The sequence below is a fragment of the Luteimonas deserti genome, assembly GCF_013425765.1.
In the GTDB taxonomy this organism is placed as follows: domain Bacteria; phylum Pseudomonadota; class Gammaproteobacteria; order Xanthomonadales; family Xanthomonadaceae; genus Luteimonas; species Luteimonas deserti.
In genome coordinates this window covers 1-57,395 of record NZ_JACCJZ010000016.1, presented here as the reverse complement: position 1 = coordinate 57,395, position 57,395 = coordinate 1, and the positions used below count along the sequence as shown (strand labels likewise).

Here is a 57,395-nt window from a genome sequence, read left to right as displayed (position 1 = left end):
CCGTCAAGCTCCAGCCAGAGTCGGCGCTCTACCCAAAGGCATGCCCCGATCACGTAGCCGACATCCTGGCGCGCCGGATCAAGATTGGGAACAGGATTGTAGAACGGGTCCAACAGACACCCGCGGTCCACCAGGGCACCGCTGTCCCAGTCGTACTGCGGAAGCGAAAGGATGCAGGGCCCGGCAATCCTCCGCTGCTCTGCAAGCAAGGCTGACAACGCGCATGGTGCCAGCGCCGCATCGTTATTGAGCAGCAGGACGTAGTCGCCGATGGCGGCATCCACCATTCGGTTGTTGGAGGCACAGAAGCCGACATTGCTGGGGGAGGCGATCACCCTCGCCTGGGGATATCGGGTCTGAAGCAGGTCAAGCGAGGCGTCGCTGGACGCATCGTCGTGGACAATGATTTCCACGCGCGCTAAGACGTCCTGGTCGAGGACTGAATCGATGCAGTCCGATAGCAGTTTCTCCCCGTTGTAATTCGCAATGCAGACCGAGATCAGTGGGCTCGTTTCACCCATACACGCCTCGATACCAATGCCATGCAGCGGACAATCCGTCATCAAGACTCACGCGCGGCTCCCAGCCGAACCGTCGCCTGGCCAAGCTGTTGTCAGGTACCACGCGTTTCATGTCGACCGACCGCTCAGGTAGAAACTCCTTGCGAATCATCTGGCCGGTGGCGCGCTCGACGTGTGACAACATCTTGAGCAAAGAGGTCCCGGTTCCACTGGACGCATTTATCAGTTCTGTCCTGCCGGCACCCGGACTCGCACGCAACACGTCGCAGCACAGGTTGACGAGGTCGTCAACATAGAGATAGTCCCGGACGCTTTCTCCATCGCCCCATATCTGCAGCGGGCTGTTGGATCGAATGCACTCGAACGCGGCAGGAACCACACCAAAGCCGGGGCGGGGATGTTGACCGGGGCCGTAGACGTTCGATGGTCGCAATATGGTGGCGGACCCCCCGTATTGCGTGGACCAGGCCTGAATGAAGTGCTCGGCAGCCGCCTTGCCCGCGCCGTGATAGGAGCGTGGCCGGAGGGGCGTCGTTTCCTCCACGAGGCCGAGTCGCTCCTCATACAAAGCGCCGCCCGAAGACAAGTACAGCAGGCTTTTTGATGGAAACTCCTGCAGTGCTTCAATCAGTGCCAATGTCGACCGAAGGTTGCCATCCAACTGTGGATGGGCGGCGCTGCTTGAAGGGGTGGTCAGCGATGCGGCGTGCACGATGGCGTTGCATCTTCCGAGCCACGGAGCGAAGTGCTCCCATTCGCTGAAAGGCGAAACGATGTTCTCGACTCCAGCCCGGACGAACGGTGTTGGCTGCCGGGTGGCGGCCAGCACCCGAAAACCGCTGGATGCCAATGAATCACACAAGGCCCGGCCAATGAAGCCGCCTGCACCCAGCACGAAGATCTGGTCAGTCACGTGGCGGCAGCTCCAGGAGTTCGCGATAAAGCGCAAGATACCGCGCTGCGCAATCGTTCCATGTGCCGATGGTGCTACGTGCCCAGTTACGTGCCGCCTCGCCAATAACAGTGTTGGAGTCTGCATTCTCCAGCCTGAGGAGGCCGTCGCGGAAATGCCCTGGACTGTTGCAGAGCCAAGCGGTCTCGTCGTGCCGCAGAAAGCTGGCATGCGCGTCGATGTCTGACGCAATGATCGGCAAGCCCGCCGCCATGGCTTCCAGCATCACCTGCGGGCGACCCTCTGCGTGGCGGCTGAGAGTGATTAGGCCGGTCGCACTGGGAAACCAGTGCTCGCACAGCTGTGCCGGCGTCGCAGGACCGTGGTAGTGGACCCATTCGGGAATATCAACGGCTTCCTGCATCGGCCCAATGAGGTCGAGATGCCTCCGGTCATCCTCGAAGTACGGCGCAGCCCAGGCGAAGAGATCGCCCAGCTTTCCGCTCGTCAGACGCGTGACTGCCAGCCAGCGGTGCGGGGTCTGCAACGGTGCGCGGGTCAAGTCGTACCAAATGGCGTCAATGCCGAAGGGCACTTCACGGATATCGATATCCCCGCCGAGCGCACCGCGCAGCGGGGTCACCATCCAGCCTGCATTAGGGCATACGATCGCCGGGCGGCGTTTCAACAGGCGCCTGACTGCCCAACGTATGGGCGCATAACGGAGAAGTGCGAGATCGCTGCCAAGCGCGGTCACCACGAGTGGCTTGCGATCATCGGGAAGCGCCAGCGCGTTCTGTAGCCAGTTCACATGGCGGAGGTCGATATCCGCGTTCCCGAGGTAGCTCCGTCTCAATCGTCGCAGCAGTCCGGCCGCGACCAGGCCGGCGTAGAGGGGGCGGGTGCGCAGCAGATGCGCAATTCCCCCTTCGCGCATCAATCTTGACAGCCAGTTGGCATCGTCGCTTTGAAGCACGTGTTCTACGCCCGGCCCGGTGTCACCCGGCGGGGCCCAGATGCGGAGCTGTATCGCGGCCTGGCGGCCCAGTGCATTGGCCAACTCCCGCATGAAAACAGCCCGCCAATCATCGGCATCAGACGGAAAAGAGCTGGCCACCATCAGTACGTCCAGCGGATCCGGCGCAGCCTCAGACATCATGATAGTTCGCTATTCCGTGTGATGCAGCCGTCTGACTCCACTACGTGGCGCAGTATTCGGCGCGCAGTAGCGTTATCCGCTGAAGCCGTGGCAGATACTAGCGACGTTCCGGTGGCTCTTGGGAGGACCGGGGTCGAGCGGGCAGTGTTGCGCAGTTGTCGTATCCGCGCTCGATTTTCAAGAGGTCCTCTGCATAGGTTCCGTGCTGATTTGCAAGGCGTACCGTCGCGACCAGCCGTTCCCATTCGTCTTCATACTGGGGCAGGCATACGATCATCCGCGCGAGATTCGCCTTGAACTGCGCATCGGTCGGTGCGAGCGCGATAGCCTCACGCATCATCGCGATACCGAGGTCAGGATCCTGCAGCACGGTATAGGCGAAGGTCGCGTACATCGAATGCAAGCGGGCGGAATCGGGATTGCGTTCGAGTGCGACGATGAATGTCTCGAACAGCGCCTGCGCGTCAAGTGGGCATTGTTCCAGCTGCCGGCAGTTGGCCAGTTGCCACAGTGCACCTTCGGACTCGGCGGTCAGCACATGCTCGGCAAACTTCCGCTGCAGGCGTGGCCAGATGTCATCGGCAAGTGGAGTGCCGTCGCGGGCATGCATGATGATCAGTGCCTGCTCGGGCAACGGTGAGCGCGCGCCGAGCCGCGCGGCATGCAGGAATTCCTGCTTGGCGAGGCTCCAGCTGGGGGAGTTGATGTCATCGCGGCTCTGCTCGAACAGGCCGCGGCCCAGGGCGTAGGACGCGCGGGGCGAGTCGATGTTGCGGCTGGCCAGAGCGGTTGCCAGACGCATGGGTTCGGCCCAGGTCTTCACTTGGAGCGTGGTCAGCACGATCGTGGCGAACACGACCACCACCACGATGGTGATACGGGCATCAAGATGCACGCGTCGCATTACGCGCGCGCCGGCATCGGCCACGATCAGCAGCACGCCCATGAGCGCCAGATAGTTGCGGTGCTCGAACGCGATCTCCAGAGGGACGACATTGCTGGTCAGCAGATGCCCCACGAAGAACCATGCGACGCCTAGCGACGCCAGCGGGTAGCGTGTCCTGTAGACCAGGGCGAGGGCGGCGAGGGCGACGAGGATGGTCCACGCGGCCAGCGTCCAGGCGGGTGCCAGCAGTCCCCGAGAGAGCGGGAAGTTGTCGTAGTAAAACACCAGCCGATCGGGTATCGGCAGCAGGATCTGACTAAGGTAATGCACCAGCACGGGGCCCTGTGTGAGCAGGCGCTGCTGGAGATCGAATTCACGGAACGCGTAGCGTCCGGGCGCAGCGAAATGAGGTACCACCACGAACGCGAACGCCAGGCAGCCTGTGATCGCCGCGGCAGTGAACAGCAGTTTGAGCCAGCGCGACATTCGTGCCGGTCCGGCGAACCGCAGCACGCAGACTTCGATCGCCGCGATGAAGATGGGGGCCAGGATTGCCGATTCCTTAAACCCCAGTCCGACCAGTGTGGCCAGCGTGGCGCCGGTGAACCAGGTCCAGCTTCGCTGCCCGCTGATCTGTCGCCGTCGGCCCTGCAGGTACGCCAGGCAAGCCAGCAGGATGCCGGTCGTGGCGCCGATCTCCATGCGCTGCACGATGTACAGCACTGTGGATACCTGAAGCGGATGGATCGACCAGACGGCTGCAACGGCAGCCGCAAACAGCGCGTCGCGGGTAACTGTCGCGCCCTTGCGGTCAGGGATGAGCTCCACCAGCGTGCGCACCAGCAGAAAGACGAGCACCGTGTTGAGCGCGTGCAAGGCCACGTTCGTCAGCTTGAGTGCCGCCGGATCGGGGCCCGCACGCAGGTGGTCCAGCGCGAACGACAGCAGTGCAAGTGGTCGGCCGCCAAGGCCTGAAAACCCGTTTCCGGTGGCTTCGCGCACGCCGCCCAACGTCAACGACGTCAGGCGCCAGTGCGGGTCGTTGACGAGATTTGGGTAATCGTCGAACACGAACCCGCCGCTCAGTCCCTGCACGAAGACTGCGAACGCCAGTAGGAGCAAGAATGTGGCCGCGCCCCACACCAGGGCACGGCCTGACACGGTCAACCCAGATCGCGGCATCGCAGAGCGTCAGTCAGCGACAGGAACTGGGGCGATAGCGCGGATCCACGCTTCCTTCGCAGTCCCAGTAGACGGTGGAATCGGACGTGCGCGGTACCAGTACCAGATCGGCGTTGCGGATCTTCGCACTAGTTGCCGTGCGGTTGTACGCCACAGTGATGCGACCGTCGTTCCCGACAGACGTGGAGGACACATATCGTCCCGTAATCGACTGCGCGGCGGCCAGTTCCATTGCTGCGTGACTGTCGGGCCACTCGCCGTTGTGGGCGTGATATTCGGTGACGGCGATCTTGGCGCCACCGGCGACTACAAGGCCTTCCGCGACCTGGCTGCGGGCCACATAGTCCTGGTAGGCCGGGAGCGCGATGGCGGACAGAATGGCGATGATCGCGACCACGATCATCAGTTCAATCAATGTGAATCCCTTCGAACGCATGATCAGTCCCCCTGTAATGGCCGCATCGCGGGTCCCGCGAGGCAATGGCCGGACCTTGGAACGAACGAGGGCCGCACATGGCGGCCCTCGTTCACGAAACTACTGCTGATTAACGGCAGGAGCTCGGGCGGTACTTGTTGTCGATCGAACCGGCGCAGGCCCAGGCCACGCTGCCGCCGCGGTCGCTCGGGGTCAGCGTCAGATCGTTATTGCGGATCTTGGTGCTGGTCGCACTCTGGTTGTATGCAACCGTGATGACGCCGTTGGCGCCGACGGTGGTGCTGGACACGTACTTGCCGCTGATCGAGTTGGCGGTTGCGAGCCCGGCGGCCGTGTTGTTCGCCGGCCACGCCGCAAAGTTCGCGTAGTACTCGGCAATCGCGGTCTTCGCTCCGGCCGACAGGCTCATGCCTTCCGACACCTGCGAGCGAGCCACGTAGTCCTGGTAGGCCGGCAGCGCGATGGCGGCCAGGATGGCGATGATCGCAACGACGATCATCAGTTCGATCAGAGTGAAGCCCTTCTGCAGCATTTTCATGATGTATCCCCTAGGAGTGGAGTGTCACGTGCCTGTGGCCGGCTGGTTGCCGATCCTTGGGCAGCCGTGCGCATGCACGTGCCATCTGGTAGCAGCATGTTGCATGCCAACTGTTTTGACTCGGTAAATCTGCTTCAGGTCCCATTTTGGTCTTCGGATTGGCGAAGGTGGTGACGCATAACGTCACTCCGGGCATGGGCTGTGACCAACGGCGTCAGTCGGTGCTTCACCGGGAGCTGCCAAACGCTGGTGGAGTCCTGCCTGCTGCGCTGTCGAATGTGCGACGCGCGTCGCGCATGTCCACAACTCGCGGGCGTCCTGTTCGCGCCCCAGCGCCTTCAGCAGATCACCTGCACGAATCAGGTAGTCGGCCTGGCCAGGGCGCAGGTCGACTGCTCGCAGTTCGGCCACCAGCGCGTCTTCCACACGCCCCGTAGCCTCCAGCGCCAGGCTGAAATTGTGCCAGGCCTCGTGCCGGTCCGGCCGTTGCCCGATCGCGCGCTCCAGATGGGCGGCGGCGTCGGTCCAGCGCGTATCGCGAACTGCAAGGTAGCCCTGCACTTCGTCGATTCCGGCTGCTTCGGGGTGGGTAGCGGCCATCTGGTCGAGCAGGGCGCGCGCCTTGGCCTCCTGACCGGATTTGATGTAGCCCCACATCAATCGCTGGGTATCGCTGGGAAAGGGAGGAATGAGCAGCCGTGCCTGGACGAGGGTCCATGCACCCAGCACTAGAGGCAGGCCGCAGGCTGCGGCAAAGACGGACCATCGCCGGGCCGACGCAAGCCGCCAGGCCGCATCGAGCCAGATGCCGGTACCGAGGACGAATGGCCCGATCACATTGAAGCGGAACCGGTCTTCCGCAAAGAACACTGCCAGGGTCAGTGCGCCCATGGCCAATGGTGCCAGCACGATGAGGCTGCGGCGATCGCGGACCGCCAGCAGGGCGAGGCCCGGAATGCCCAGGGCGAACAACCAGCCGAACGGCAGTGGCAGGACGGCGAGCAGGGGCGAGACGATGCGCTCGTCGACGTAGTTCCGCGTGTTCGGTACTTCCGGATAGGCGCTGGCCTCCCGCAGCTTGCGAATGCCATTGCCGATCGATCGACCCGGGTGCGCCCGCAGGTACGCCATGGCCTCGGCCCTCCAATAGGCGTCGACCGCCTGGGGTGCGAGCGGGCGTTCGAGGCGCCGCTCGGCTTCCCTGCGGTAGCCGTCCCAGATCTCGCTGGGCGCGGTGTACCTCCCGACGAATTCCGGCACGCCGGCCCGGCCTTCTGGATTCCCGGCGTTGTAGATCTGGTGAAGCACGATGCCGCCGTTGTTGGGCATGGGCGACCATTTGTCGGAAATCGTGACGTTCCGAGCGACCAGCAGCAGAACGGGGATCAGGACGCCCGCAAGGATGCCCCCGCCCAAACGCGCCAGCTCGGGCGCGCGCGCGCCATCGCGCCATCGCAGCCATCCGATGCAAAACACGGCCAGCGGAACCATCAGCAGGAGATTGGCCCGCAGGGCGATGCCCAGCCCGCAGAACACGCCGAACATGATCGCGCTGCGTCCGCGTTGCCCGGCCGTCAGGCGCAGTGCGCCATACATCCACCAGATGACGAATGCCGCGACCCATGTCGCCTTGAGCAGCGCCATGCTGTAGGCGATCGCGGTGCCCGTCAGGCCGTAAACCACCAGTGCGAGCAGCCCGGCACGCGGGCGCCCGAGCAGGCACCCTAGACGGTAGAGCCCGAAGGCGGAGAGGCAGTCAACGCCGATCTGCAACAGATAGAGAGGGAAGGCTCCCATACCCAGCTTCAGGCTGGCGCCGAGCAGATAGCCGTACAGCGGGTCCATGAACGCGAATTCCGCGGTCAGCCCGCCGCTGCCTTGGGCGACGTCCTGCGCGAAGCGCCAATAGAAATCCTCGTCTGCACCCATCTGCCAGGTCAGTGGACCAGCCAGTGCATAGCGCATATGGATCAGGCGCAGCACCAGAACGAAGGCGAGAGCAATCCCCAGAGTACGGCGCTGGACAAACGGTGTGTGCATGTTGAACCCCTCGCCGAACGGCGGAGCGAGGGTCGCGGTCTGGGGATGCGCTGTCAAACGTTGCAGCCAGCGCGCATGCTCAATCGATCCCGAGCTTCTTCAGCTTGTACCGAAGCGCCCGGAAGGTGATGCCCAGCGCGGCCGCGGTCTTGGTCTTGTTGTAGCGGTTTTCCTGCAGGGACTGCTGGATCGCGGCGCGCTCGATGTCCTCGATGAAGGAAGGCAGGGCAGTGCCCGCCGTCTCGAACGGGCTGACGGTGCGCGGGTCGCGCGGCGGGGGCGTGCCGGCGGGCAGGGCGGGGTGCGTGCCGGTGATGACCGGAGACATGGTGCGCGGTGCGCCGGGGGCGGCGGGCAGGTGCAGGTCGTCGGCGGTGATGCTGTCGCCGTCGGCCATGGCCAGCGCGCGTTCCAGCACGTTCTCCAGTTCGCGAACATTGCCGGGGAACGGATAGGCCTCGAGCGCGGCGACGGCGTGGTCGTCGAGCATCGGCGGTGCACGGTGCATGGCCTGTGCCAGACGCTGGAGGATGGCGTTGGACAGCAGCGGCAGGTCGCCGGCGCGCTCGCGCAGGGGCGGCACGTTCAGGCCGATCACGTTGATTCGGTAGTACAGGTCGTGGCGGAAGCGGCCTTCGCTGACCAGCACGCCGAGGTCCTTGTGGGTGGCCGAGAGGATGCGCACGTCCACCTGCACCTCGCCGGGGGCGCCGACGGGCCGAATGGATTTCTCCTGGATCGCACGCAACAGCTTGACCTGCATCGGCAGCGGCAGTTCGGCCACTTCGTCGAGGAACAGCGTCCCGCCGTCGGCGGCCTGGAAGAGGCCGGGCTTGTCGCTGTGCGCGCCGGTGAAGCTGCCCTTCTTGTGGCCGAAGAACTCGCTCTCCATCAGTTCGGTGGGAATGGCGCCGCAGTTCACCGGAACGAACGGGCCCGCGGCGCGTGCGCCCTGGGCGTGGATGGTGCGCGCCACCAGTTCCTTGCCGGTGCCCGATTCGCCGTTGATGAACACCGGCGCCTGGCTGCGGGCGACCTTGGCGATGGTGTTGCGCAGCGTGACCATGGCATCCGACGCGCCGAGCAGGCGGCTGCTGTGTTCTTCGCTGGTGCGACGTGCGCGCTCGCCCAGCTCCAGGGCCTGGCGCACCAGGCCGCGCAGCACATGGATGTCGACCGGCTTGTTGACGAAGTCGAATGCGCCGGCCTTCAGCGCCTCGACCGCCGCCTCGACGTTGCCGTAGGCGGTGATCACCGCGACCGGCATGCCGGGAAAGCGGGTGCTGATCTCGCCCACGAGCTCGAGGCCGGAGCCGTCGGGCAGGCGCATGTCGGTGAGGCAGAGATCGTAGGTGGCCGTGCCGAGCATCTCGCGCGCGGCGGCGAGGTTGGGCGCGGTATCGGTGCGCAGCCCCATTCGCCCGAGGGTGAGGACCAGCAGTTCACGGATGTCGTGTTCGTCGTCGACGATCAGGGCGCTGCGGGTTTCACTCATCGAGGCGGTCAAACAGCGGTTTGGATGTGACGCATGGTGACAGCTTTTGACCCGGCTGACGAGGCGGGGGTCCCCGGAAAACGGCGCCACACCGCGGCGCCCGGCTATTCACGCCGCAGGACGGGGTCGAGCCCACCGGTCCGACGGCAGGGCTGCAAAGGCAGCGTGTGTCTCGCAGGGGCGAGCCGCGAGTGAGTATGACGGTCGGCAAAGTGCGCTCATGAGCACGAGCACGACGCGGCGCTGGAGACATGTGCATGCGGCAGGCGCGCCACCGGCGGCTCCGGCCCATTGTACGACCGCCGCCGTCCCGGGAGGCCCGTATCTCCGTTCGCGTGGCATCGGTCGGCCCATCGGTGAGGCCGTCGCGGTTGTGGCACCTGCACATCGAGCATCAGGGCCCCGGGCCTGGCGTGGGCCGGGCGGCGGCATCGAGGTGGGGGCGCCCGTCATGCGGCGCAGGGGTGGGCGTGAAATGACGACCCGCGGTGCAGCCGCAACGCCGGCACGGCGCCTCATCGTGACGAGGCATGACAGACCGGCTTCGTGTCTCCCGCGCAGACCGCACCGTGTTCGTTTCCGGAGGCTCTGGGGCGGCTGTGCCCCTCCGGCGTGGCGCAACGCGGTGCCGGTTCCGGGCCTCGTCCGCCGTCGCCCGGCAGCGGACGCCGGTCCGCTGCAAGGTGACTTTCCCCGGCACGGTGGAGGCGCGATAGCAGGGCACGCCCGCGCCCAGGCACGGTGACCGCACGCCAAGACGTCGGGAGGCGCAGCGCGGGAAGCGGAAGGCCGGGCGAGGGTGTCCCGCTGCCCGAGACCGCTCGGGCAAGGGCCAGGCAGGCGGCGGCTGCGGGGTCAGTCGCGCAACAGCGATTGACGCGCCGCCATCGTCACCCGGAAACAGGCCCCGCCGCCGGGCACGGCGACGTAGGCCAGCTGGGCCTCGTTGGCCCGGCACAGCTCGTGGGCGATGTAGAGGCCGAGGCCGGTGCCGCTTTCGGAGGTGGTGAAGAACGGCCGGAACAGCTGCGCGGCGACGGCCTCCGGAATGCCCGGGCCCCGGTCCAGCACGCTCAGCGCGGGATGGTCGCCCTGCTGGTCGATGCGGAGCGTGATCCGCGCCGGCTCGCCCGGCATGCGCCCGTAGCGCACCGCGTTGTTGACCAGGGCGGTCAGCACCTGGTGCAGGTGACGCGGATCGAAGATGGCGCCCAGCGCGGCATGCTCGCAGCTCACCTGGAGTTCCGCATTCTCGTCCGTGACGATCATCCGGTAGTCCTGGAGGAAGGCGCGGGCCGCGCCGCCCAGCTCGACATGCTCCGGCCGCGCGCGCTCGCGGCGCGCCAGACCCAGGACGCTCTCGACGATCCCATTGGTACGCACGCACTGCTGGTGGATGATCTGCAGCAGGCGGCGATCCGCATCGTGGATCTCGTCCGACTCCTCGAGCAGCTGGGTGGCGTAGCTGATGGCCGCCAGCGGATTGCGGATCTCGTGGGCGAGCCCGGCGGAGAACCGGCCCATGGTGGCCAGCGTCAGCGACTCCGCGCGACGCGAGACCAGCGAGGTGTCGTCGAGGAACACCAGGGTGTTGTCGCGCGAGTCCGAGTTGGCCAGAAGGCGCACGAAGCGCGGCATGACGTCGGCGTGTTCGCGCAGGGTGAGCGGCGCATCGTCGCTGCGCCCGGTGCGCAGCCATTCGGCCAGGCGCATGGCCAGCGGCGGCGCGAGCTGGGACAGCGTGCGCCCGTGCAGCCGGTCGTCGGCAGGCGGATCGCCATCGCCCAGCAGCAACATGGCCGCCTCGTTGGCCAGGCGGACCTCTCCGGTGCCATCGACCAGCAGCACGCCGGTCTGCATGCGCCGGATGATCAGGTCGTTGATCTCGGCCAGATTCGCGGCTTCGGCGCCGCGGCGGTCCGCCAGCGCCTGGCTCTCGCGCGCCTGGCGGGCGAGCTGGTGGGTCAGCGATGCGGCCGCGAAGAAGCCCAGGGCGAACATCAGCGTTTCCGCCAGCGGCCGGTCGAAGCCGTTCCCGAGGACGCTCGCGATGCGTTCGACCAGCAGCGACAGCGCGGCGGCGGCGGCGATCAGCAAGCTGATGCGCAGCGGGACGAACAGCGATGCGGCGCCGATGTTGAACAGCAGCAGCATCGCCACGCCCGGCGCGACCTCCGGGATCGCATGGGTCACCAGGGCGGCGACGGCGATGTCCACGCCCACCCCGACCAGGGCATGCGCGGGGTGGTCGATCCGTGGCCGGCGGGCATGGAACAGCAGGCCCACCGACGCCACCAAATACCCCGCAGCCACCGAGATCGCCAGCGGGGCATCCACCACCTCGCCCAGCAGGGCGCCCCAGGGACTGAACACCAGCAGGGCGAGCAGGGCGGCCTCGAGCAGGCGGTAGAGCGAGAACAGCGACAGCTCGCGCTGCATCAGCCACGGCGACATCGTGGGAACGGCGAGCAGGCGCACAGACGCTCCAGCGGTGCGGACGGTGCCCAGTATAGGCCGGCGCCGGACCGGCGGTTTTGCCCGGGGGCGCCGCATGCGCGAGAATGGCGGGCCCGGTCGGCCTCCGGCGCTTCGCGCGCCCGCATGCGGCCGGCACTACTCCTCACCGATGGACCCCACATGAACTTCCACGAATACCAGGCGAAGCAGTTGTTTGCCGATTACGGCATCCCCGTGCCGGCCGGGCGCGTCGCGTCCACCGCCGACGAAGCAGTCGAGGCCGCCAAGGCGCTCGGCGATGGCCCCTGGATGGTCAAGGCCCAGATCCATGCGGGCGGCCGCGGCAAGGCCGGCGGCGTGAAGTTCTGCAAGACCACCGACGACGTGAAGACGGCCGCGGCCGCCATGCTCGGCACGAAGATGGCGACCTACCAGTCGGCGGGCGTCGCCCTGCCGGTGAATCTGGTGCTGGTCACCGAAGCCGGCGAGATCGACAAGGAACTGTACCTGTCGGTGCTGGTCGACCGCGGCACCCAGTCGATCACCTATATCGTCTCCAGCGAGGGCGGCGTGGACATCGAGCAGGTGGCCGCCGAGACGCCGGAGAAGATCGAGACGCTCAACGTCGGCTTCGTCGAAGGCTTCCAGCCCTACCAGGGCCGTGACATCGGCTTCAAGATCGGTCTGACCGCCAAGCAGGCCAACCAGCTCGCCAAGATCATGGGTGGCCTCTACACCCTGTTCAACGAGAAGGACCTGGCGCTGGTCGAACTCAACCCGCTGGCCATCCTCGACAACGGCGATCTGTACGCCCTCGACGGCAAGGTCAACAACGACGACAACGCGACCTTCCGCCACAAGGATCTGGCCGCGATGCGCGACACCTCGCAGGAAGACGAGGCCGAAGTGCGCGCCAGCGAGTACGACCTGAACTACGTGACCATGGACGGCAACATCGGCTGCATGGTCAACGGCGCGGGCCTGGCCATGGCGACGATGGACGTGATCGCGCTCAACGGCGGCTCGCCGGCGAACTTCCTCGACGTGGGCGGTGGCGCGACCAAGGAGCGCGTGACCGAGGCGTTCAAGCTCATCCTGTCCTCGGACAAGGTCAAGGCGATCTTCGTCAACATCTTCGGCGGCATCGTCCGCTGCGACATGATCGCCGAAGGCATCATCGCCGCGGTCAAGGAAGTGGACGTCAAGGTGCCGGTGATCGTGCGCCTGGAAGGCACGAACGTCGAAGCGGGCAAGAAGCTGCTGGCCGAGTCGGGCCTGGCCATCACCGCGGCCGACGACATCAACGACGGCGCCAAGAAGGCCGTCGCGGCCGCCGCGTAAGCCCACACATCATCTGTAGACACGCGCTTGCGCGCGGTCGCGGTCTTCGCGATGCCGCGCGCGCTTCTACGACACCACAGGATTTCCAATGAGCGTCCTCATCAACAAGAACACCAAGGTGATCGTGCAGGGCTTCACCGGCCAGCAGGGCACCTTCCACGCCACCCAGATGGTGGAATACGGCACCCAGGTCGTCGGCGGCGTCACGCCGGGCAAGGGCGGCACCACGCACATCGACCTGCCGGTGTTCAACACCGTGCGCGAAGCGGTCGAGGCCACCGGCGCCGACGCCTCGGTGATCTACGTGCCGCCGCCGTTCGCGGCCGACGCGATCCTCGAAGCGGCCGCGGCCGGCATCAAGGTCATCGTCTGCATCACCGAGGGCATTCCGGTGCTCGACATGCTGCGCGTCAAGAACGTGCTGAAGTCGCACCCGGACGTCACCCTGGTCGGTCCGAACTGCCCGGGCGTGATCACGCCGGGCGAGTGCAAGATCGGCATCATGCCGGGCCACATCCACATGCCGGGCAAGATCGGCATCGTGTCGCGCTCGGGCACGCTGACCTATGAGGCGGTCAAGCAGACCACCGCGGCCGGCCTCGGCCAGTCGACCGTCATCGGCATCGGCGGCGACCCGATCAACGGCCTGAACTTCGTCGACTGCCTGAAGCTGTTCAACGAAGACCCGCAGACGCTGGGCATCATCATGGTCGGCGAAATCGGCGGCGACGCCGAGGAAGCGGGCGCCGAGTACATCAAGGCGCACGTCAAGAAGCCGGTCGTGGGCTTCATCGCTGGTGCGTCGGCCCCTCCGGGCAAGCGCATGGGCCATGCCGGTGCGATCGCCTCGGGCGGTTCGGGCACGGCCGAAGGCAAGTTCAAGGCGATGGAAGCGGCCGGCGTGAAGACCGTCCGTTCGCCGGGTGACCTGGGTGAGGCGATCGCCGCGCTGGTCAAGTAAGTCGCGCCGCACGGCGCGTACGGAAAGGCCGCCTCCGGGCGGCCTTTTTCATGGGCGGCCGCCGTCGCCCGCGTGCCTGCCGCGCCGTCGCCGACATGCGGTGGCCTGCCGGGGCGCCGCTATGATGGTCGTCCCGCCCGCGTGCCGCCCGACATGACCGACCCTCTGCGCATCGCCTTGGCCCAGTTCGATTTCCCGGTCGGGGACGTGGGCCGCAACGCAGAACGCATCGCCGCGATGATCGCCGAGGCGCGCGATGAATTCGCCGCGCACGTGGTCGTGTTCCCGGAGCTGGCGATCAGCGGCTATCCGCCGGAAGACCTGCTGATGCGGCCGACCTTTCTGATCGACTGCGAAGCGGCGCTGATGCAGATCGCCAAGGACGTGCGCGGGATCGTGGCGGTGGTCGGCTGGCCGGAATCGGCGGGCAGCATTCTCTACAACTCGGCGAGCGTGCTGCGCGACGGCAAGGTGGAGCGCACCTACCGCAAGCGGGAACTGCCGAACTACAACGTCTTCGACGAGCGGCGCTACTTCCATGTGGACCCCGACGGCGGCCCCTGCGTGTTCGAGGTCAACAGCATCGGCGTGGGCCTGGTGATCTGCGAGGACCTGTGGTTCCCCGAGCCTCTCGACGAGACCGCGCGGGCCGGCGCGGAGGTGGTGGTGGTACCGAACGCGTCGCCGTACGAGCGTGGCAAGCACCGCCAGCGCGATGCACTGCTGGCCGAACGCACGCGCGACAGTGGCGTGGCCCTGGCCTACGTGAATGTCGTCGGCGGACAGGACGCGCTGGTCTTCGACGGCGCCTCGGTGGTGGCGGACGCCGACGGCACCGTGCATCCGGCGGCGGTCGCATTCGACGACCAGTGGCTGGTGGTGGACTACGAACCCGCGCGGCGGGGATTCGCTCCGGTCGTGTGGGTGGACGACGGCGACGAGAGCATGGACGCGCTGGCCTGGCGCGCGGTCGTCCGCGGGCTGCGCGACTACTGCGGCAAGAACGGCTTCACCACGGCGTGGCTCGGCCTGTCGGGCGGCATCGATTCCTCCATCGTGCTGGCGATGGCGGTGGATGCCCTCGGCGCGGACCAGGTCACCGCCGTGCGCATGCCCTCCCGCTACACGGCCGGGCTCAGCAACGACCTCGCCGCCGAGCAGTGCGCTGCGCTCGGCGTGCGCCTGCTGACCATCCCGATCGAAACCCCGTTCCAGGGATTTCTCGACACGCTGTCCGACGCCTTCGAGGGCAAGGACGTGGACGTCACCGAGGAGAACCTGCAGTCGCGCACCCGGGGCGCGATCATGATGGCGCTGTCGAACAAGCACGGCGGCCTGCTGCTGACCACCGGCAACAAGAGCGAATACGCGGTGGGATACGCGACGATCTACGGCGACATGTGCGGCGGTTATGCACCGATCAAGGACCTCTACAAGACCGAGGTCTTCGGGCTCGCCAAGTGGCGCAACACGGTGGGCGGCGCGCCGGTCATCCCCCCGGCCGTGATCGACAGGCCGCCGTCGGCCGAACTGCGGGCGGACCAGCTCGACCAGGACTCGCTTCCGCCCTACGACGTGCTCGACGCCATCCTGCGCCGGTTCGTGGACCTCGAGGAGTCCCGCGACGAGATCGTCGCGGCCGGCTTCGATGCCGTGCTGGTGGACCGCATGTTGCGCCTGGTGCGCGTCAGCGAATGGAAGCGGCACCAGGCCGCCCCGGGTCCGAAGATCTCCCGGCGCGCGTTCGGCCGTGAGCGGCGCTATCCGATCAGCAACCGTTATCTGGGCTGAGCATGCTGAGCCTGATCCAGCGGGTGAGCCGGGCCGAGGTGCGTGTGGAGGGTGAGGTGGTCGGGCGCACCGGGGCCGGGCTGCTGGCGCTGGTCGGCATCGAGCCGGCCGACGGCGAATCCGAGGTCGAACGCATGGCGGCACGCCTGCTGTCCTATCGTGTGTTTCCGGATGCGGCCGGCCGGATGAACCGCTCGCTGGTCGAGACCGGCGGGGGGCTGCTCCTGGTCAGCCAGTTCACCCTGGCCGCGGATACCCGGTCCGGCAACCGGCCGGGCTTCAGCACGGCAGCGGCACCGGCAGAAGCTGAACATCTCTTTGCGAGACTGGCCGATGTCTGCCGGGCGCGTCATCCAGGGGTGGAAACCGGCCGCTTCGGTGCCCATATGGAGGTCAGCCTGGTCAACGACGGCCCGGTGACTTTCCTGCTGCGGGCGTGATCCCGGCCCTGCAGGTGGTACAATTACGGGTTCACTTTTACAACGGTGCGCCACATGGCGAATGAACGTCCCGTCCAGCAGTCCGACATCAAGCTCCTGATCAGCAAGGGGCTTGAGCAGGGCTACCTGACGTATGCCGAAGTCAACGATCACCTGCCCGACGACATGGTCGACCCGGAGCAGATCGAAGACATCATCGGCATGATCAATGGCATGGGCATCGATGTCCATGAGGTCGCGCCCGACGCCGAGACGCTGCTGCTGGCCGGCCAGTCCGGCGGCAACCGCGAAGTCGACGAGACCGCGGCCGAAGAAGCGGCCGCCGCGCTGACATCGCTCGACACCGAGGGTGGTCGCACCACCGATCCGGTGCGCATGTACATGCGCGAGATGGGCACGGTCGAGCTGCTGACCCGCGAAGGCGAGATCGCGATCGCCAAGCGCATCGAGGAAGGCCTGAACCAGATGATGGCCTCGGTGGCCAGCTTCCCGTGGTCGGTCCAGCTGCTGCTCGAGGAATACGAGCTGCACAAGGCCGGAAAGAAGCGCCTGGCCGAGGTGGTCGTGGGCTTCAACGACCAGTTGCTCGAGGAACTCGCGGCCGAGGAAGAAGCCGCCGCGGGCAACGCGCCGGTCGTCGCCGAGGCGGAGGCCGAGGACGATGCCGACGAGGAAGACGCCGACGGGGACGATGCCGAGGAAGAGAGCGCCGGTCCGAGCGGCCCGGATCCGGAAGAGGTCGCGCGTCGCATGGACGTGCTCGCTGACCTGTTCAACAAGTTCCAGAAGGCCTATGCCAAGAACGGCGCCACCGCCAAGCCGGTGGTGAAGCTGCGCGGCGAGATGGCCGACCAGTTCATGACGTTCAAGTTGCCCCTTCCGCTGACCGATCTGCTGGTCAAGAAGCTGCGCGACGTCGTCGCCGAGCTCAAGGACCACGAGCGCCGCATCCTCGACCTTTCGACCCGCGTCGCCAAGATGCCGCGCAAGGACTTCATCCGCGCGTGGGACGGCAACCAGACCAATACGGCCTGGGCGGACGAGATGATCAAGCGCAAGCAGAAGTGGTCGTCGGGCCTGAAGGACGTCCGCGACCAGATCGTCGCCGAGCAGGAAGCGACGATGGCCATCGAGAAGGCCATGGGCGTGACCCTGGGCGATCTCAAGGAGATCAACCGGGCGATGGCCTATGGCGAGACCAAGGCCCGCCGTGCGAAGAAGGAGATGGTCGAGGCCAACCTGCGCCTGGTGATCTCGATCGCCAAGAAGTACACCAACCGCGGCCTGCAGTTCCTCGACCTGATCCAGGAAGGCAACATCGGCCTGATGAAGGCGGTCGACAAGTTCGAGCACCGTCGCGGCTTCAAGTTCTCGACCTACGCCACGTGGTGGATCCGCCAGGCGATCACGCGTTCGATCGCCGACCAGGCGCGCACGATCCGTATCCCCGTGCACATGATCGAGACGATCAACAAGCTCAACCGCATTTCCCGCCAAATGCTCCAGCAGTACGGCCGCGAGGCCACGCCGGAGGAACTGGCCAAGGAAATGGACATGCCGGAAGACAAGATCCGCAAGGTCATGAAGATCGCGAAGGAACCGATCTCCATGGAGACCCCGATCGGCGACGACGAGGACTCGCACCTGGGCGACTTCATCGAGGACACCAACGTGGAGTCCCCGATCGACGCGACCACCAACACCAACCTCATGGAAACGGTCCGCGACGTGCTCGCCGGCCTGACCCCGCGCGAGGCCAAGGTGTTGCGGATGCGCTTCGGCATCGACATGAACACCGATCACACTCTTGAGGAAGTCGGCAAGCAGTTCGACGTCACCCGTGAACGCATCCGCCAGATCGAGGCCAAGGCGCTGCGCAAGCTGCGTCATCCCTCGCGCAGCGAGCAGCTGCGGAGCTTCCTCGACGTCGAGTGAGGGCGGTGGCCCCGGCTGCAATCGAAAAGCCCGCCGGAAGGCGGGCTTTTTTCATTCGTCTCAAGCGTCCCGGCGCTGTTGCGCCAGACGCGGCGGACCGTGCTGAGGTAGGCGAGCATGCTCGCGCGATACCGGCCGCCAGCATCGAGAGCCGGCCATGTTCTCGAGCTGCCGGGATCCGGCGATGACGCGTCATCATCGCGACCCTGGGTGCCGGTCGTCGGCAACAGTCTGGTGACACGATGGGCTGCATGCGACAGGGCGGCACGCTGGACTTTCGCGACCGGACTGGCCGCGCTCATCGTCTGAGCGATTCGATGGCCGTCGTGAATCTTCTTCTCGAGGGCCGAACACGGGCGGCGATTCTCCAAGGCATCCCCGTAATGCCGCACGCGTCATCAATCGGAGCGCCAGGCGCGTGCGCCCCCGTTGCGTCGCATGGACCGCCAGCCGCTGGTCGGCGTTCGATCCGAACCTGATCGTGCCGACGGCGAGGCCGGCGTCGAAACGGTGGGGGAGTGCCCCGAATCGCCACGCCGACGCCCATCTGCCGGGGCGATCAGAGCACCGTGGGTGTCGCCGTGCCGACGATCACCACGTCGGCCTTGCGCCGCGCGAACAGGCCGACGCTCACCACGCCCGGGATCTGGTTGAGCTTGGCCTCGAGCGCCACCGGATCGGTGATCGACAGGCCGTGGATGTCGAGCACCCAGTTTCCGTTGTCCGTCCTGACGCCTTCGCGCCAGACCGGCTGACCGCCGGTCGTCTCCAGGATCGCCCGGGCCACGAGGCTGCGCGCCATCGGGACCACCTCGATCGGCAGCGGAAACGTGCCGAGTACCGGGACCTGTTTGGCCGGATCGATGATGCACACGAAGCGCGCGCTGGCTTCGGCGATGATCTTCTCGCGCGTCAGCGCCGCGCCACCGCCCTTGATCAGGTGCTTGTGCGGATCGCATTCGTCGGCGCCGTCGACGTACAGCGGCAAGGGGCCGGTCGCATTTAGATCCAGTACCTGGATACCGTGCGCGCGCAGGCGTTCGGTGCTCTGGTCCGAGCTCGAGACCGCGCCGTCGATCCGATGCTTGATGCGTGCCAGCGCGTCGATGAAGAACGCCACCGTGGAGCCCGTGCCCACGCCGACGATCATCCCGTCCTCGACATAGTCGATCGCGCGTTCGCCGGCCAGGCGCTTGGCTTCACTCATGATTTCGTCTCCAGGGACAAGAGCAGCTTCCATTGCGCGGCGGTGACGGGCAGCACCGAGAGGCGGGCACCCTTGCGGATGAGGGCGAACTCCTCGCCGAGCTCGCTCGCATGTTCGCGGATCAGCGACAGCGGCACCGGTGCATCCAGCTTGCGTGCGAAACGCACGTCGACCAGAAACCAGCGCGGCGTTTCCTGGGTCGCTTTTTCGTCGAAGTACTTCGAGGACTTCTTGAACTGGGACGGGTCCGGGTACGCCGTGCTGGCGACCTCGGCGATCCCGTAGATGCCGGGGACATCGGTATTCGAATGGTAGAACAACACCCCGTCGCCGATGCGCATGCCGTCGCGCATGAAATTGCGCGCCTGGTAATTGCGCACACCGGTCCACGGTTCGGTGCCGACGCGGGCGAGGTCGTCGATCGAGAAATCCTCAGGCTCGGACTTCATCAGCCAGTGGCGTTTGCGTGTGCTCATGGGCGCGCGGTGGGGATCACGGTGTCGGATTCGGTGCAGATCGCATCGAGCGGGACGTCCCAGTGGGCCGGGGGTGGAAGCGTCGTTTCCTGGCTGGCGAATGCCGCGCCTACCAGCAGTGGAGGCGGGGACGACGTCCGCCGGAACGCGAACGTGCGATCGTACCAGCCGCCTCCCATGCCGAGACGCTGGCCGTGGCGGTCGAAGCCCACCAGGGGGGTGACAACGAGGGCCATGTCCACGGCGGTGAGCGCCGACGCCGGTTCCACGTCCGGCTCGGGAATACCGTACCGGTTGGTCACCAGCGGATCGCCTGCGCGCCAGGGCGCGAAATGCAGGATGTCGCCGTGCAGGATGGGCAGGCAATAGACGAGGCCAGCCGGCAACCGCAGCTGGAAGACATGAAGGCCGATCTCGCCGTCGCCCGCCCAGTAGCCGGCGACATAGCCACGAGTAGGCAACAGCGGCAGCGCGAGCAGCTCGCGCGCAAGGCCGTCGGCGGCCGCGATGCGCGCGCCGGCAGGCGTTTCACGACGTTGCGCGCGCAGGCGTCGGCGAAGGTCGATGCGGTCGGTCATGCAGCCGGTCTCGTCGTCGGGCGTGCCGACGACGCGGCGGGCGGAATCAGGATACGTTCTCCGCCGATGCCGATGCGAGCGAAACGACCTTGAACCCGAGGTTCAAGTGGGAACGCTGGGATTCCTTCGGGCTTCCCGCTCGAGGGCGGACTGGCACTCCCGGTTTCCTGACATTCCCGGTGTCGTTTTTAAGGGACAAGGCGAATGTTTTGCGCGCTGTCGGGCACGGCAGAGAACGCAGACGGAGTATAGCCCGAAGGCTGCGGCCGTCGCTCCCGTTCGTCGGCAATCGTGTCCGGACGATGCGGAAAATTCAGTCGTGTGGACGCGCTGCGAACGAGATCAACGTGTCTCGCTGTCGAACGCATCGAGGCGGCTGTGCAGGGCCTGGACCACATCGGCCACCGTGCGCGCGCCGCCGCTGTCACTCTCGCGCAGCTGCTGCAGTTCGTGCGCGAGGTTGAGCGCGGCGAGAATGGCCACCCGATCGACCGCCGCCATCCGGTTCGCGCCACGGATCTCCCGCATCCGCGAATCCAGCAGGCGGGCCGCGGCCATCAGACCGTCGCGTTCCTCGGGCGCAACGCCGACGGTGTACTCGCGGTCGAGCACGCGCACGCTGACGGCTTCGGTCGGGCTCACGTGTGCTGCTCCAGCGACTTCAACCGCGCGATCATGGCCTCGACCCGCGAGCGCGCCTGTTCGTTCTTCGAGAGCAACTGGGCGCGCTCGCCGACGATGCTCTCCTGCTGCTGGCGCAGGCTGCGGTTCTCGTCGCTGAGCTGGCGCACGCGCTCGATCAACGCTTCGACGCGCGACGTCAGTCGGTGCAACTGGGCGATGACGTCGGGCTGGTCCATCCGGGCACGATAGGCAGGCCGCCGGGGGCGGTCAAGGCAGGGTGGCGACGCGGACCGGGGCCGGGCGCGCCGGCGTGTCGGGCCGCCAGTTGCGGATGAAGGCCAGGCACTGCAGGGCGTCGAGCGGCTGGGCCACCCAGAATCCCTGGATCTCGTCGCAACCGCGGCCGGCGAGGAAGCGCATCTGGGCCTCGGTCTCGACCCCTTCGGCGACCACGTTCAATCCCAGCGAGTGGCCCATGGCGATGACCGTGCTGGTGATCGCGGCGTCCTCGGTGTCGTTGGGCAGTCCGTCGACGAAGGCCTTGTCGATCTTGATCGTGGTGATCGGCAGTCGCTTGAGGTAGGCCAGCGACGAGTAGCCGGTGCCGAAATCGTCGATCGCCAGCGCGACGCCCAGCTGGCGGAACGCGTGCAGCTTGGCGGCCGTCTGCTCGGCATTGGCCATCAGGACGCTCTCGGTGAGCTCGAGCTCGAGCAGCCCGGGCGGGATGCCGGTATCTGCCAGCACGCGGCGCACGACGTCGGGAAAATCGCCTCGCAGCAGTTGCAGCACCGAGACGTTCACCGAGACGGTGAGGGCGTCGAGACCATGCTGGCGCCACCGGCCCAGCACCAAGCAGGCCTCGCGCAGCACCCACTCGCCGATCTCGAGGATCAGTCCGCTTTCCTCCGCGAGCGGGATGAAGTCGTTGGGCGGGATGTCGCCGTGTTCGGGGCTCGACCAGCGCAGCAGTGCCTCCACGCCCGTCACCCGCGAGGTTGCCAGCGACAGCCGCGGCTGGAACACCAGACGCAACTCGCCGCGGTCGAGCACCTTGCGCAGCGCGCTCGAGAGCGTGGCCCGCTGGCGCACGGCGACGTCCATGTTGTCGTCGTAGCGCATGAAGGTCCGGCGGCCCGCGGCCTTGGCCTGGTACATCGCGGTGTCGGCCTGCTTGAGCAGCTCGGTCGGCACCTGCGAATGGTCGGGATACAGGCTGATGCCGATGGAGGGCGAGATGGTGATCTCGCGCCGGTCCTCGAGCAGCAGCGGCGCTTCGAAGGCGGTGATGATCTCGCGCGCGATCCGTTCGGCGTCGTGGGTGTGCTCGAGGTCCTCGATGACGATGGTGAACTCGTCGCCGCCCAGCCGCGCGACCGTTTGGTGCGCGCCCACGGTCTGCTGCAGTCGGGTCGCGGTGGCCCGCAGGATGCGATCCCCGGCTGCGTGACCGAGCGAGTCGTTGACGTCCTTGAACCGGTCCAGATCGAGGAACAGCACCGCGATGCGCTTGTCCTCGCGCTGGGCGCGGATGATCGCGCGTGACAGGCGTTCGGAGAGCAGCGAGCGGTTGGGCAGACTGGTGAGCGTGTCGAAATTGGCGAGATACCGCAGCTCCTGCTCGGTGCGCTTGTGCTGGGTGATGTCGTTGAGCACCACCACGTGCAACCTCGTGCCGAGATCGGCGTCGTGCACGGTGCGCAGTTCGACCGCGGCGAAAAACTCCTCGCCGTCCTTGCGACGCTGCCACAGCTCGCCGCTCCATTCCCCGGTGCGTGCAGCCTGGGCGCGGATGTGGGCGTGGAACGCGGCGTCGTGCTGGTCGCTGTCGAGCAGGTCGGCGTTGAGGCCGGCGACGTCGGATTCGCTGTAGCCGGTCATGCGCTGGAACGCCGGATTCACCGAGACGAAGCAGAAGTCCGCGTCGATCACCGCCACAGCTTCGCTCATGCTGCGCAGCACTTCGGCGGCGATCTTGCGGTCGCGCTCGGCGGCGCGCGTGCCGGTGATATTGAGCGAGGTGCCGGCGATGCGCAGCACCGCGCCCTGACCGTCGCGCTCCACCACGCGCCCGCGCACGCGCATCCAGACCCAGCCCGCCTGCCCGTCGGTGACGCGCAGCTGGATCTGGTAGCGACTGTCGGTATCGGCCAGGTAGCGCGCCAGTGCGTCGCGCGCCATGGGCAGGTCGTCGGGATGGATCAGGGACTCGGCCGGCATGCTGTCCTCGATCAGGCCGTCGCCGCCCGGATCCGGGTTCACGCCGATCAGGCGCCGGAGCTGGCCGCTCGGAACGTGATAGTCCCAGTAGCGCTCGCCGCTGGCCCACAGCGCCAGCGCGAGCCGCTCGCCGCGCTCGGTCAGTGCGCTGGCGAACGCCAGCTCGCTCGTGCGGCGTCGGACCACCGCGACCACCAGCAGCATGATCAGGGCGATGAGCAGCGCGGCACCGGGCACCACGAGCTGGTTGGGATCGATCACGCGGACTCCGCGCCGGGACATCGGCATGGCGAGTGTAGACATGCGGCGGAGGCGCCAACAAGCGGTTTCGCCGGGGCGCGGAGGCCCATTGGTACACTGGCGCCCCGATCGCTGCCGCAAGTGAATGCCGTGTCCGAGCCCCTGCCCAGTCCTGCCGAGGTCGATGCCGAGATCCGCGCGCTGCAACTGGCGATGAGCCCGAGTGAACTGCATGGCGGACTGTGCGGCTGGCTGGCCGGCGGCGGGGAGGCCGGCGCCAACTGGCTCGGCGCGGTGCTCGCCGACGCCGCGCTGCCGACGCCCGACGCAGGCGGCGCGCTGGAGCGTCTGCGCGTGACCAGTGCCGCGCAACTCGAGGACCGCAGCTTCGGATTCGCGCTGCTGCTGCCCGATGGCGAGCATTCGCTGGCCGAGCGGAGCGGGGCGCTGTTCGACTGGTGCCGCGGGTTCCTCGGTGGCTTCGGACTCGCTGCCGGCGCGGCGCCGGGCCTGTCGCCCGAGGGCACCGAGGCCCTGGCCGATCTCGCCCGGCTGGCGGCCGCCCAGCCCGACACCGACGGAGACGACGACGCAGGCGAGGAGGACGCGCTGGCGGAGATCGAGGAATTCGTGCGCGTGGCTGCGCTGCTGCTGCACGGCGATGCCGCGCTCGGTGCCCGTCACCGCAAGCGGCTGAACTGACGTGGCATCGGCCACCGGAATTGCTGCGGCGGGGTATCGCAGGCGGCGGCGACAGTTGATGAGCCTCGCGGGCGACCAGGCCATCCTGGTGCTGCCCGCGGCGCCGGAACGCATCCGAAGCCGCGACACCCATCATCCGTACCGGCAGGACTCCGACTTCTGGTATCTCACCGGATGCGCCGAGCCCGAGGCCGTGCTCGTGCTGATACCGGGGCGGTCGCACGGCGAGACCCTGTTGTTCTGCCGCGAGCGGGATCCCGAGCGGGAAGGCTGGGATGGGCCCAGAATCGGCCCGGACGGGGCGGTGGATGCGCTCGGCGTGGACGACGCCTACCCGATCGACGACCTCGACGAGATCCTGCCCGGCCTTCTGGAAGGCCGTACGCGCGTGTATTACCACTTCGGCCGCGACACCGAGTTCGATCTGCAGCTCATCGGCTGGCTCAACCGGGTGCGGGCGCAGGTGCGCCTGGGCGCCTCACCGCCGCATGAGTTCCTCGAACTCGGCCACCTTCTGGACGAGATGCGGCTGTTCAAGAGCGCCGAGGAACTCAAGCTGATGCGGCGCGCGGCGAAGATCAGCGTGGAGGCGCACGAGGCGGTGATGCGTGCCGCCCGTCCGGGCATCCATGAATATGCCCTCCAGGCCGAGCTGGAATACGTCTTCCGGCGCAACGATGCGTCACCCGCCTACGAGAGCATCGTCGGTGCGGGCGCAAACGCGTGCGTGCTGCACTACCGCGCCAACCGGGCACAGGTGCGCGATGGCGACCTCGTGCTGGTCGATGCCGGCGCGGAGTATCGCGGCTACGCCGCCGACATCACGCGGACGTTTCCGGTCAACGGGCGGTTCACTGCCGCCCAGCGCGCCCTGCACGACGTGGTGGAGCAGGCCCAGCAGGCGGCGCTGGAACAGGCGCGGCCGGGTCGGCCGTACGAGGCCGGGCATCTGGCGGCGGTCGAGGCCCTGACCGAGGGGCTGCTGCAGCTGGGGCTGCTCAAGGGCAAGCGCGCGGCGCGGATCGCCGACGGCAGCTACAGGCGCTACTACCGGCACAAGACGGGGCACTGGCTGGGTCTGGATGTCCACGACGTCGGCGATTACCGCATCGAAGGCGAATCGAGGCTGCTCGAGCCGGGCATGGTGTTCACGATCGAACCCGGCCTCTACGTGCCGCTCGACGACACCTCGGTGGACCCGAAATGGCGCGGGATCGGCATCCGTACAGAAGACGACGTGCTGATCACACGCGAGGGCCACGAGGTGCTCACCGCCGGCCTCGCCCGGACCGCCGACGAGATCGAGACCTTTATGGCAGGTCCGCGCTGACCGTGCCGCGGAACCGGAAGCGCCGGCCTGTGCGCGCAGGAGACCGGTGCCTCGCCGGCGCAGGCACCGCGCATCCGCACACTGCGCCAGGCGCGACGGGGCGCGACGGGCGCGGGCGTCAGCCCGCCGCGTGCGCCCAGGCCTCGCGGGTGAGGTTCACCGGCGCGCCGTCCGTGCAGACCACATCGTCCTCGATCCGGATGCCGCCGTAGGGACGGAAGGCATCGATACGTTCCCAGTCGAGCGCCGCGCCCTTGCCGGCCGCTTTCAGATCGTCCAGCAGCATGTCGATGAAATACAACCCGGGTTCGATGGTCACCACCATGCCGGGCGCGAGCGTGCGCGTGAGCCGCAGATAGGGGTGGCCCTCCGGCCGCGGGATCGTCCCGCCGGCATCGGACGCAGCGAAGCCCGCCACATCGTGCACCTGCAGGCCGATGCCGTGGCCGACGCCGTGCGGGAAGAACGCCGCGCTGACCCCCGTGGCCACGGCCTCCTCGGCGGTGATCCGCAGGATGCCGAATTCGCGCAGCACGCGGGCCAGGGCCAGATGCGCATCTAGATGGATCTGCCGGTAATCGACGCCTGCGCGGACCTGCGCGCACATCGTGCGCTGGGCGGCGTCGACGGCATCGATCATCGCCTGGAATTCGCCCGCGGTGTCGTGCGCATAGGTGCGGGTGATGTCGGCCGCGTAGCCCGCATGGCTGGCGCCGGCGTCGATCAGAAAACTGCGCACCGGATCCGGCGCCACGCGGCCGAGCTCGGTGTAGTGCAGGACCGCGGCATGGCGATCGAGGGCGACGATGTTGCCGTAGGGCAGCTCGTTCGCATCCTGTCCGGCCGCCTGGCAATAGGCCAGGTGGATGCCGAACTCGCTCGCGCCCGCGCGGAATGCACGCTCCGCCGCGCGATGCGCGCCCACCGCCCGCTGCGAGGCGCGCCGCAGCATGGCGATCTCGTAAGGCGTCTTGAATGCGCGGTGGTAATCCAGATAGTCGACCACCGCCTGCGGATTGTTCGGCCGGTACGCGCCGTAGTGGCCGAGTGCACTCTGCGCCTCGCCCAGGATCGCGCACCGCGCGGCGTTCTTGGGCAGGTGCGCCTGGGCGTCCTCCGGCTTGCGGATCACCACGATCTCGAAGTGCTCGACCCAGGGTCCACTCGGCGCGTCCGGCACCACATGCCAGTAATCGCGGGGCTGCAGGAACACCAGCTTCGGCCGCGCGCCCGGCGTGACCACCAGCCAGCTGCCGGGCGCGCGCGTGAGCGGCACCCAGGCCTTGAACTGGGGATTGACCGCATAGGGGTAGTCGCGGTCGTCGAACACCTGCTGGTGCAGGGTGCCGCTGGGCACGACGAGATGGTCGAAACCGCCGCGCTCGAGCGCGGTGGCGGCACGCGCGAGCAGGGCGGTCAGGTGGTCGGCGTAGAGCGCGGCGATCGACGGTGCAGGTGAACTCGGCATTGCGGTCCCGGACGGCAGGCGGATCGCCCATTGTGCCCAAACCGGTGAACCGGCGCCGGTGTCACTCGTAACGGCTGCCCGGCGCGTTGACCCAGCCGTGCAGACGATAGACCAGCGCCGGCGTGGTGGCGATGAAGCGGAAGCCGGCCCAGGTGCTGCCGGCGAGCGAGGCCTCGTCGATCCACAGCAGGTGCGCGCCGAGCTCGACCGGCTCGGAGCCGTCTGGCAGCTGGAAACTGAACTGGTACAGCGCATCTTCCATCAGCGGCTCGCCCGCGATGAGCAGCATGCCGGTCTCCGACAGGTTGCCGACGCGCCCGACCACACGGTCGGTCATCGCATCGGTCACGAGGATCACGTCGGAGGCCTTGCGCCGGCGGGCGCGTCGGAATTCCTGGCTCATGCGGGGGCTCCGGATGCGTTGGCTTCGCCGCGCCCGGCGAAGCTGCGCAGCGCGCTCACCGCGGCCTGCCAGGCCCGGTCGACCAGATGGCCGCGGTCCTGGGTGACGACGCGCGCGTTGCCCGACGCCATCAGTCGCGCGACCGCATCGAGCGATTGCTCGCCGCTGCGCTGCCCGCGCTGGTTGACGAACAGCACGTGGTCGGTGATCGGACTGAACCACGACATGCGCCGTCGCACGACGTCGCCCTGCTGGTTGGTGGTGAACTCGATCCAGGTGCCGAAGGGCAGCGTCCGCAGGTATTCGTGCTGCGCCTGTTCCTCGGGCGTGCGCGGGGGCAGGGCGGGACGGCGTGCGCGGTCGTTGTCCTCGCCCAGGCGGGTGCGTGCCTTCAGCTTCAGCGCCAGCTCGGTGCGCGAAGCCGCGCTGTCGTCGTCATCGGCGCGGTGGCAGGTGAGTCGCTGGGCGATCACCGCGGCCTCCCCGCCGTGGTAGCCCACCTGGCCGAGTGCGGCCTCGACGTGGGTGGCGAGCTCCGGATCGGCCGGCAGCTCCGGGCAGACCGCGGCGTCGACGATGCGTCGGGTTGCGCCGAGCTGCTGGCGGAACTCGTCCGAGGTCTCGCCGTGGCGCAGCAGGGTCAGGGTGAGCACATCGGCCCAGGCCTGGTCGAGCAGCGCGCGCGAGAAGCGTGGCAGGCGCTGGTCGCCGAGGATCTCGCGCATCAATGCCCCCGCCCGCAGCTTGGCCGCCTCGAGACGCTCCTTGCCGCGCGCGGCCTCGACATGGCGCCGCTCCTGCAGTTCGGCCGTACGCGCCTGCGCCTGGAGCTGCGCCTCGACCTGGGCATTGCCTTCCTCGAACACGCCGACGTCGTGTTCGTAGTTGCGCACCACGTGGGCGACCGCCTGGCGCAGTACCGCCTGCACCCGCGGATCGAACGCCGATTCCTCGTGCCAGCTGGCCGCGCTCTCGGCCACGGTATTGAGCAGCTGGCGGGCGGGATGCTGCCTGCGGGTGAAGAACGAGTGGTCCTGGAGGGCGGCGCGCAACAGCGGGATCTGCAGTTCGCGCACCAGCGCGGCGGCCGGCGCCTCGTGGCGGATCTCGTCCTCGATGTGCCCGTAGAGCATGCCCAGCAGTTCGAAGGCGTCCTCGTCCTGCGGCGCCAGCGTGGCGGGCTCGCCGTCGCGCTGGCGTGCCTGTGCGAGCAGCGAGCGGCGCACTTCGGCAAGATTGCGCGAGGCTTTGCCCGGCGCGAGCGGCTGGGTCTGCAGCTGCAGCAGCGCCCTCGAGACATCGCCGGTGGGCAGCTGCTGCAGCCGGGCCCGCGCTTCGCCGCCGGGCCTGAACTTGCGCAGGAGCTCGCGCCGTCCCGACATCAGTTGCTGGAGCGTCCGGTAGGCGGCTTCGTGGTCTTCGTCCTCCGGCTCGGCCGCGGCCTGCACGCCCGGTGCCCACGCCGTGTAGGGGCGCTGCGCGCCACTGGCAGACTGCGGCCGGGGCACGGTCTCGGGCCGCCGGCGTTCGGGTGTCGTCGCGGGTTCCTCGTCCGGTGCCACGGCGGTGGCACGGACGCGCATCGGCACGAAGGTCAGTGCGGGAAGGATGCCGCTGTCGGCAAGCTGGGCATCGAGCCGCTCGAGCACGCGCGCATAGCCGGCCATCACCTCGCGGTCGAAGATCCGGTAGAGCAGCAGCCGGGCATCGTGCTCGATCTCCAGCGCCTTGGCAGCTGTCTCCAGCGCGCGGCAGACGCATTGCGGACCGAGCGGCAGGCGCTCGCCGTCGAAGGCGGGTGCGCCGGCGAGCACGCCGAAGCGCTGGCCGAGCAGATGCAGCGACAGGTTGGCGCGACCTTCCTGGCGCGCGGCGATCTCGCGCAGCACGGTGTCCTCGTCCATCACGGCGTTGTCGACCAGGCTCAAGGCGCCGAACCCCGCCGCTCGCGAGGTCTCCTGGGCGGAGGTGCGAGCCACGGGCAGTGCCGGACTGCGCACGGCCGCCAGCGAACTCTCGAGCGCCATGAGAAAGCGCGGCACCAGGTCCGCCCGGTTGACGCGGAAGGCACGGAGGGTGGCCATGTGGCCCGACCCGACACCCGGGTTGCGGGCCTGGTCCGCCAGCCGGAAGAGCTCCTGCTCGAACTCGTGCAGCAGCGCATTGAGCGGGTGATCCAGCTCCTCGGACACCATCGCAAGCGCCCGTTCGAGCGTCCGCCGCACGCGCGAAGGAAGCCCGCAAGCGGCGAGCGATCGGGGCGGGGACGCGCTGGCTTGGACGGACATACCTGTCGCAGGATGGGGCACTCGTCACACTATTATCACGGCGCCGGGATCGGGGCCAGCATCGCGTGCGAGCCCATCCGGATCACGAGCGCCGGAAGACGCGATTGCCCGGAAAGGGGCGCCGTGCCGCCCCGGTCCCGACCCACCTGTGCCGGCGCTGCGAAGCTCCCGACGCGTTCGCCACGCCTGCCTGCCCTGAACGCTCCAGGGATCACGCAGATGTGCTTATGCGGCATCCGCTCCGGTCGCGCGCGATGGGGTGCGGTGTCAATCCTCCAGAAACAGCGCCACGACATCGTTGGTGAAGCGTTGCCCCAACGGCGTCGGCACGACACGATCACCCTCGAGATGCAGCCACCCGGCGTCGACCGCGACGGCGAGGCGCGCGTGGATGGCGTCGCCCGGCAGCCCGGTACGCGCTTCGAACGCGGCGAGCGTGAACCCTTCCGCCAGGCGCAAGGCATTGAGCATGTATTCGAAGGGACGGCGCTCGGGCGCGATGCGCTCGTCGCCGCCGATCGACGCCGGCGTCCCCGCCGTGGCGAGCCAGGCGGTTGGATGCTTCTGTTTCCAGCGCCGTGCGATGGCCTGCTCGCTTCCCAGCGTGAGCTTGCCGTGCGCGCCGGCGCCGATCCCCAGGTAGTCGCCGAAGCGCCAGTAGTTGAGGTTGTGCGCGCATTGCCGCCCTGCGCGCGCATACGCGGACACCTCGTACTGCGCGTACCCGGCGTCGGCCAGCAGCGCCTGGCAGCGCTCCTGCATGTCCCAGGCGAGATCGTCGTCGGGAATCCCGCCCGGCGGGCGCGCGGCGAACACCGTGTTGGGCTCGAGCGTGAGCTGGTAGTGCGAGATGTGCGTCGGCGCAAGCTCGATCGCACGCATCACATCGTCTTCCGCCATCGCCAGGGTCTGGCCGGGCAGCGCGTACATCAGATCCAGGTTGAAGTTGTCGAAGCCGGCGTCGCGGGCCAGCGCGACCGCGGCGGACGCCTGCGCACCGTCGTGGATGCGGCCGAGCGTCTTCAACGTGGCGTCGTCGAAGGTCTGGATGCCGAAACTGATCCGGTTCACGCCGGCGCGCCTGTAGTCCTCGAAGCGGCCGTGTTCGGCTGTGCCGGGATTGGTCTCCAGCGTGATCTCGGCCTCCGGCGTGAAGCGCAGCCGCGCGGATGCGCCCTGCAGAATCCGCTCGATCGCGTCGGCCGGAAACAGGCTCGGCGTGCCGCCGCCGAAGAACACGCTGTGCACGCTGCGGCCCCAGACCAGTGGCAGGTCTTGGTCGAGATCGGCGAGCAGCGCGTCGACGTAGGCGTCGAACGGCGGCGTGCCGCCCCTGAACTCGTGCGAATTGAAGTCGCAGTAGGGGCACTTGCGCACGCACCAGGGCAGGTGCACATACAGCGACAGGGGCGGCGGAATCAGCATCGGAACGAGGGGACGAAGGGCTGTGGGCGGCGGGCGGAGTGCGCGCGGCGACGATCGCTCAGCCGGGCAGGCCCGACGACGCCAACCGGTCGCGCAGCGACTGCAGCGCCAGTGCGCGGTGGCTGATCCGGTTCTTCTGCTCCGGCGCCATCTCTGCCGCCGACAGCCCGCGCGCGGGATCGAGGAACACCGGGTTGTAGCCGAAGCCATTGCGGCCGCGCGGCGCGTCCAGGATGCGACCTGCCCAGGTGCCTTCGGCGATCAACGGCTGCGGGTCCTCGGCGTGGCGCAGCAGCACGATCACCGCGTAGAACCGCGCCGTGCGTTGCGCCTCGGGCAAGCCGTCGAGCGCCCGCAGCAGTTTGGCGTTGTTGGCGGCATCGTCGGTGGGACTGCCGGCGTAGCGCGCGCTGTGGAGACCGGGCGCGCCGCCCAGCGCATCGACGATCAGACCGGAGTCGTCGGCCAGTGCCGGCAGGCCGGTGACCTGCGATGCGTGCCGCGCCTTGATCAACGCATTCTCGACGAAGGTGGTGCCGGTCTCGGGCACGTCGTCCACGCCCAGCTCGCGCTGCGGCACGATCGTCAATGGAAGGTCGGCCAGCATCGCGCGCAGTTCTTCGAGCTTGCCGGCGTTGCCGCTGGCCAGGACGAGCGTGTTCATGGCGCGGGCTCCAGCAGATCCCATCTGGTGCCGTAGAGATCGAGGAATACGGCGACGGTGCCGTAGGGCTCGTGGCGCGGCGTTTCGAGAAAGGTCACACCGGCGGCGGTCATCGCCGCGTGGTCGCGCTGGAAATCGTCGGTATAGAGAAAGTGGTCGACCCGGCCACCGGTCTGGTCGCCGACGCGCGCGCGCTGGGCCTCGTTGGCGGGCTGCGCCAGCAGCAGCGATGCAGCCTCCGCATCGCCCGGGCCGATGCGCACCCAGCGCTTGCCTTCACCGAGCGGGCGATCCTCGAACACCCGGAAGCCCAGCGCACGCGTGTACCACTCGATGGCCGCGTCGTAATCCGCCACCAGCAGCGTGGTCAACGCGATGCGCCGCGTCATCCCGCGATCGCCTCGCGCTGCAGGGTGACGAGCCGGGCGACGCCGGTTTCGGCCAGCTGCATCATCGCGTCCATCTCGGTGCGCCGGAACGCGTGGCCTTCGGCCGTGCCCTGGACCTCGATGAAGCCGCCGCCGTCGTTCATGACGATGTTCATGTCCGTATCGCAGTCGCTGTCCTCGGCATAGTCGAGATCGAGCACCGGCACGCCGCGGTAGATGCCCACCGACACCGCGGCGATCGCGCCATGCACGGGATCGCGGCTGATGTCGCGGCGCGCGCGCAGCACGGCGATCGCATCGACGAGGGCGACGTAAGCGCCGGTGATCGCCGCGGTGCGGGTGCCGCCGTCGGCCTGCAGCACGTCGCAGTCGAGGGTGATGGTCCGCTCGCCCAGGGCCTTGCGGTCGACGCAGGCGCGCAGGCTGCGGCCGATCAGACGCTGGATCTCCAGCGTGCGGCCACCCTGCTTGCCGCGCGCGGCCTCGCGATCGTTGCGGGTGTTGGTGGCACGCGGCAGCATGCCGTACTCCGCGGTCACCCAGCCCTCGCCCTTGCCGCGCAGAAACGCCGGTACGCGGTTCTCGACGCTGGCGGTGCACAGCACGCGGGTCTGGCCGAAGCTCACCAGAACCGAGCCCTCGGCATGGCGCGTGTAGCCGCGTTCGAAACGCACCTCACGCAGCTGGTCGGGCGCGCGGCCATCGGGACGGGAGAACTCGGACATGGGCGATCGCCGCAAAACGGCAGCGCATTCTACCGCGGTCGGGCCGCGCCCGGTCCGGGCGGTCAGGCATACTCGTCCGCCGTTTTCTGCAGTGGCCGACCGCATGATCCGCAGCATGACCGCTTTCGCATCCGGCGAGCGCAGCACCGAATGGGGCACGCTGGCGTGCGAAGTACGTGCGGTGAACCACCGCTTCCTCGAGCTGGGCACGCGCATGCCCGACGAGCTGCGTTCGGTGGAACCGGCCCTGCGCGAACGGGTGGCGGCCCGGGTCTCGCGTGGCAAGGTCGAACTGGGCCTGCGCCTGCGCGCGGTCGAGGGCGGCGGCGAACTGCAGATCAACCGCGCGATGCTGGCGCAGCTGCAGGGGCTGGCCGGCGATTTGCGTGGCAGCTTTCCCGAGCTGCGCGCGAGCCTGACCGATCTGCTGCAGTTTCCCGGTGTGCTGCAGTCGCGCGGCGTCGATCCGGTGGCCCTGCAGGCCGAGGCGCTCGCGCTGCTGGACACGGTGCTCGAGCAGTTCGTCACGGCCCGTGAGCGGGAAGGCGCCAAGCTGGTCGCCGCGATCCTGGAGCGGGTCGACGGCATCGCCGCGATCGCGGCCGAAGTACGCGCGTTGATGCCGGCCATCGGGCAGGGTCAGCGCGCCAAGCTGCAGGCCAGGCTCGATGAACTGCCGCATCCGGTCGACCCGGGGCGCATGGAACAGGAACTCGTGCTGTGGCTGCAGAAGCTCGACGTGGACGAGGAGCTCGACCGGCTCGACAGCCACATCGTCGAGATCCGGAGAGTGCTCGCCCAGCGCGAGCCGGTTGGGCGGCGTCTGGATTTCCTGTTGCAGGAATTCAACCGTGAAGCCAACACCCTCGGTTCGAAATCGGTCGACCGGCGCAGTTCCCAGGCGGCGGTCGAGCTCAAGGTGCTGATCGACCAGATCCGCGAGCAGGTCCAGAACATCGAGTAAGGGGTCCAGCGGCGGCGGGCGTAAAACGGTACGATGCGCGGCCTTCCGAGCGTCGGAGACCGGCGTGACGCCTTCCGAACCCCAGGTTTCCGCGAGCGCGCCGCCGATGCGCGGCACGCTGTTCATCGTCGCCGCACCGTCCGGCGCGGGGAAGTCGAGCATCGTCAACGCCTGCCTCGCGCACGACGCCGACATCGCGCTGTCGATTTCCTTCACGTCGCGGCTGGCCCGTCCGGGCGAGCGCCATGCCGAGCACTACCACTTCGTGGGCAAGGACGTGTTCCAGCAGATGATCGATTCCGGGGAGTTCTTCGAGCACGCCCTGGTCCACGGTGACTGGAAGGGCACCGCGCGGCAGTCGGTCGAGCCGCAGCTCGCGGCGGGCAAGGACGTGCTGCTGGAGATCGACTGGCAGGGCGCGCGCCAGGTGCGGCAGAAGGTGCCCGATGCGGTGAGCGTGTTCATCCTGCCGCCGTCTCGCGAGGCCCTCGACCAGCGCATGCGCAAGCGGGGCCAGGACAGCGAGGCGGTCATGGCCCAGCGCCTCGCCGCGGCGCAGGAGGAGATGTCGCACTACGGCGAGTTCGACTATGTGGTCGTCAACGAGCATTTCGAGACCGCCGTGGCCGACATGTGCGCGATCTTCCGCGCGAGCCGCCTGCGTCGGGAGCGCCAGACCCTGCGCCACGGCGGATTGATCGGTCGTCTGTTGTCGGGTGCCTGACGCACCCACGACGCCCAGGCCGAGCAGGGCAAGTCATTGATTTTTCGGGCGGGCGCTTGCGTGCCCCTGTGCGGGGCCGTACCATGGTCGACCCCTTTTCCTGATTCGCGCGGCCGAGCCGGTCGCCGGGAGCCCGTATGGCCCGCATCACCGTAGAAGATTGCCTGGAAGTCGTCGACAACCGCTTCGAGCTGGTCATGATGGCCGCCAAGCGCGCGCGCCAGCTCGCCAACGGCGTCGAGTCGCAGCTCGACAACAGCGAGAACGACGACAAGCCGACGGTACTGGCGCTGCGCGAGATTGCCGCACGCCGCATCGACCAGCCGTTCATCGATGCCGTCGACAAGTCCGAGCGCGAGCGCAAGGAGCGCGAGGCGCTGGAATGGGCTGCGGCCGAAGTGGTCGCCGACGAGGACATGGCGAAGGGCGACGATCTGTAAGCGTCCCGAGCGACGGCCTCGTCCGTCGCGCCATGCGTTGCCAGCGGCCCCGCCTTCGCGGGGCCGTCGCGTATCCGGTGCCCGGAACTGGCCGTATCCGCGCGCGTGCGACGTGGTTCCCAAATGTCGACCAGGCCCGTAGGCTTCGGGGATGACGCCAGCGCACACCGCCAGCCTCCTGGAGCCCGACGTGCCCGGCGACGAGGCGCTGCCGGGCTACGTCCGCGAGTTCGAGCGCGCCACGCTCTATCTTCCCGCCGATCAGCGCGCGCGCCTGCGTCGCGCCTGGGCCGTGGGCGCGTCCGCTCACGCCGGCCAGACGCGCAAGTCGGGTGAGCCCTACATCACCCATCCGGTCGCCGTGGCCGGCGTGCTCGCCGAGCAGAAGGTGGACGTGGAGACGCTGGTCGCCGCGATCCTGCACGACACCATCGAGGACACACCGCTCACCCGCGACCTGCTGTCCGAGGCGTTCGGCGAAACCGTGGCCGAGCTCGTCGAGGGTGTGACCAAGCTCGACAAGCTCAATTTCAGCAGCCGCCAGGAAGCCGATGCCGAGAGCTTCCGCAAGATGATGCTGGCGATGGCACGCGATCTGCGCGTGATCCTGATCAAGCTGGCCGACCGCCTGCACAACATGCGCACACTGGGTGCCCAGCCGGGGCCGGCGCGCGAGCGCATCGCGCGCGAGACACTGGAGGTCTACGCGCCCATCGCCCAGCGCCTGGGCATGAACAAGATCAAGGCCGAGCTGCAGGATCTCGGTTTCCATGCGCTGCACCCGATCCGGCACACCGTGCTCGAAAAGCGCATCCGCAACCAGCCTCTGGTGCGCCGCGAGGCGCTGGCCAGCATCGAGGCCCAGCTGGCGCAGCGGCTCACCAGCGCGGGCCTGCAGTACCGGCTGGTCGGTCGGGTGAAATCACCCTGGAGCATCTACAACAAGATGCAGGGCGAGGGGAAAACCTTCACCCAGGTCATGGACGTCTTCGGCTACCGGATCATCGTGGGCTCGGCCGCCGACTGCTATCACGCGCTCGGCATCGCGCATTCGGTGTTCAAGCCGCTCGACGGCCGCTTCCGCGATTTCATCGCCATTCCCAAGGCCAACGGCTACCAGTCGCTGCACACAGTGCTGTTCGGACCGTACGGCGCGCCGATCGAGGTGCAGATCCGCACCGAGGAAATGGACCTCATCGCCGAGCGCGGCATCGCAGCCCACTGGGCCTACAAGCACGGCGGCGAAGGCCCCAACAGTGCGCAGTCTCGCGCGCATTCGTGGATCGCAGGGCTGCTCGAGTCACAACGCGCCACCGGCTCGTCGCTGGAGTTCCTCGAGAACGTCAAGGTCGATCTGTTTCCCGACGAGGTGTACCTGTTCACGCCCAAGGGCGACATCATGTCGTTGCCGCGCAACTCGACTGCGCTGGATTTCGCATACGCGGTGCACACGGACATCGGCAACCAGACGGTGGCCGCGCGCGTGGACGGCAAGCTGGTGCCCCTGCGGACCGTGCTCGCCAGCGGGCAGCGGGTGGAGATCGTCACCGCGAAGTCCTCGGCGCCGCGCCCGCAATGGCTGGAGTTCGTGGTGACGGGCAAGGCGCGCACCGCGATCCGCGCGCAGCTCAAATACCTGCAGCACGAGGACGCGGTGCAGCTCGGTCATCGCATGCTCGATCGCGCGCTGGAGCTGCTGGGCACATCGCTGGACCGGTTGCCGCAGGAGCGTCTCGATGCCTATCTCGCGGAAGCCCGCTATCCGCGTCTCGAAGCCCTGATGGCCGACATCGCGCTCGGCAACTGGATGCCGGCACAGGTCGCGCTGGCGCTGGCGCCGCAGGAAGGTGCGCAGGCCAAGGGACAGATGGCCAGGCCCGGGGAGACCATCCGCATCCGCGGCGACGAGCGCGGCGTGATTACGTTCGCCAACTGCTGCGCGCCGATCCCGGGCGACGACATCATGGGTTACCACACGACCGGGCGCGGCATCGTGGTGCACCGCATGGACTGTCCCAACGTCGCCGAATTCCGCAAATCGCCGGAGCGGTGGGTGTCGATCGACTGGGACCGCGAGGTGGTCGGCGATTACAGCGTCGCACTGCGTATCGAGGTGGAGAACCACCCGGGCGTGCTGGCCCAGGTCGCGGCCGCGATCGCGCGCGCGCATTCCAACATCGACGGCGTCGACTACCTCGAACGCGACAGCACGATCGCCGCGATCCGCTTCTCGATCGAGGTCAAGGGGCGCAAGCACCTCGCCGACGTGATCCGCAAGACCCGCCGGCTCCCGGTCGTGCACGGCGTGCAACGCATGTAGGCGGACGGCTTCGGGCGACCGACATGACCGTTAGACTAGGCTCCCGCCCGCCACGCCGGAGTTCCGCGCATGTCCCGTACGCCCGTCAGCACCTCGAACGCGCCCGCCGCGATCGGTCCCTACTCGCAAGCCGTGCGCGCTGGCGACACGGTGTATTTCTCGGGACAGATCCCGCTGGATCCGGTCACCGGCGCGCTCGTCGACGGTGACATCACGGCCCAGGCGCGGCGTGCGTTCGAGAACCTCAAGGCGGTGGCCGTGGCGGCGGGCGGCAGCCTTGCGGACGTGGTGCGTGTCGGGCTGTACGTGACCGACCTGGGCGAATTCGCCGAGGTCAATGCGGTGATGGCCGAGTACTTCGACGCACCGTACCCGGCGCGTTCGACCATCGAGGTGCCGGCACTGCCGAAGGGGGCGCGCTTCGAAGTCGATGCGGTGATGGTGCTGGGCTGATCGCGCTGCGGCGGATCCGATGAGCCTGCCTGCGCCCAGGCTGTCCTCGGCCGGATCGGCGCCAGTGTCGACGCTGCCCGGTGTCGGTCCCAAGGTAGCGGAAAAGCTCGCTGCGCGCGGGCTCTGCACGGTGGGCGATCTCTGGTTGCATCTGCCACGGCAATACGAGGACCGCACCCGGATCGTGCCGATCCGCAATCTGCGCGGCGGCGTGCCGGCGCAGGTCGAGGGTACGGTCGACGCGGTGGATCGCGGCTTCCGTCGACGGCCGATGCTGCGTGTCGCGATCTCGGACGATTCGGGCGGCTCCCTGGTGCTGCGCTTCTTCCATTTTCGCGCCGCCCAGGTGGCCCAGTTCGCCGTCGGCACCCGGCTGTGCTGCTACGGCACGCCGCGGCCTGGGCAGCACGGGCTCGAGATCGTGCATCCGAGTTACCGGGTCGTCGACGCGCCGGAAGGCGCGGTTCTCGGCGACGCGCTCGATCCCGTGTATCCGGCGCTCGACGGTGTAGGCCCGGCGGTCCTGCGCCGGTTGATTCTGCATGCGCTCGAGCGTCTGCCCGAGTGTCAGGCGCTCGAGCTGATTCCGCAGCATCTGCTGACGGATCTGGGACTGCCCGCCTTGCGCGATGCGCTGCTCGCGGTCCACCGCCCGCCGTCCGATGCCGATCTGGCTGCCTTGATCGAAGGGCGGCATCCGGCGCAACGGCGCCTGGCGCTGGAGGAGATGCTGGCCCACCACCTCAGCCTGCGCCGGCAGCGCATCGCACTGCAGGCGTATGCCGCGCCGGTGCTGAGCCCCGGGCGGCTGGCGCGCGGATTCGAGGCGACCCTGCCGTTCGCCCTGACCTCGGCGCAGCGGCGGGTGCTTCTGGAGATCCTGGCCGACCTCGCGCAGCCGCGACCCATGCTGCGTCTGGTCCAGGGTGATGTCGGCAGCGGGAAGACGGTCGTGGCGGCGCTGGCGGCGCTGGCGGCGATCGACACCGGCCAGCAGGCCGCGCTGATGGCGCCCACCGAGCTCCTCGCCGAACAGCATGCGCGAAACCTCGGCGCCTGGCTGGAACCGCTTGGCGTGCGCGTGGCCTGGCTGGCCGGCAAGGTGACCGGGCGCGCGCGCGCGGCCGTCTCGGCGGAGATCGCGTCGGGCGCCGCGCAGATGGTGATCGGCACGCATGCCCTGATGCAGGAGGCGGTGCGCTTCCATGCGCTGGCGCTGGCCATCGTCGACGAACAGCACCGCTTCGGTGTCCATCAGCGCCTCGCCCTGCGCGACAAGGGAGCCCGCGGTGGCGGCGTCCCGCATCAGCTGGTGATGACCGCGACGCCCATCCCGCGCACGCTGGCGATGGCCGCGTACGCGGACCTCGATGTCTCCGCGATCGACGAGCTGCCGCCGGGCCGTACGCCGGTACGGACGGTCGTGCTCAGCGCGGAGCGCAGGCCCGAGCTGGTCGAACGCATCCGCGCCGCCTGCGCCCAGGGACGGCAGGCCTACTGGGTCTGCACGCTGATCGACGAATCGGACGAGGTCGTGGCCCAGGCCGCGCAGAGCACCTACGACCAGCTTTCCGGTGCCTTGCCCGGGCTGCGCATCGGGTTCGTGCACGGGCGCATGCGCCCCGCGGACAAGCAAGCCGCGATGCAGGCATTCAAGGCGGGCGACAGCGATCTGCTGGTGGCCACCACGGTCATCGAGGTCGGTGTCGACGTACCCAATGCATCCCTGATGGTGATCGAGAACGCCGAGCGCCTCGGCCTGGCGCAGTTGCACCAGTTGCGCGGCCGGGTCGGGCGCGGCAGCGAAGCGTCGAGTTGCGTGTTGCTGTATCAGGCACCGCTGTCGCGGACCGCCCGCGAGCGCCTCGATACGATGCGCGAGACCACCGACGGCTTCCTGATCGCGGAGAAGGATCTCGCCCTGCGCGGGCCGGGTGAACTGCTCGGCACGCGCCAGACCGGGCTTGTCGAGTTCCGTCTGGCCGATCTGGCGCGTGATGCCGACCTGTTGCCACTGGTGCACGACATCGGGGCGCATCTGCTCGCCGCGGACGCCGAAGCGGCCGATGCCATCGTCGAGCGCTGGGTCGGCGGTGCGTCACGGTTCGCCGCGGCCTGATCCGCGTCGAACGGTCGTCCGCCACGCACCGTGGCCTTCCCTGCCTGGACGGCCGTACCGGGGCGGGCAGGGGAGACAGTCTGCGTGTGGGTGTCGTCTGCCCGGCATAGCTCCGGATTGACGGCCGCCCTGCGCGGCGCGGCGCGGCAACGCCGACGCGGGCCAGACAGGGCGAGCCGGCAGCCGGAACGGCTGTTCACCGCCTCGCGCCTGGGCGGAGGACGACCCTTCGAACGTCTTGCAGTGAAGCGCTCGGGGTAGGCGGCCCGTCGCTCGCGCCAGCGGTCGGCGGCGACGCATTGGACTATGCGGCAGCCTGGAAACCGGTCCAGGCGCCGTCGCCGTCGCGCGGGCGCATGGCGCCCGCCATAATGACGCATGACCGAAACGATTCCGCTGCTGATCGATACCGACCCGGGCGTCGACGATGCCCTGGCCCTGATGCTCGCCTTCGCCGACGCCCGTCATCGGGTGGTCGGCCTCACGATCGCTGCCGGCAATGTCGGCCTCGCCCATACGACGGCCAACGCGCTGAAGCTGTGCGAGGTGGTGGGCCGCAGCGACGTCCCGGTCTTCCCCGGGTGCGCGGCGCCGCTGCTGCATTCCGCGCCCGACGCGGCCTATGTGCACGGCAATGACGGCTTCGGCGACGTGGGCTACGTGCAGGCCGCGCGCGCTGCCGAAACGGAACACGCGGCGCAGGCCATCCTGCGGTTGTCGCACGAGCACGCGGGCCGACTGGTCCTCATCGCGCTCGGGCCGCTGACCAACATCGCGCTGGCGTTGAAGCTGGATCCGACGCTGCCGACGCGCATCGCCCGGTTCATGACGATGGCCGGCGCGGTCACCGGCCACGGCAACATCACGCCATCGGCGGAATTCAACGTGTACTTCGACCCCGAGGCGGCCTGCATCGTGTTCGCCGCCTTCCCGCGTTTCGAGCTCTCCGACTGGGAGGCGACCGTCGCGCATGGCCTGCCGCACGACGAGGTGCTGGGCTGGATGCGCGATGGAGGCGAGCGCGCACGCTTCTACGAAGCGATTTCGCGCAAGACGCGGGAGTGGTCCGCGGATCGGCGCGGCGACGAGTGGCATTCGGCGGACGCGCTGGCGATGGCCTGGCTGCTCGCGCCGGACGGGGCCTTGGAGACCGCCGAGCGGCCGGTGGAGGTGGTGCTCGAGCACGGGCCGGCACGCGGCGCGACCATCGTCGACTGGCAGCGGCAGCTCGGGCGCGCCGACAACGCCGTCATTCTGCTGCGCTACGACCGCGCCCGGTTCCACACCCTGGTGCGGGAGGCGCTCCAGGCCGGCTGACAGCCCGCTTGCGCCACGGCGCGACGCGGGCTAAAATGCCGCTCTTCCCTTGCGCAATTTGGTGCCCGCCATGAAGGCCGACATCCACCCCGATTACCGTGAAGTCGTCTTCCAGGACGTGACGTCCGATGGCTTCAAGTTTCTGACCCGCTCGACCCTCGCCTCCACGGCGAAGGAAACGATCCAGTGGGAAGATGGCAACGAATACCCGCTGATCAAGATCGAAGTGTCGTCCGCGACCCACCCGTTCTACACCGGCCAGAACAAGATGATCGACACCAGCGGTCGCGTCGACAAGTTCCGCCGGCGCTACGCGAAGTAAGTCCGCGTCGTGTCGTGCGACGGCCGCCTCCGGGCGGCCGTTTGTGTTTGGTTTCCCGCTACGTCACGGCGTCCCCGTGACGGGGCGGCTTGGTCATGTTCGACTTTCGTGCAATGCCGCGCGGAGGGCGGGGCATTGGGCCCTATGCGATAATTGACGCGTTGCGGCATCCACGCCGCGCCCGCCTGGCCGGATGGTGTGACGTCCGGAGAAATGAGGAGCTCCAGAGTGTCTGAATCCAATTCCAAGCTCGATCAGGTCACCCTCGACGCCGCCGGCAAGGCGGTGACGCTGCCCGTCCTGCACGGCACGCTCGGCAATCCCTGCATCGACATCTCGAAGCTGCCCAAGGAGACCGGCTGCTTCACCTATGATTCCGGTTTTACCGCCACCGCGAGCTGCAAGTCGGCGATCACCTATATCGATGGCGACGAGGGCGTGCTGCTCTACCGCGGCTACCCGATCGACCAGCTGGCCGAGAAGTCGAGCTTCCTCGAAGTCGCCTACCTGCTGCAGGCCGGCGAGCTGCCGACCGCCGACGAGTTCGCGAAGTTCGAGCACGAAGTCACGCATCACACGATGATGCACGAGTCGCTCAAGAGCTTCCTCCAGGGCTTCCGCCACGATGCGCACCCGATGGCGATGCTCGCGGCCTCGGTCGCGTCGATGTCGGCGTTCTATCACGACACGCTTGACCTGCAGGACCCCGAGCAGCGCCGCCTCGCCGCGATCCGCCTGATCGCCAAGGTCCCGACGCTCGCCGCGGCCGCATACCGCTACTCGATCGGCCAGCCGATCCGCTATCCGCGCAACAGCCTGAACTACGTCGACCGCTTCCTGCACATGATGTTCGAAGTGCCGAGCGAGCCGCTGGAGCTCAACCCGGTCGTCGCCAAGGCGATGGACCTGCTCTTCATCCTGCACGCCGACCACGAGCAGAACGCCTCGACCTCGACCGTGCGCCTGGTCGGTTCGACCGGCGCCAACCCGTACGCGTCCGTCGCGGCCGGCATCACCGCGCTGTGGGGCCCCGCGCACGGTGGCGCCAACGAGGCGGTGCTCAAGCAGCTGGCGGAAATCGGCACTGCCGACAACGTCGAGAAGGCGGTGCTGCGCGCGAAGGACAAGAACGACCCGTTCCGTCTGATGGGCTTCGGTCACCGCGTCTACAAGAACTTCGACCCGCGCGCGAAGATCATCCGCGAGATGACCCACAAGGTTCTCGGCGAGCTGGGCATCAACGATCCGCTGCTGGACGTGGCGATGAAGCTCGAGGAGGCGGCGCTGAAGGACGATTACTTCGTCGAGCGCAAGCTCTATCCGAACGTCGATTTCTACAGCGGCATCATCTACAAGGCCCTGAAGATTCCGACCGAGATGTTCACGGTGATGTTCGCGATCGGTCGTACCGCAGGCTGGGTGGCGCACTGGCTCGAACAGCAGGTCGATCCGGAGGCCAAGATCGGCCGTCCGCGCCAGATCTACACCGGCTACGACGTCCGCGACTACGTCGGCAGTGATCGCCGCTGACCCGGGCTCACGTCCGGCAGCGCAAGCGGGATCTGGGGCGGCCTTCGGGCCGCCCTTTTCGCATGCGGCCGCGTCGTTTGCATTGGGGGGAACTCTTACTCGCCGATGCGCCGGGTCCCGGCAGTCCTTCAGCCCGATGCACCCCAGACTCCTGTCTCGAAGCGGACGCGCTGCGCCGGATCGACGCAGCGAAGACGCCCATCCGGTCCTGTCTGGCGAGGAATGCACTGATGTTCACGAAATGGGTATGGGGCGCGGTCGTCGCGTGCGGTCTGGCGCTTGCGGGCCTGCCCGCGGCCGCACAGGAAATGTCCTTCCGTAGTGGCGTCATCACCGGGATCACGCCGGTGCAGGTGCCGGCATCCACCTCCCAGCAGGCGGCGCCGACGCGAACAGGCGGCGCCTTCGGACGCGCGCTGGGTCGGGTGGCAGGGCGCGCGGCGTCCCGTGTGACCGGCGAATACTCGTACGAGGCCTACGACGTGGCCAGCAGCGCCACGCAGGACGTGGTCGGCGGCGCTGCCGCAGCCCCGGGGGCGGCCATGGTGACCGCCTATATGGTGATGCTGCGTTTCGACGACGGCAGCGAATCGGCGATCCGTGCACCCAGTGCGGATCGCCTCCGGGTCGGCGCGCGAGCACGCGTTTTCGGCACTGGCTCGAGCGCGCAGATCGTAGCCGACTGAATTCGCCACCGCCGAGGTCGGGGCTCTTTCGCGTCTTTTCCCGGTCAGGTCGACAGCCTCCAGGCAGGCGGCCCGTCGAGCGGGTCGCCTGTCCTGCTCCGCGCGGCGCGGGATATAAGGTCAGAGCGGCATGGCGCCGTGCTCGAGCGCAAGGAGTGCCTCGAGCTGGGATCGGGACGCGCGCCGCATCGGCCGCTCGTCGATGTTCGACAGCGGCGCTTGACGAAGACACCCGGTCGGAAGCACGGTCAGATCGAAGGTCAGACCTTCGGCGCTGAAGACCCAGACGTCCAGTTCGGCTGCGCGTTGCCGGTCCAGACGCAATCGGCGGACGCGCGCATCGGCGGGCACCCCATGCTCGTCGAGAAACTGGCCCACCGACTCTGGCGGGTCGGCATGCAGGTGCAGTGCAATCGGTGCATGCGCGTCTGCCGTGCCGTCCAGGACGGGGCCGACCAGGCGCGGCTCGAACGCCGCAAAGAAGTGCAGTGCACGCAGGGCCGCGCGTCGTCGCTGTTCGAGGGCATCGGCGTGCTGCGGGCCGTTGAACAGACGCTGGTGCTCGCGCAGCGCATCCTCGATCTCGCGATTTCGCGGCAGTGATGCATCGTCATGGATGCCAAGCCGGCTCGCCGCCTTGAGCTTGGCCTGATGGAAGTCACGGATGCCTCCCTCGGCCATGAGTCGGGCCGCCTCGTGGGCCAGGCGCTGGCGCTGCTCCCGGGTGCGCGTTTCCGCGTGCTGGCGTGCGTGCCGCATGCGCATCCCCCGTCACTGGTATCGGCCGACTTTAACCCGTCGCCATGGAGCAGGCCTACAGGACAAGCGCGCCTAGCGCTGGAAATTCAGTTTCCGGAGGACGTGTCGGCCTTTCGGCGCCTTCGCCGTCGCGCTCGGGCATCCGCATGGATTCCGTATCGCCGCCGCGGCCGACGGGAGCGCGGACCGCAGGAGACGACGGGCTGCATTCTTGTCGCCCGGCCTCCCGGCAGCCCCCTTGCGCAGATGACGGCGAGGTCGCGATGACAGGCCGGTGCCGGACGTCTCCGTGGCGGGTGCGCTGCACCACCGCAGGGTAACGACCAGGACGCCCGGATGCGGACCGACAGGCGCTGCCCCGCGCCCTGCCAGCCCACGCCCATCAGAAGATGTCGAACGCCTCTTCGGTCGGAACATCGTCCAGAGGGAGCTCGATCTCGGTCTCCATGCGCTCGAGATCCTCGGCCTTGACGTACTCGATGATGCCGCCGCTTTCGGACGTGGTCGGCAGCAGCCGCCCGCCCGCTGTGACGGCCACCCGGACCATCCCCTCCGGCGGTTCGTTGCCCGCCTCCGGAACGCCCTCGAGCGCCACGCGCATGAAGTCGATCCAGATCGGCAGGGCCGCGCGGCCCCCGTACTCGCGGAATCCCAGCGAGCGGTTGTCGTCGCGGCCGACCCAGACCGAAGTGACCAGATTGCCGCCGAATCCCGAGAACCAGGCGTCGCGGTGCTCGTTGGTCGAGCCGGTCTTGCCGCCAACGTCGTCACGCTCGAGGACACGCGCAGCCGTGCCCGTCCCGCGACGCACGACGTCGCGCATCATCGAGATCATCTGGTAGGCCACACGCTCGTCGATCGCGCGCGGAGCGATCACGGGCGCTGCGCCGTCCGCGCGCGGCGCTGGCGCTTCGGCAGGGGCCTCGGGCGCCTGGGTGACGGTGCGCTGGGCGGACGCCGGTCCAAGATCGAAGCCGTCCACCACATGCGAGGGCGCTGCAGGCTGGCCGGGCACGCCGCCCGCCGCGCAACCGCGGCAAGCCTGCGGCGGATTCTCCTTGAAGATCAGGTTGCCTTCGCGGTCGCGCACCTCGTCGATGAACCACGGCGTGATCCGGAAGCCGCCGTTGGCGAATACCGCATACCCGCGGGTCACGTCGATGGGGCTCAATGACGGCGTGCCGAGGGCGATCGACAGATTGGGAGGGAGCTGCGCTTCCTCGAACCCGAAATGGCTGATGTACCGGCGCGCATAGTCCACACCGATCGCATCGAGCAGGCGCACCGCGACCAGGTTGCGGGACTGCACCAGTGCCTCGCGCAGGCGCATCGGGCCGAGGAACCGGCCGTCCGAATTCTGCGGACGCCAGTCCTGTCCCTGGCGCATGCGGAACAGCACCGGGGCATCGAGCACGATCGAAGCGGGGTTGAAGCCTTTCTCCATCGCCGCTGCGAACACGAACGGCTTGAAGCTCGACCCGGGCTGGCGCCGGGACTGCGTGGCCCGGTTGAAACTGCTCCCTGCGAAGCTGAAGCCACCGATCAATGCACGCACGGCACCGTCGTCGGGCTGCATCGACACGAGCGTGGCCTGCGCACGCGGCAGTTGATCGAGCTGCCAGCTCACCGCCGGCGCTGCTGTCGCATCCGCCGGCCCCTTGGACGGCGTTTCGATGCGGCGCACGCGCACCAGCTCGCCCCGGGTGAGCAGCGCGCCCGGGGTGCGACCGGTCCATCGGCTGCTGGCCGCATCGAGGGTGACCGTGACGCCATCGGCCAGGACGACATCGGCGGTACCCTCGCTGCTCCGGACCACGATAGCCGGCAGCAGACCAGCCTGCGCAGCGATGCCGCGCAGACGGCGCGCGGTCGCGGCGACGTCCTCCCCTGCCGCGAGCTCGAACGTCTCCGCGGGCTTGACCCACCCGTGGCGACGGTCGTAGGTCGACAATCCCGTGCGCACGGCCGCTTCGGCCGCCGCCTGCATCGTCGGATCGATGGTCGTGGTGACGTGGTAGCCCCGTGTCAGTACGTCGCCGCCGTAGCGCGCCACCATCTCCAGGCGCACCATCTCGGCCACGTAGGGTGCGAACACTTCGATCGGCCGCTCATGGGGCGTGGCGTGCATCTCCACCGCGCGTGCGGCGGACGCCTCCTGCGCACTGATGAAGCCCAGCTCCTGCATCCGGGCCAGGACGTACACGTCCCGGCGTTCCTTGGCCCGCTCGGGATTGCTCAGCGGGTTGCCGCTCGACGGAAACTTCGGAATCGCCGCCAGCGACGCCATCTCGTCGAGGTCGAGGGTGTCGAGCGACTTGCCGTAATAGAACTCCGCCGCGGCCGCCACGCCATAGGCACGGTTGCCGAAGAAGCTCTTGTTGAGGTAGAGCTCGAAGATCTCGTCCTTGCTGAGGTTCTGCTCCATCTTCCGCGCAAGAAGCATCTCCGCGAACTTGCGGGTGAAGCTGTACTCCGAGCTCAGGAAGAACTGCCGCGCGACCTGCTGGGTGATGGTCGAGCCCCCAGGCACGCGACGGTCGTCGGTGGTCGCCAGCAGCCACAGCGCACGCGCGACGCCCCGGTAGTCGATGCCGCCGTGTTCGTAGAAGCGCGCGTCCTCCGTCGCGAGGAAGGCCTGCTTGAGCCGCAGCGGCACGTCGTCGATCTTCACCGGGTAGCGGCGCGTTTCGCCGAACAGGGCGATCAATCGCCCGTCGCTGGCATAGACGTAGAGCGGCTCCTGCATCTCGATATCGCGCAGGCTTTCGACGTCGGGCAGCTTGGAGGCGACGGCCGTATAGAGGACGCCCGCGGCGACCGCGCCCAGGATCGCGATGACCAGGAACAGGGCCAGCATCCAGCGCAGGGTGCGACGGAGCCGGGACGGACGGGGCGAAGTGGGCGCGGGTGTCATGGCGGCGGAGTATAGGGGAGCGGCTGACTCGAGGCCCCCCGCGCCAGTCCGTGACGGCCCTCTGATTCCCGAAGATGGAGGGCGCCCGGCATCGCGTCTTCGTGATCCGGTTGTTGCTATCGGCTTAAAAGTCCGTTATTTAATGCGCCGGGACACGAGGCGCGGCTAAGCGCCCGTGGCAAAGGGGATATTCCGTGGGGCTCATCACAAAAAGCCAGGTGCCGCTCGTCGGCGTCGACATCAGCTCGACCGCGGTCAAGCTGCTGCAGCTGTCGCGGCAGGGCAACCGCTACCGCGTCGAACACTATGCGGTGGAGCCGCTGCCGCCCAACGCGGTGGTGGAGAAGAACATCGTGGAGGTCGAGGCGGTGGGCGAGGCCATCCGCCGCGCGGTGTCGCGCTCGGGCACCAAGGCCAAGCATGCAGCCGCCGCCGTCGCCGGTTCGGCGGTGATCACGAAGACGATCCCGATGCCGGCCGACCTCGACGAGGACGACATGGAATCGCAGGTCGAGCTCGAGGCGGTGAACTACATCCCGTATCCGATCGAGGAAGTGAACCTCGATTTCGAGGTGCTGGGCGCGATGCCCGGCAATGCGGAGATGGTGCAGGTGCTGCTGGCCGCCTCGCGGTCGGAGAACGTGGAACTGCGCGCGTCCGCGCTCGAGCTCGGCGGACTCGCCGCCCGGGTCGTGGATGTCGAGGCGTTCGCGGTCGAGAACGCCTTCGCGCTGATCGCCAGCACGCTGAGCATGCCGACCGACGGTGTGGTCGCTCTGGTCGACGTCGGTGCGACGATGACCACGCTCAACGTGCTGCGCAACGGGCGCAGCCTGTACTCGCGCGAGCAGGTGTTCGGCGGCAAGCAGCTGACCGACGAAGTGATGCGCCGCTACGGTCTCAGCTACGAGGAAGCGGGCCTGGCCAAGCGCCAGGGCGGCCTGCCCGAGAGCTATGAGGTCGAAGTGCTCGAGCCGTTCAAGGAGGCGATGGTCCAGCAGGTCAGCCGCCTGCTGCAGTTCTTCTATGCGGGCAGCGACTTCAACCGTGTCGACCAGATCGTGCTTGCCGGCGGATGCGCGTCGATTCCGGGCGTCGCCGACATGGTCGAAGAGCAGCTGGGCGTGCAGACGGTACTGGCCAATCCGCTGGCGCAGATGACGCTCGGCCCGCGGGTCCAGGCCCATGCGCTGGCGCAGGATGCCCCCGCGCTGATGATCGCGTGCGGCCTCGCGCTGAGGAGCTTCGACTGATGGCAAGAATCAATCTCCTCCCCTGGCGCGCCGAACGGCGCAAGCAGCGGCAGAAGGAATTCGGGGTCATGGTGGGCATCGCCGCGGTGGCGGGTATCGCCCTGTGGTTCCTGGTCAACTCGTACTACAACGCGCAGATCGACGGACAGCGTGAGCGCAATGCCTATCTCGAGCAGCGCATCGTCGAGCTCGATCGCGAGATCAGCGAGATCGATGCGCTCGACCGCCAGCGCTCGCAGCTGCTGGCCCGCAAGGCCGTGATCGAGCAGTTGCAGGGCAATCGTTCGCAGATGGTCCATCTCTTCGACCAGCTGGTACGCACCATTCCCGACGGCGTGCTGCTGACCTCGCTGAAGCAGGAAGGGCAGCGACTGACGCTCGAAGGGCGCTCGCAGTCGAATGCTCGCGTCAGTACCTATATGCGTTCGCTGGATGCCTCGGGATGGATGTCCAACGCCCAGCTTTCGGTGATCGAGGCGCGCGATGGCGTGCCGGGGCTGCCGTACGCCTTCACGTTGAACGTCCAGCTGTCGACGCCGGCGGCCAAGGAAGCCGAAGCCGCGGACGCGGTCGACCCGCTGCAGCCGGTCGATGCCACCGCCCCCGTCGATGCGCCGGCGCCGGTCGCTGAAGGAGTCGCTTCGTGAGCAAGAAGAAGATGGGCCTGCGCGAGCTCGACATCAACAATACCGGTGCATGGCCGCGCGAGTACAAGATCGGCGCCTGCATCCTGGTGGGACTGCTGATCTTCGGCCTGCTCTGGTACCTGGTCACCCGCGACAAGGGCGGCGAGCTCGAGGGTCTCGAGGCGCAGGAGCGCACGTTGCGTCAGGATTTCGAGACCAAGCAGGGCCGCGCGGCGAATCTCGAACCGCTGAAGCAGCAGCTGGCGCAGATGGAGCAGCAGCTCCAGCAGATGCTCCGGCAGTTGCCGAGCAAGACCGAGATGCCCGACCTGATCGTCGACATCTCCCAGACCGCGATCGCCACCGGCATCCAGAACGACCTGTTCAAGCCGGGCGAGGAATCGCCGCGCGAGTTCTACGCCGAGCAGCCCATCGCACTGCGAATGGTCGGCACTTACCACCAGTTCGGCGCCTTCGTCAGCGGCGTGGCGTCGCTGCCGCGCGTGGTCATCATGACCATGCACGACATCTCGCTGAAGCCCCGGGGCGGATCGGGCGACGGCCTGGCCGGCATCGGGCCGAACTCGAGCCTCGAGCTGTCGGGCACCGTCAAGACCTACCGCTACCTCGATGAAGAGGAGACCGCCGCCCAGGCAGCGGAAACAGAAGCACAGGCTGCCGGGGGGGCGCAATGATGTCGATCAGCACAGGCATGACGCGCGGCCTCACACTGCTCGCGATCGCACTGGTCGCAACGGGCTGCGGCCGCGGCGTCACCAGCACGCCGGGAGACGCGCCCAACCTCGAACAGTGGGTGGACGAGGTCAAGCAGCGACCCGCGCCCGCGCTCGATCCGCTGCCGGTCATGCAGCAGTTCGAGACCTTCGAGTATTCGGCGCAGGGAATCCGCGACCCGTTCAGTAACGCGTTCACCGATGCCGACAACGGCAGCGGGCCGCGGCCGGACTCCAACCGGCGTAAGGAGATCACCGAGCAGTTCCCGCTCGACAGCATGTCGATGGTCGGCACGATCGGCACCGGTCCGCGTACGGTGGGCCTCGTGCTCGCGCCGGACAAGGTGACCTACCGGATCGGGCCGGGGAATTACCTGGGACAGAACGATGGCCGCGTGACATCGGTCAATGAAAATCGCATCGAGCTGGTCGAGCTCGTGCCCGATGGCGCCGGCGGGTGGCTCGAACGCCCGGCATCGCTCGCGCTGAACGAAAAATGATGAGGGGAAGCAAGATGACCGTGAGCAAAGCGGGGAGCCTGCGGGCTGACCGGACGTCTCCGATGCGTGCCGGCGCGCTCGGTCTCGCCATCGGACTGGTGGCTGCATTCAGTGGTGCACAGGCCGCGCAGCCGGTGGCGTCGGGGGCGCTGCTTCCTGTGCTGCAGTTGGCTGCGGCAGGCCAGAGCTCGGCCGTGACCGTGACCGACCTGGATTTCAAGCGAGGCGATGGCGGGGCGGGCAAGCTGATCCTCCGCTTCGACGGGGACGGCGCGACGCCCGACCTGCGCACGCAGGACGGGAACGTGGTGATCAATCTGGGCGGCGCGACGCTGCCGGCGTCACTGCAGCGGCCGCTCAACGTCACCGATTTCGCGACGCCGGTGCAGCGGATCGATGCACGCCAGGGCGGCAGCGGCACCCAGGTGGTGCTGACCGCACGCGGCGACTTCGAGCCGCTCGCCTACCAGAGCGGCCGCGACTACATCGTCGAAATCGTTCCGCGCACGGGGTCGCGTGCGGTCGGCTCGGCCGGCCTCACTTCGACGATGGCCCAGACGGCTGCTGCCACGGCGGCCGAGACACGCGCGTATCGCGGTGCGCCGGTCACGTTCAACTTCCAGGACGTCCCGGTGCGCACCGTGCTGCAGTTGATCGCGGACGAGTCCAACCTCAACATCGTCGCCAGCGACAGCGTGGTCGGCAACGTCACCCTGCGCCTGCAGAACGTGCCCTGGGACCAGGCGCTGGACATCGTCTTGCAGGCCAAGTCGCTCGACAAGCGCCGCAGCGGCAATGTGGTCTGGGTCGCGCCCCAGAGCGAGATCGCCGCGTTCGAACAGGCCCGCGAGGACGCGCGTCTGGCCATCGAAGAGCGCGCGGAGATGACCACCGAGTACATCGCGATCAGCTATGGCAACGCGGAAGACATCGCCAAGCTGCTGACCGAGGAGAGCAAGACGAGCACAGGCGGTGGCGGCGGCAGTACGCAAAACCGAGGCTTCCTCTCCTCGCGTGGCAGCCTCAGTTTCGATCGCCGCACGAACACGCTGCTGGTGATCGACATTCCCCAGCGCGTGGACGAAATCAAGCGCCTTGTCTCGATGCTCGACAAGCCGGTTGACCAGGTCGTGATCGAGGCCCGCATCGTGATCGCCAACGAATCGTTCGCACGCGATCTCGGTGCACGCTTCGGCGTGTTCGGGGCCAAGCAGCGTCTGATCACGTCCGGCTCTCTCGAAACCAACGCCGAGTACAACAACAGCGGAATCCCGACCGCACAGAATCCGAATCCGGTCCGGACCTGGACAGACGATGTTGCGCGCCGCAATCTCAACTTCGGCATCCGCGATATGAACCCGGCATCCGTGGCGTTCACGATCCTGGGAAATACGATCAACTGGGAGCTGGAACTCCAGGCTCTGCAGCAGGAGCAGCGCGGCGAAGTCATCTCCAACCCGCGCATCGTTACCAGTAACCAGCGCGAGGCCGTGATCAGCCAGGGTCAGGAAGTCGGCTACCTGACCGTGACGGGCGGGCAGAGCAACAGCATCCCGACCATCGAGTTCAAGGACGTGCTCCTCGAGATGAAGGTGACGCCCACCATCACGGCGGATGGCCGCGTGTTCCTCGCGATGGACATCAAGAAGGACGAAGTGACTGGCGAGACGACGTATCCCGGTATCGGTTCGGTTCCCCTCATCAGCAAGCGCACGGTTACGACGGCGGTGCTGATCGACGATGGGCAGACCGTTGCGATCGGCGGCGTGTACGAGTTCGCGGATCGGGCTTCGCTGTCGAAGGTCCCGTTCCTCGGTGACCTTCCGGTACTGGGCAACCTGTTCAAGACGCGTGGGCGTGGCAAGGAGAAGGCGGAGCTGTTGATCTTCGTGACCCCGAAGGTCATGCGGGTGGCGCAGCGCCCCCTCGATTGAGTCGAGCGCAGCGCCGTTCCGGACGGGGCCCGTATGGGCCCCGTCTGTGTATGTGCGGCGCAGTCTAGGCGGCGCGGAGGGTCGAGCGTCGTTCACCGTTTGCGGTCACACTGTTCCCGACGCGATCGGCGTCGACAGCGAGACGGTGGATGGACCAGGCGCTCGAGCCCGTGTCGACGCGGGGGTTGCATGCACGCTTCGACGCGCTGCGGGCATCTCTGGCGGCGGCCATCATCGGCCAGGATGCACTGGTGGACCGGCTGCTGGTCGCCCTGCTCGCGGACGGTCACCTGCTGGTGGAAGGGGCACCGGGACTGGCCAAGACGACGGCGATCCGGGCACTGGCCGCGCGTCTGGATGCGCCTTTCGCGCGGGTCCAGTTCACACCGGACCTGCTGCCGGCTGACCTGACCGGCACCGAGATCTGGCGCCCGCAAGACGGGCGATTCGAGTTCCAGCCCGGGCCGATCTTCCACCCGCTGCTGCTGGCCGACGAGATCAACCGCGCACCCGCCAAGGTGCAATCGGCGCTTCTCGAGGCGATGGGCGAGCGTCAGGTCACCGTGGGCCGCGAAACCTACCGGCTGCCGGACCTGTTCCTGGTGATGGCCACGCAGAATCCGATCGAGCAGGAAGGCACCTTTCCGCTGCCCGAGGCGCAGCTCGACCGGTTTCTGTTGCACGTGCGCGTGGGTTATCCGGATGTGGCGACCGAATCGCGGATCCTGGCCCTCGCCCGCGAGCGCGCGCTGGCCGAGCTCGACGCGCGAACCGAAGACATCGACCGCATGCCTCTGGAGATCCTGTTCGCCGCCCGGCGCGCGGTGCTGGACGTGCACCTGGCTCCGGCGGTGGAGCGCTATCTCGTCGAGCTGGTGCTCGCATCGCGTGATCCGTCAGCGTACGACCCTGCGCTGGCCCGCCGGATCGCCTGGGGCGCGAGCCCGCGCGGGTCGATCGCGCTCGAGCGTTGCGCGCGCGCGCGGGCCTGGCTGGCCGGACGCGATTTCGTCACCCCCGAGGACGTCCGGGCGCTGGCGCCGGATGTCCTGCGCCACCGGGTGTTGCCGAGCTACGAGGCGACGGCCGAAGGCTGGGATGGCGACCAGCTCGTCGCGGCCCTGCTCGACTGTGTGCCGCTGCCCTGAACGTGGCAATGCGTGCCGGCCCGTCCACTCTCGAGCCGTCCGGCGCCACCGGCGTCGTGCCATCGCTCCGGGAGCTCGTGGCCCTGCGTGAGCCGGCCGGTCGACGCATCGGTGCCCGACAGGGGCGGACCGGCATCCGCGCGCACGCGCCAGCGCCGGTGCGCGGGCAGGGGATGGAATACGCGGAATCACGGGACTACATCGCAGGTGACGATGCGCGTCATATCGACTGGCGGGTCACCGCCCGGACGGGTCGCCCGCACACCAAGACCTTCCAGACCGAGCGGGAGCGCTTGACGCTGGTGGTGGCCGACACCGCGCCTGCGCTCTACTTCGGCACGCGTGTGCGGTTCAAGTCCGTGCAGGCGGCGCGCGCCGGTGCGGTCGCGGTGTGGGCGGCCACCGCGGCGGGTGATCGCGTAGCGGCCCTGCGCGGAACCTCGAGCGAGGCCCCGGTCCCACCCGCCGGCGGGCGCCGGGGCAGCCTGCGCGTCCTCGATGCACTGGCGCGCTGGTACGCGACGCGGCCCGACGGCGACGAGGGCCTGCCGGTGGCGTTCGACCACGCGCGACGCCTGCTTCGTCCGGGATCGCGGCTGCTGGTCCTGTCCGACGCGGCAAGTGCGCTCGCAGTGCCGGCGCAGCGCTGGCTTGCCCTCTCTGCACATGCCGAGGTCTGCGTCGTGCTGTTGACCGATCCGCTGGAGCGCGATCCACCCGTGGCCCCGGTGCGCTTCGCCGCGCCCGGAGGTGCGGTGGCCCTGGACCTCGACCGGGCGACAGTCCGGGCGCGCTGGGCGGACCGCTTCGCAGGCGGTATCGCTCGATGCGAGGCCGTGCTGCGTGCTTCTGGCGTGCGTACCGCGGTGCTGTCCACGGAAATGGCCAGTGATCGCTGGCTGCCGATCTTCATGCGCGGACGGACGCGCTGAGATGCGGGTGCCCGACATCGTGCTCCGTGATATCCAGCAGCCTGCCGCGCCGGCATGGTGGCCACCTGCGCCGGGCTGGTGGTGGCTTGCGGCGGCGCTGTGCATCCTGCTCGCAGCGGCGGGCCTGTACGCCTGGCTGCGCGCGCGCAGGCGGCAGGCCTGGCGCAGGATGTTCGACACCGCAGTCGACGCGGCGCCGGACCCATCGGCGCGGATCGCTGCGATGTCGGCCCTGTTGCGGCGCGCCGCGCGGCGCGTACGGCCCGATGCCGATCGGCTGGAAGGCGACGCCTGGCTGGCGTTCCTCGACGCCGGCGCCACGGAGGCGGGATTCAGCGACGGTCCGGGCGCGGTCCTGCGCGAAGGCGCCTTCAAGCGCGACCCGGGTCCGGTGGACATCGTCGCGGCGCAGCGCCTTGCCCGCGCGCGTTTCGTCGCCCTGATGCAGGCCGGGCGATGACGACGCCGGACACGACGCTTGACATGCTGCGCACCGTCTTCGCGTGGCCGTGGATGCTGCTCGCGCTGCCGCTGCCCCTGATCGTGTACCGCCTGCGTCGCCCGGCGCCGCCACGCGGCGCCGCCTTGCGTGTGCCCTATGCGCAACTCCCGGCACTCGCGGGGGGGATGACCGGTCGCAATTTCGGTGGCGTTCCCTGGCTGCTCACGCTCGCCTGGCTGCTGCTGTGCCTCGCGGCGGCGCGGCCCCAGCAGTGGGGGCCGCCGGAGCCGGCACCCCGGGCGGCGCGCGATCTCATGCTCGCCGTGGATCTGTCCGGCAGCATGGGCGAAGAGGACATGCAGCTTGGATCGCGTCGGGTCGACCGCCTGACCGCGGCGAAGGCGGTGATCGCCGATTTTCTCGAGCGGCGCCATGGTGACCGCGTCGGCCTGATCGTCTTCGGGCACCGCGCCTATGCGATGTCGCCGATGACCTTCGATCTCGACAGCGTTCGCCAGCAGCTCGACGACACCGTCGTCGGCCTCGCCGGCCGGGAAACCGCGATCGGTGATGCGATCGGCCTGGCCGTCAAGCGCATGGGTGATCCGTCGTCCGGTCAACGCGTGCTGGTATTGCTGACCGATGGCGTCAGCAATGCCGGCGTGCTCACTCCGGACAAGGCGAGCGAGCTCGCACGTGACGCCGGCCTGCGGGTGCACACCATCGCGTTCGGCGGCGAGGAGCAGGCCGGGGCGCTGTTCGGCTTTCGCCTGCCCGGGGGCGGAGAACCGGCGATCGACGAAGCCGCGCTGGAAGCGATCGCCGAGGCGACGGGCGGCCGGGCCTTCCGCGCGCGCGATACTGCGGCGCTGGCCGGGATCTACGCCGAGCTCGACCGGATCGAACCCGTCGAGCGGGCAGGGCCCGCACTGCGGGCGCGGATCGAGCGGTATCCGATTCCGCTCGCCGGGGCCTGCCTGCTGCTCGCGCTGGCAGCGTGGCCGCGGGCGGCGCACGGCGGCCGTTCCGGCCGCATCGGCGCGGAGGCCGCGCGGTGAACGGCCTCGACGCGGTGCATTTCGCACGGCCGGCGTGGCTCTGGCTGTTGCTGGCCCTTCCGCTACTGGGGGTGGTGTGGCGACTGCGCATGCGCGCCGCGAGCGGGTGGACGCAAGCGGTCGACGCCCATCTGCTGGCGCATCTCGCGGAACACCGCGCCGGCAGGCGCGGCTGGCTGGAACTCGCCGCATGGATGACCGCGGGTGCATGCGCGGTGCTGGCCCTCGCGGGCCCGGGGTGGCGCCAGGTTCCGGCGCCGCTGCAGGCGACGACGTCGCCGCCTTTGGTGGTGGTCCTGGACCTGTCGACCGCGACCGCGGCGGCGGACCTCCCGCCCTCGCGCCTGCTGCAGGCGCGGGCCAAGCTCGCCGAGCTGTTCGCCGGACGCGCCGAAGGCGAAACCGCACTGGTCGTCTACGCGGGCGATGCGTTCACCGTCGCGCCGCTGACCTCGGAGGCAGCCAATCTGGCGCTGTATCTCGATGCGCTGGCCCCCGATGTCATGCCGGCCGACGGCCAGCGCGCGGACCGCGGTATCGAGCACGCCGCGCGCCTGCTCCGCCAGCGCGCGGTCACCCGCGGGAGCATCCTCCTGTTGACCGGCCAGGCCGACCGGCCGGCGATCGCCGAAGCCGCGACCGCCTCACGGATGGGCTATCGCGTGTCCGTGCTCGGGCTGGGCAGCCCCCAGGGGGCGGCCCATCGCGACGCCGTTGGCGGGCTCGTCCATGCCCGGCTCGACGAGCCTGCACTCCGGGCGCTCGCTGAGGCCGGCAGCGGCGATTACCGGCGGCTCACGATCGGCGACGCCGATCTCCGAGCCTTGCGCCTGATGTCTGATCCGGCGAACGGGGACACTGCGTCCACCGGTGCAGACCGGCCGGGGGCGCTGCCCCAGGGTGCCCTGCGCTGGGCGGATCAGGGCTACTGGTTCATCCTCCCACTGCTCGTCCTGGTGCTGCTGGCGTTCCGCCGCGGCGCGGCGCTCGCGGCAGTGGCGTGCCTGGCGGCGCTTCCAATGCTGGGGGCCGACGCCCGGGACGAGACCATGCGTGGCACGGCCTGGCAACGTGCCGACCAGGCCGTGCACGGTCGTCTCGTCGAAGGCGTGGAGGCCTACCGCGCGGGTCGCTATGCCGATGCCGCCAGGCACTGGGCCGATCTGCCCGGGCCGGTGGCGGCCTACAACCGCGGCAACGCCCTGGCCAGGCAGGGGGATCTGGACGGAGCGATCGCGGCTTACGACCAGGCCTTGCGCCTGCAGCCGGGCATGGCCGATGCGCTCGCCAACCGCGCCGCGGTCGAGGCCGCCCGGACGCGGCGGCCGCCGCCCGGACCCGGCCGGGATCCGCGCGCGCCGCCCCGAGGCGAACAGCCCGATGAAGGCCGGCCGTCGCCGGGCGCGG

51 protein-coding genes and 1 other RNA gene (1 of these 52 running past the window's edge) are annotated in these 57,395 nt (G+C 68.4%); 27 read left to right on the top strand and 25 right to left on the bottom strand.

Annotated features, from left to right (window positions below; genetic code table 11):
* The 9 genes from H0E82_RS08600 to H0E82_RS08560 all read right to left on the bottom strand — a co-directional run.
* Positions 1-563 carry the 5' portion of a glycosyltransferase family 2 protein gene (locus H0E82_RS08600; RefSeq protein ID WP_235974244.1) on the bottom strand. Its footprint begins 496 nt before the window's first position, so only the first 563 of its 1,059 coding nucleotides appear in the window; its start codon is at positions 561-563; its stop codon lies beyond the left edge, outside the window.
* A complete protein-coding gene (locus tag H0E82_RS08595; RefSeq protein WP_180545050.1) occupies positions 514-1,434 on the bottom strand; it encodes an NAD-dependent epimerase/dehydratase family protein in 921 nt (306 codons plus the stop codon). The genes H0E82_RS08600 and H0E82_RS08595 overlap by 50 nt, the downstream gene beginning before the upstream one ends.
* On the bottom strand, positions 1,427-2,569 hold the full coding sequence (locus H0E82_RS08590; protein WP_235974243.1) for a glycosyltransferase family 4 protein: 1,143 nt from the start codon (positions 2,567-2,569) through the stop codon (positions 1,427-1,429). The genes H0E82_RS08595 and H0E82_RS08590 overlap by 8 nt, the downstream gene beginning before the upstream one ends.
* 100 nt (positions 2,570-2,669) lie before the next feature.
* Complete coding sequence (locus H0E82_RS08585; protein ID WP_180545048.1) at positions 2,670-4,619, bottom strand: tetratricopeptide repeat protein; 1,950 nt, start codon at positions 4,617-4,619, stop codon at positions 2,670-2,672.
* 34 nt (positions 4,620-4,653) lie between these two features.
* Complete coding sequence (locus tag H0E82_RS08580) at positions 4,654-5,076, bottom strand: pilin (RefSeq protein WP_219338477.1); 423 nt, start codon at positions 5,074-5,076, stop codon at positions 4,654-4,656.
* Positions 5,077-5,185: 109 nt separating this feature from the next.
* Entirely contained in the window at positions 5,186-5,608 is a 423-nt protein-coding gene (locus H0E82_RS08575) for a pilin (RefSeq protein WP_425600334.1), read from the bottom strand.
* A 189-nt stretch (positions 5,609-5,797) separates the two neighbouring features.
* Positions 5,798-7,654, bottom strand: a complete 1,857-nt coding sequence (locus H0E82_RS08570) for a glycosyltransferase family 39 protein (RefSeq protein WP_180545046.1) — start codon at positions 7,652-7,654, stop codon at positions 5,798-5,800.
* A 79-nt stretch (positions 7,655-7,733) separates the two neighbouring features.
* Positions 7,734-9,149 carry a sigma-54-dependent transcriptional regulator gene (locus H0E82_RS08565; RefSeq protein ID WP_180545045.1) on the bottom strand — a complete coding sequence of 472 codons (1,416 nt, stop codon included), beginning with the start codon at positions 9,147-9,149 and terminating at the stop codon, positions 7,734-7,736.
* An 855-nt stretch (positions 9,150-10,004) separates the two neighbouring features.
* Positions 10,005-11,603: a sensor histidine kinase gene (locus H0E82_RS08560; protein WP_180545172.1), complete on the bottom strand. Its 1,599-nt coding sequence runs from the start codon at positions 11,601-11,603 to the stop codon at positions 10,005-10,007.
* 183 nt (positions 11,604-11,786) lie between these two features.
* Between H0E82_RS08560 and sucC the strand changes: the two genes are divergently transcribed.
* The 5 genes from sucC (at position 11,787) to rpoD (ending at position 18,074) form a co-directional block, all read left to right on the top strand.
* Positions 11,787-12,947, top strand: a complete 1,161-nt coding sequence (gene sucC / locus H0E82_RS08555; protein WP_180545044.1) for an ADP-forming succinate--CoA ligase subunit beta — start codon at positions 11,787-11,789, stop codon at positions 12,945-12,947.
* Positions 12,948-13,035: 88 nt separating this feature from the next.
* Positions 13,036-13,908, top strand: a complete 873-nt coding sequence (gene sucD, locus H0E82_RS08550) for a succinate--CoA ligase subunit alpha (RefSeq protein WP_180545043.1) — start codon at positions 13,036-13,038, stop codon at positions 13,906-13,908.
* A gap of 153 nt (positions 13,909-14,061) precedes the next feature.
* The gene (locus H0E82_RS08545) at positions 14,062-15,699 is read left to right on the top strand and encodes an NAD+ synthase (protein WP_180545042.1); all 1,638 of its coding nucleotides are present in this window, start codon (positions 14,062-14,064) and stop codon (positions 15,697-15,699) included.
* Positions 15,700-15,701: 2 nt separating this feature from the next.
* Entirely contained in the window at positions 15,702-16,139 is a 438-nt protein-coding gene (gene dtd, locus H0E82_RS08540; protein ID WP_180545041.1) for a D-aminoacyl-tRNA deacylase, read from the top strand.
* Between the two features lie 54 nt (positions 16,140-16,193).
* Entirely contained in the window at positions 16,194-18,074 is a 1,881-nt protein-coding gene (gene rpoD / locus H0E82_RS08535) for an RNA polymerase sigma factor RpoD (RefSeq protein WP_180545040.1), read from the top strand.
* A 559-nt stretch (positions 18,075-18,633) separates the two neighbouring features.
* On the opposite strand, the gene rpiA is transcribed toward rpoD, so the two are convergent.
* The 7 genes from rpiA to H0E82_RS08500 all read right to left on the bottom strand — a co-directional run bounded on the left by rpiA (position 18,634) and on the right by H0E82_RS08500 (position 23,461).
* Positions 18,634-19,281: a ribose-5-phosphate isomerase RpiA gene (gene rpiA / locus H0E82_RS08530; RefSeq protein ID WP_180545039.1), complete on the bottom strand. Its 648-nt coding sequence runs from the start codon at positions 19,279-19,281 to the stop codon at positions 18,634-18,636.
* On the bottom strand, positions 19,278-19,757 hold the full coding sequence (locus H0E82_RS08525; RefSeq protein WP_180545038.1) for an EVE domain-containing protein: 480 nt from the start codon (positions 19,755-19,757) through the stop codon (positions 19,278-19,280). Before H0E82_RS08525 ends, rpiA begins: the two co-directional genes overlap by 4 nt.
* The gene (locus H0E82_RS08520) at positions 19,754-20,335 is read right to left on the bottom strand and encodes a 5-formyltetrahydrofolate cyclo-ligase (RefSeq protein WP_180545037.1); all 582 of its coding nucleotides are present in this window, start codon (positions 20,333-20,335) and stop codon (positions 19,754-19,756) included. The genes H0E82_RS08525 and H0E82_RS08520 overlap by 4 nt, the downstream gene beginning before the upstream one ends.
* 53 nt (positions 20,336-20,388) lie before the next feature.
* Positions 20,389-20,573: non-coding RNA, 6S RNA (gene ssrS, locus H0E82_RS08515), on the bottom strand.
* Between the two features lie 104 nt (positions 20,574-20,677).
* Positions 20,678-20,977 carry a cell division protein ZapA gene (locus H0E82_RS08510; protein ID WP_180545036.1) on the bottom strand — a complete coding sequence of 100 codons (300 nt, stop codon included), beginning with the start codon at positions 20,975-20,977 and terminating at the stop codon, positions 20,678-20,680.
* Positions 20,974-21,195, bottom strand: a complete 222-nt coding sequence (locus tag H0E82_RS08505) for a TIGR02449 family protein (RefSeq protein WP_180545035.1) — start codon at positions 21,193-21,195, stop codon at positions 20,974-20,976. Before H0E82_RS08505 ends, H0E82_RS08510 begins: the two co-directional genes overlap by 4 nt.
* Before the next feature lie 31 nt (positions 21,196-21,226).
* Positions 21,227-23,461, bottom strand: coding sequence for a putative bifunctional diguanylate cyclase/phosphodiesterase (locus H0E82_RS08500; protein WP_235974242.1), 2,235 nt, complete (start codon positions 23,459-23,461; stop codon positions 21,227-21,229).
* A gap of 108 nt (positions 23,462-23,569) precedes the next feature.
* On the opposite strand from H0E82_RS08500, the gene H0E82_RS16810 reads away from it, so the two are divergent.
* Both H0E82_RS16810 and H0E82_RS08490 read left to right on the top strand, forming a co-directional pair.
* Positions 23,570-24,121: a UPF0149 family protein gene (locus tag H0E82_RS16810; protein ID WP_425600331.1), complete on the top strand. Its 552-nt coding sequence runs from the start codon at positions 23,570-23,572 to the stop codon at positions 24,119-24,121.
* 1 nt (position 24,122) lies between these two features.
* A complete protein-coding gene (locus H0E82_RS08490) occupies positions 24,123-25,451 on the top strand; it encodes an aminopeptidase P N-terminal domain-containing protein (RefSeq protein ID WP_180545032.1) in 1,329 nt (442 codons plus the stop codon).
* Between the two features lie 118 nt (positions 25,452-25,569).
* Here H0E82_RS08490 and pepQ read toward each other — a convergent pair whose 3' ends face one another.
* From pepQ to rph, 7 genes are all read right to left on the bottom strand, one after another.
* Positions 25,570-26,919: a Xaa-Pro dipeptidase gene (pepQ, locus tag H0E82_RS08485; protein ID WP_180545031.1), complete on the bottom strand. Its 1,350-nt coding sequence runs from the start codon at positions 26,917-26,919 to the stop codon at positions 25,570-25,572.
* Positions 26,920-26,980: 61 nt separating this feature from the next.
* Positions 26,981-27,322, bottom strand: a complete 342-nt coding sequence (locus H0E82_RS08480) for a PilZ domain-containing protein (RefSeq protein WP_180545030.1) — start codon at positions 27,320-27,322, stop codon at positions 26,981-26,983.
* Positions 27,319-29,610 (bottom strand): DUF1631 family protein, encoded by a 2,292-nt coding sequence (locus tag H0E82_RS08475; RefSeq protein WP_180545029.1) that lies wholly within the window; start codon positions 29,608-29,610, stop codon positions 27,319-27,321. Before H0E82_RS08475 ends, H0E82_RS08480 begins: the two co-directional genes overlap by 4 nt.
* Positions 29,611-29,877: 267 nt before the next feature.
* Positions 29,878-31,035 (bottom strand): radical SAM family heme chaperone HemW, encoded by a 1,158-nt coding sequence (gene hemW, locus H0E82_RS08470; RefSeq protein WP_180545028.1) that lies wholly within the window; start codon positions 31,033-31,035, stop codon positions 29,878-29,880.
* Positions 31,036-31,093: 58 nt separating this feature from the next.
* The gene (gene rdgB, locus H0E82_RS08465) at positions 31,094-31,699 is read right to left on the bottom strand and encodes an RdgB/HAM1 family non-canonical purine NTP pyrophosphatase (protein WP_180545027.1); all 606 of its coding nucleotides are present in this window, start codon (positions 31,697-31,699) and stop codon (positions 31,094-31,096) included.
* Positions 31,696-32,088, bottom strand: coding sequence for a VOC family protein (locus tag H0E82_RS08460; protein WP_180545026.1), 393 nt, complete (start codon positions 32,086-32,088; stop codon positions 31,696-31,698). Before H0E82_RS08460 ends, rdgB begins: the two co-directional genes overlap by 4 nt.
* Positions 32,085-32,813: a ribonuclease PH gene (gene rph, locus H0E82_RS08455; RefSeq protein ID WP_180545025.1), complete on the bottom strand. Its 729-nt coding sequence runs from the start codon at positions 32,811-32,813 to the stop codon at positions 32,085-32,087. Before rph ends, H0E82_RS08460 begins: the two co-directional genes overlap by 4 nt.
* 103 nt (positions 32,814-32,916) lie before the next feature.
* Here rph and H0E82_RS08450 point away from each other — a divergent pair, with 103 nt between their 5' ends.
* The 10 genes from H0E82_RS08450 (at position 32,917) to H0E82_RS08405 (ending at position 43,688) form a co-directional block, all read left to right on the top strand.
* Entirely contained in the window at positions 32,917-33,777 is an 861-nt protein-coding gene (locus tag H0E82_RS08450; RefSeq protein WP_180545024.1) for a YicC/YloC family endoribonuclease, read from the top strand.
* A gap of 106 nt (positions 33,778-33,883) precedes the next feature.
* Positions 33,884-34,501 carry a guanylate kinase gene (gmk, locus tag H0E82_RS08445; RefSeq protein ID WP_180545171.1) on the top strand — a complete coding sequence of 206 codons (618 nt, stop codon included), beginning with the start codon at positions 33,884-33,886 and terminating at the stop codon, positions 34,499-34,501.
* A gap of 137 nt (positions 34,502-34,638) precedes the next feature.
* Entirely contained in the window at positions 34,639-34,941 is a 303-nt protein-coding gene (gene rpoZ, locus H0E82_RS08440) for a DNA-directed RNA polymerase subunit omega (protein ID WP_096210490.1), read from the top strand.
* A 151-nt stretch (positions 34,942-35,092) separates the two neighbouring features.
* The gene (locus tag H0E82_RS08435; RefSeq protein ID WP_180545023.1) at positions 35,093-37,261 is read left to right on the top strand and encodes a RelA/SpoT family protein; all 2,169 of its coding nucleotides are present in this window, start codon (positions 35,093-35,095) and stop codon (positions 37,259-37,261) included.
* Between the two features lie 69 nt (positions 37,262-37,330).
* Positions 37,331-37,714 (top strand): RidA family protein, encoded by a 384-nt coding sequence (locus H0E82_RS08430; RefSeq protein WP_180545022.1) that lies wholly within the window; start codon positions 37,331-37,333, stop codon positions 37,712-37,714.
* Positions 37,715-37,733: 19 nt separating this feature from the next.
* Positions 37,734-39,833: an ATP-dependent DNA helicase RecG gene (gene recG, locus H0E82_RS08425; RefSeq protein WP_180545021.1), complete on the top strand. Its 2,100-nt coding sequence runs from the start codon at positions 37,734-37,736 to the stop codon at positions 39,831-39,833.
* Positions 39,834-40,211: 378 nt separating this feature from the next.
* Positions 40,212-41,150 carry a nucleoside hydrolase gene (locus H0E82_RS08420; RefSeq protein WP_180545020.1) on the top strand — a complete coding sequence of 313 codons (939 nt, stop codon included), beginning with the start codon at positions 40,212-40,214 and terminating at the stop codon, positions 41,148-41,150.
* 70 nt (positions 41,151-41,220) lie between these two features.
* On the top strand, positions 41,221-41,472 hold the full coding sequence (locus H0E82_RS08415) for a type B 50S ribosomal protein L31 (RefSeq protein WP_180545019.1): 252 nt from the start codon (positions 41,221-41,223) through the stop codon (positions 41,470-41,472).
* A gap of 228 nt (positions 41,473-41,700) precedes the next feature.
* Positions 41,701-43,002, top strand: coding sequence for a citrate synthase (locus tag H0E82_RS08410; RefSeq protein WP_425600330.1), 1,302 nt, complete (start codon positions 41,701-41,703; stop codon positions 43,000-43,002).
* 62 nt (positions 43,003-43,064) lie between these two features.
* A complete protein-coding gene (locus H0E82_RS08405; protein WP_180545017.1) occupies positions 43,065-43,688 on the top strand; it encodes a hypothetical protein in 624 nt (207 codons plus the stop codon).
* A gap of 120 nt (positions 43,689-43,808) precedes the next feature.
* Here the strand turns inward: H0E82_RS08405 and H0E82_RS08400 are convergent, their stop codons facing one another.
* The gene (locus H0E82_RS08400) at positions 43,809-44,447 is read right to left on the bottom strand and encodes a hypothetical protein (RefSeq protein WP_180545170.1); all 639 of its coding nucleotides are present in this window, start codon (positions 44,445-44,447) and stop codon (positions 43,809-43,811) included.
* A 382-nt stretch (positions 44,448-44,829) separates the two neighbouring features.
* Complete coding sequence (locus H0E82_RS08395; protein ID WP_180545016.1) at positions 44,830-47,361, bottom strand: penicillin-binding protein 1A; 2,532 nt, start codon at positions 47,359-47,361, stop codon at positions 44,830-44,832.
* 194 nt (positions 47,362-47,555) lie between these two features.
* On the opposite strand from H0E82_RS08395, the gene H0E82_RS08390 reads away from it, so the two are divergent.
* From H0E82_RS08390 to H0E82_RS08345, 10 genes are all read left to right on the top strand, one after another.
* The gene (locus tag H0E82_RS08390) at positions 47,556-48,614 is read left to right on the top strand and encodes a pilus assembly protein PilM (protein ID WP_180545015.1); all 1,059 of its coding nucleotides are present in this window, start codon (positions 47,556-47,558) and stop codon (positions 48,612-48,614) included.
* Positions 48,614-49,261 carry a PilN domain-containing protein gene (locus tag H0E82_RS08385; RefSeq protein WP_180545014.1) on the top strand — a complete coding sequence of 216 codons (648 nt, stop codon included), beginning with the start codon at positions 48,614-48,616 and terminating at the stop codon, positions 49,259-49,261. The genes H0E82_RS08390 and H0E82_RS08385 overlap by 1 nt, the downstream gene beginning before the upstream one ends.
* Positions 49,258-49,935 carry a type 4a pilus biogenesis protein PilO gene (locus H0E82_RS08380; RefSeq protein ID WP_180545013.1) on the top strand — a complete coding sequence of 226 codons (678 nt, stop codon included), beginning with the start codon at positions 49,258-49,260 and terminating at the stop codon, positions 49,933-49,935. Before H0E82_RS08385 ends, H0E82_RS08380 begins: the two co-directional genes overlap by 4 nt.
* A gap of 17 nt (positions 49,936-49,952) precedes the next feature.
* Positions 49,953-50,474 (top strand): pilus assembly protein PilP, encoded by a 522-nt coding sequence (locus tag H0E82_RS08375; protein WP_425600333.1) that lies wholly within the window; start codon positions 49,953-49,955, stop codon positions 50,472-50,474.
* Between the two features lie 14 nt (positions 50,475-50,488).
* Positions 50,489-52,408 (top strand): type IV pilus secretin PilQ, encoded by a 1,920-nt coding sequence (locus tag H0E82_RS08370; protein WP_180545168.1) that lies wholly within the window; start codon positions 50,489-50,491, stop codon positions 52,406-52,408.
* 149 nt (positions 52,409-52,557) lie between these two features.
* Positions 52,558-53,556, top strand: a complete 999-nt coding sequence (locus H0E82_RS08365; protein ID WP_180545012.1) for an AAA family ATPase — start codon at positions 52,558-52,560, stop codon at positions 53,554-53,556.
* An 8-nt stretch (positions 53,557-53,564) separates the two neighbouring features.
* Positions 53,565-54,488, top strand: coding sequence for a DUF58 domain-containing protein (locus H0E82_RS08360; protein ID WP_180545011.1), 924 nt, complete (start codon positions 53,565-53,567; stop codon positions 54,486-54,488).
* 1 nt (position 54,489) lies between these two features.
* Positions 54,490-54,948, top strand: a complete 459-nt coding sequence (locus H0E82_RS08355) for a DUF4381 family protein (protein WP_180545010.1) — start codon at positions 54,490-54,492, stop codon at positions 54,946-54,948.
* Between the two features lie 23 nt (positions 54,949-54,971).
* On the top strand, positions 54,972-55,988 hold the full coding sequence (locus tag H0E82_RS08350) for a VWA domain-containing protein (protein ID WP_425600329.1): 1,017 nt from the start codon (positions 54,972-54,974) through the stop codon (positions 55,986-55,988).
* Positions 55,985-57,395 (top strand): tetratricopeptide repeat protein (locus H0E82_RS08345; protein ID WP_180545008.1); only part of this gene is annotated, 1,411 nt, incomplete at its 3' end. The genes H0E82_RS08350 and H0E82_RS08345, both read left to right, overlap by 4 nt.

Excerpts from the sequence above, each read along its gene's own strand:
- H0E82_RS08375 (WP_425600333.1), top strand. The coding sequence starts at position 49,953 with ATGACGCGCGGCCTCACACTGCTCGCGATCGCACTGGTCGCAACGGGC.
- H0E82_RS08560 (WP_180545172.1), bottom strand. The coding sequence starts at position 11,603 with ATGTCGCCGTGGCTGATGCAGCGCGAGCTGTCGCTGTTCTCGCTCTAC.
- dtd (WP_180545041.1), top strand. The coding sequence starts at position 15,702 with ATGCTGAGCCTGATCCAGCGGGTGAGCCGGGCCGAGGTGCGTGTGGAG.
- sucC (WP_180545044.1), top strand. The coding sequence starts at position 11,787 with ATGAACTTCCACGAATACCAGGCGAAGCAGTTGTTTGCCGATTACGGC.
- H0E82_RS08580 (WP_219338477.1), bottom strand. The coding sequence starts at position 5,076 with ATGCGTTCGAAGGGATTCACATTGATTGAACTGATGATCGTGGTCGCG.
- H0E82_RS08435 (WP_180545023.1), top strand. The coding sequence starts at position 35,093 with ATGACGCCAGCGCACACCGCCAGCCTCCTGGAGCCCGACGTGCCCGGC.
- rdgB (WP_180545027.1), bottom strand. The coding sequence starts at position 31,699 with ATGAACACGCTCGTCCTGGCCAGCGGCAACGCCGGCAAGCTCGAAGAA.
- H0E82_RS08505 (WP_180545035.1), bottom strand. The coding sequence starts at position 21,195 with ATGGACCAGCCCGACGTCATCGCCCAGTTGCACCGACTGACGTCGCGC.
- H0E82_RS08370 (WP_180545168.1), top strand. The coding sequence starts at position 50,489 with ATGACCGTGAGCAAAGCGGGGAGCCTGCGGGCTGACCGGACGTCTCCG.
- H0E82_RS08385 (WP_180545014.1), top strand. The coding sequence starts at position 48,614 with ATGGCAAGAATCAATCTCCTCCCCTGGCGCGCCGAACGGCGCAAGCAG.
- H0E82_RS08500 (WP_235974242.1), bottom strand. The coding sequence starts at position 23,461 with ATGTCCCGGCGCGGAGTCCGCGTGATCGATCCCAACCAGCTCGTGGTG.
- H0E82_RS08570 (WP_180545046.1), bottom strand. The coding sequence starts at position 7,654 with ATGCACACACCGTTTGTCCAGCGCCGTACTCTGGGGATTGCTCTCGCC.
- rph (WP_180545025.1), bottom strand. The coding sequence starts at position 32,813 with ATGTCCGAGTTCTCCCGTCCCGATGGCCGCGCGCCCGACCAGCTGCGT.
- recG (WP_180545021.1), top strand. The coding sequence starts at position 37,734 with ATGAGCCTGCCTGCGCCCAGGCTGTCCTCGGCCGGATCGGCGCCAGTG.
- H0E82_RS08545 (WP_180545042.1), top strand. The coding sequence starts at position 14,062 with ATGACCGACCCTCTGCGCATCGCCTTGGCCCAGTTCGATTTCCCGGTC.
- H0E82_RS08575 (WP_425600334.1), bottom strand. The coding sequence starts at position 5,608 with ATGCTGCAGAAGGGCTTCACTCTGATCGAACTGATGATCGTCGTTGCG.
- H0E82_RS08430 (WP_180545022.1), top strand. The coding sequence starts at position 37,331 with ATGTCCCGTACGCCCGTCAGCACCTCGAACGCGCCCGCCGCGATCGGT.
- H0E82_RS08450 (WP_180545024.1), top strand. The coding sequence starts at position 32,917 with ATGATCCGCAGCATGACCGCTTTCGCATCCGGCGAGCGCAGCACCGAA.
- H0E82_RS08565 (WP_180545045.1), bottom strand. The coding sequence starts at position 9,149 with ATGAGTGAAACCCGCAGCGCCCTGATCGTCGACGACGAACACGACATC.
- rpoD (WP_180545040.1), top strand. The coding sequence starts at position 16,194 with ATGGCGAATGAACGTCCCGTCCAGCAGTCCGACATCAAGCTCCTGATC.
- H0E82_RS08365 (WP_180545012.1), top strand. The coding sequence starts at position 52,558 with ATGGACCAGGCGCTCGAGCCCGTGTCGACGCGGGGGTTGCATGCACGC.
- H0E82_RS08395 (WP_180545016.1), bottom strand. The coding sequence starts at position 47,361 with ATGACACCCGCGCCCACTTCGCCCCGTCCGTCCCGGCTCCGTCGCACC.
- H0E82_RS08525 (WP_180545038.1), bottom strand. The coding sequence starts at position 19,757 with ATGAGCACACGCAAACGCCACTGGCTGATGAAGTCCGAGCCTGAGGAT.
- hemW (WP_180545028.1), bottom strand. The coding sequence starts at position 31,035 with ATGCTGATTCCGCCGCCCCTGTCGCTGTATGTGCACCTGCCCTGGTGC.
- H0E82_RS08360 (WP_180545011.1), top strand. The coding sequence starts at position 53,565 with ATGCGTGCCGGCCCGTCCACTCTCGAGCCGTCCGGCGCCACCGGCGTC.
- H0E82_RS08400 (WP_180545170.1), bottom strand. The coding sequence starts at position 44,447 with ATGCGGCACGCACGCCAGCACGCGGAAACGCGCACCCGGGAGCAGCGC.
- sucD (WP_180545043.1), top strand. The coding sequence starts at position 13,036 with ATGAGCGTCCTCATCAACAAGAACACCAAGGTGATCGTGCAGGGCTTC.
- pepQ (WP_180545031.1), bottom strand. The coding sequence starts at position 26,919 with ATGCCGAGTTCACCTGCACCGTCGATCGCCGCGCTCTACGCCGACCAC.
- H0E82_RS08590 (WP_235974243.1), bottom strand. The coding sequence starts at position 2,569 with ATGTCTGAGGCTGCGCCGGATCCGCTGGACGTACTGATGGTGGCCAGC.
- H0E82_RS08350 (WP_425600329.1), top strand. The coding sequence starts at position 54,972 with ATGCTGCGCACCGTCTTCGCGTGGCCGTGGATGCTGCTCGCGCTGCCG.
- H0E82_RS08480 (WP_180545030.1), bottom strand. The coding sequence starts at position 27,322 with ATGAGCCAGGAATTCCGACGCGCCCGCCGGCGCAAGGCCTCCGACGTG.
- rpiA (WP_180545039.1), bottom strand. The coding sequence starts at position 19,281 with ATGAGTGAAGCCAAGCGCCTGGCCGGCGAACGCGCGATCGACTATGTC.
- H0E82_RS08475 (WP_180545029.1), bottom strand. The coding sequence starts at position 29,610 with ATGTCCGTCCAAGCCAGCGCGTCCCCGCCCCGATCGCTCGCCGCTTGC.
- H0E82_RS08415 (WP_180545019.1), top strand. The coding sequence starts at position 41,221 with ATGAAGGCCGACATCCACCCCGATTACCGTGAAGTCGTCTTCCAGGAC.
- H0E82_RS08420 (WP_180545020.1), top strand. The coding sequence starts at position 40,212 with ATGACCGAAACGATTCCGCTGCTGATCGATACCGACCCGGGCGTCGAC.
- H0E82_RS08355 (WP_180545010.1), top strand. The coding sequence starts at position 54,490 with ATGCGGGTGCCCGACATCGTGCTCCGTGATATCCAGCAGCCTGCCGCG.
- H0E82_RS08460 (WP_180545026.1), bottom strand. The coding sequence starts at position 32,088 with ATGACGCGGCGCATCGCGTTGACCACGCTGCTGGTGGCGGATTACGAC.
- rpoZ (WP_096210490.1), top strand. The coding sequence starts at position 34,639 with ATGGCCCGCATCACCGTAGAAGATTGCCTGGAAGTCGTCGACAACCGC.
- gmk (WP_180545171.1), top strand. The coding sequence starts at position 33,884 with ATGCGCGGCACGCTGTTCATCGTCGCCGCACCGTCCGGCGCGGGGAAG.
- H0E82_RS08520 (WP_180545037.1), bottom strand. The coding sequence starts at position 20,335 with ATGACCGACCGCATCGACCTTCGCCGACGCCTGCGCGCGCAACGTCGT.
- H0E82_RS08405 (WP_180545017.1), top strand. The coding sequence starts at position 43,065 with ATGCGGCCGCGTCGTTTGCATTGGGGGGAACTCTTACTCGCCGATGCG.